General features: G+C 46.4%; 41 protein-coding genes and 3 tRNA genes. 12 read left to right on the top strand and 32 right to left on the bottom strand.

Annotated elements, in window-relative coordinates; genetic code table 11:
* The coding region (locus QZU58_RS03705) for a transposase (protein ID WP_294495024.1) at positions 1 to 913 on the top strand (913 nt) is incomplete at its 5' end.
* A gap of 295 nt (positions 914 to 1,208) precedes the next feature.
* Here QZU58_RS03705 and QZU58_RS03710 read toward each other — a convergent pair.
* The 7 genes from QZU58_RS03710 to pyrB form a co-directional block, all read right to left on the bottom strand.
* Positions 1,209 to 4,274 (bottom strand): PKD domain-containing protein, encoded by a 3,066-nt coding sequence (locus QZU58_RS03710; protein ID WP_294495027.1) that lies wholly within the window; start codon positions 4,272 to 4,274, stop codon positions 1,209 to 1,211.
* Between the two features lie 528 nt (positions 4,275 to 4,802).
* Positions 4,803 to 5,735, bottom strand: coding sequence for a M23 family metallopeptidase (locus tag QZU58_RS03715; protein WP_294461264.1), 933 nt, complete (start codon positions 5,733 to 5,735; stop codon positions 4,803 to 4,805).
* Positions 5,736 to 5,801: 66 nt separating this feature from the next.
* A complete protein-coding gene (rimI, locus tag QZU58_RS03720) occupies positions 5,802 to 6,260 on the bottom strand; it encodes a ribosomal protein S18-alanine N-acetyltransferase (RefSeq protein ID WP_294495030.1) in 459 nt (152 codons plus the stop codon).
* Positions 6,241 to 6,957, bottom strand: a complete 717-nt coding sequence (locus QZU58_RS03725) for a hypothetical protein (RefSeq protein ID WP_294495033.1) — start codon at positions 6,955 to 6,957, stop codon at positions 6,241 to 6,243. The genes rimI and QZU58_RS03725 overlap by 20 nt, the downstream gene beginning before the upstream one ends.
* Positions 6,957 to 7,238, bottom strand: coding sequence for a heavy metal-associated domain-containing protein (locus QZU58_RS03730; protein WP_294495036.1), 282 nt, complete (start codon positions 7,236 to 7,238; stop codon positions 6,957 to 6,959). Before QZU58_RS03730 ends, QZU58_RS03725 begins: the two co-directional genes overlap by 1 nt.
* A 779-nt stretch (positions 7,239 to 8,017) precedes the next feature.
* Positions 8,018 to 8,485: an aspartate carbamoyltransferase regulatory subunit gene (pyrI, locus tag QZU58_RS03735; RefSeq protein ID WP_294461257.1), complete on the bottom strand. Its 468-nt coding sequence runs from the start codon at positions 8,483 to 8,485 to the stop codon at positions 8,018 to 8,020.
* Between the two features lies 1 nt (position 8,486).
* Positions 8,487 to 9,410, bottom strand: a complete 924-nt coding sequence (gene pyrB / locus QZU58_RS03740) for an aspartate carbamoyltransferase (RefSeq protein WP_294461255.1) — start codon at positions 9,408 to 9,410, stop codon at positions 8,487 to 8,489.
* Positions 9,411 to 9,722: 312 nt separating this feature from the next.
* On the opposite strand from pyrB, the gene QZU58_RS03745 reads away from it, so the two are divergent.
* A tRNA-Trp gene (locus QZU58_RS03745) sits at positions 9,723 to 9,798 on the top strand.
* Between the two features lie 214 nt (positions 9,799 to 10,012).
* On the opposite strand, the gene QZU58_RS03750 is transcribed toward QZU58_RS03745, so the two are convergent.
* The 5 genes from QZU58_RS03750 to dnaG form a co-directional block, all read right to left on the bottom strand.
* On the bottom strand, positions 10,013 to 10,459 hold the full coding sequence (locus tag QZU58_RS03750; RefSeq protein ID WP_294495039.1) for a hypothetical protein: 447 nt from the start codon (positions 10,457 to 10,459) through the stop codon (positions 10,013 to 10,015).
* A gap of 67 nt (positions 10,460 to 10,526) precedes the next feature.
* Positions 10,527 to 10,982 carry a thioredoxin-dependent thiol peroxidase gene (gene bcp / locus QZU58_RS03755; protein ID WP_294461251.1) on the bottom strand — a complete coding sequence of 152 codons (456 nt, stop codon included), beginning with the start codon at positions 10,980 to 10,982 and terminating at the stop codon, positions 10,527 to 10,529.
* Between the two features lie 158 nt (positions 10,983 to 11,140).
* Positions 11,141 to 11,217, bottom strand: a tRNA-Ile gene (locus QZU58_RS03760).
* A 202-nt stretch (positions 11,218 to 11,419) separates the two neighbouring features.
* Complete coding sequence (rpoD, locus tag QZU58_RS03765; RefSeq protein WP_294495042.1) at positions 11,420 to 13,342, bottom strand: RNA polymerase sigma factor RpoD; 1,923 nt, start codon at positions 13,340 to 13,342, stop codon at positions 11,420 to 11,422.
* Positions 13,343 to 13,832: 490 nt separating this feature from the next.
* The gene (gene dnaG / locus QZU58_RS03770) at positions 13,833 to 15,623 is read right to left on the bottom strand and encodes a DNA primase (protein WP_294495045.1); all 1,791 of its coding nucleotides are present in this window, start codon (positions 15,621 to 15,623) and stop codon (positions 13,833 to 13,835) included.
* Positions 15,624 to 15,898: 275 nt separating this feature from the next.
* Between dnaG and QZU58_RS03775 the strand changes: the two genes are divergently transcribed.
* Together QZU58_RS03775 and folA are read left to right on the top strand one after the other, a co-directional pair.
* Positions 15,899 to 16,747, top strand: a complete 849-nt coding sequence (locus QZU58_RS03775) for a symmetrical bis(5'-nucleosyl)-tetraphosphatase (RefSeq protein ID WP_294495047.1) — start codon at positions 15,899 to 15,901, stop codon at positions 16,745 to 16,747.
* 15 nt (positions 16,748 to 16,762) lie between these two features.
* Positions 16,763 to 17,263, top strand: coding sequence for a type 3 dihydrofolate reductase (gene folA, locus QZU58_RS03780; protein WP_363174812.1), 501 nt, complete (start codon positions 16,763 to 16,765; stop codon positions 17,261 to 17,263).
* Between the two features lie 46 nt (positions 17,264 to 17,309).
* On the opposite strand, the gene QZU58_RS03785 is transcribed toward folA, so the two are convergent.
* From QZU58_RS03785 to rplU, 5 genes are all read right to left on the bottom strand, one after another.
* A complete protein-coding gene (locus QZU58_RS03785; RefSeq protein WP_294495050.1) occupies positions 17,310 to 17,552 on the bottom strand; it encodes a hypothetical protein in 243 nt (80 codons plus the stop codon).
* 172 nt (positions 17,553 to 17,724) lie between these two features.
* The gene (locus QZU58_RS03790; protein WP_363174814.1) at positions 17,725 to 19,152 is read right to left on the bottom strand and encodes a Na+/H+ antiporter NhaC family protein; all 1,428 of its coding nucleotides are present in this window, start codon (positions 19,150 to 19,152) and stop codon (positions 17,725 to 17,727) included.
* Between the two features lie 181 nt (positions 19,153 to 19,333).
* Positions 19,334 to 20,635 (bottom strand): Obg family GTPase CgtA, encoded by a 1,302-nt coding sequence (gene cgtA, locus QZU58_RS03795; RefSeq protein WP_294495053.1) that lies wholly within the window; start codon positions 20,633 to 20,635, stop codon positions 19,334 to 19,336.
* A gap of 105 nt (positions 20,636 to 20,740) precedes the next feature.
* A complete protein-coding gene (gene rpmA, locus QZU58_RS03800) occupies positions 20,741 to 20,998 on the bottom strand; it encodes a 50S ribosomal protein L27 (RefSeq protein WP_031579767.1) in 258 nt (85 codons plus the stop codon).
* A gap of 10 nt (positions 20,999 to 21,008) precedes the next feature.
* Positions 21,009 to 21,323, bottom strand: coding sequence for a 50S ribosomal protein L21 (gene rplU / locus QZU58_RS03805; protein ID WP_294460000.1), 315 nt, complete (start codon positions 21,321 to 21,323; stop codon positions 21,009 to 21,011).
* Positions 21,324 to 21,683: 360 nt separating this feature from the next.
* On the opposite strand from rplU, the gene QZU58_RS03810 reads away from it, so the two are divergent.
* Positions 21,684 to 22,652: a polyprenyl synthetase family protein gene (locus tag QZU58_RS03810; protein ID WP_294495055.1), complete on the top strand. Its 969-nt coding sequence runs from the start codon at positions 21,684 to 21,686 to the stop codon at positions 22,650 to 22,652.
* Here QZU58_RS03810 and QZU58_RS03815 read toward each other — a convergent pair.
* The 11 genes from QZU58_RS03815 to QZU58_RS03865 form a co-directional block, all read right to left on the bottom strand.
* Positions 22,585 to 23,727, bottom strand: coding sequence for an HD domain-containing phosphohydrolase (locus QZU58_RS03815; protein ID WP_294495058.1), 1,143 nt, complete (start codon positions 23,725 to 23,727; stop codon positions 22,585 to 22,587). The genes QZU58_RS03810 and QZU58_RS03815 overlap by 68 nt on opposite strands.
* A gap of 381 nt (positions 23,728 to 24,108) precedes the next feature.
* Complete coding sequence (locus QZU58_RS03820) at positions 24,109 to 25,407, bottom strand: adenylosuccinate synthase (RefSeq protein ID WP_363174813.1); 1,299 nt, start codon at positions 25,405 to 25,407, stop codon at positions 24,109 to 24,111.
* 290 nt (positions 25,408 to 25,697) lie between these two features.
* Positions 25,698 to 26,615, bottom strand: a complete 918-nt coding sequence (hflC, locus tag QZU58_RS03825; RefSeq protein WP_294495061.1) for a protease modulator HflC — start codon at positions 26,613 to 26,615, stop codon at positions 25,698 to 25,700.
* Positions 26,616 to 27,620, bottom strand: a complete 1,005-nt coding sequence (hflK, locus tag QZU58_RS03830; RefSeq protein WP_294495063.1) for an FtsH protease activity modulator HflK — start codon at positions 27,618 to 27,620, stop codon at positions 26,616 to 26,618. It lies immediately after the preceding gene.
* Positions 27,621 to 27,655: 35 nt separating this feature from the next.
* Complete coding sequence (gene hflX / locus QZU58_RS03835; protein ID WP_294495066.1) at positions 27,656 to 28,987, bottom strand: ribosome rescue GTPase HflX; 1,332 nt, start codon at positions 28,985 to 28,987, stop codon at positions 27,656 to 27,658.
* A 36-nt stretch (positions 28,988 to 29,023) separates the two neighbouring features.
* Positions 29,024 to 29,266, bottom strand: coding sequence for an RNA chaperone Hfq (gene hfq / locus QZU58_RS03840; protein WP_294459989.1), 243 nt, complete (start codon positions 29,264 to 29,266; stop codon positions 29,024 to 29,026).
* A gap of 352 nt (positions 29,267 to 29,618) precedes the next feature.
* Positions 29,619 to 30,527, bottom strand: a complete 909-nt coding sequence (gene miaA, locus QZU58_RS03845; RefSeq protein ID WP_294495070.1) for a tRNA (adenosine(37)-N6)-dimethylallyltransferase MiaA — start codon at positions 30,525 to 30,527, stop codon at positions 29,619 to 29,621.
* 20 nt (positions 30,528 to 30,547) lie between these two features.
* Complete coding sequence (gene mutL / locus QZU58_RS03850) at positions 30,548 to 32,788, bottom strand: DNA mismatch repair endonuclease MutL (protein WP_294495073.1); 2,241 nt, start codon at positions 32,786 to 32,788, stop codon at positions 30,548 to 30,550.
* The gene (locus QZU58_RS03855; RefSeq protein WP_294495076.1) at positions 32,788 to 34,326 is read right to left on the bottom strand and encodes an N-acetylmuramoyl-L-alanine amidase; all 1,539 of its coding nucleotides are present in this window, start codon (positions 34,324 to 34,326) and stop codon (positions 32,788 to 32,790) included. Before QZU58_RS03855 ends, mutL begins: the two co-directional genes overlap by 1 nt.
* Positions 34,327 to 34,560: 234 nt before the next feature.
* Positions 34,561 to 35,040, bottom strand: coding sequence for a tRNA (adenosine(37)-N6)-threonylcarbamoyltransferase complex ATPase subunit type 1 TsaE (gene tsaE / locus QZU58_RS03860; RefSeq protein ID WP_294495079.1), 480 nt, complete (start codon positions 35,038 to 35,040; stop codon positions 34,561 to 34,563).
* A 29-nt stretch (positions 35,041 to 35,069) separates the two neighbouring features.
* Complete coding sequence (locus QZU58_RS03865; protein WP_294495082.1) at positions 35,070 to 36,596, bottom strand: NAD(P)H-hydrate dehydratase; 1,527 nt, start codon at positions 36,594 to 36,596, stop codon at positions 35,070 to 35,072.
* A gap of 55 nt (positions 36,597 to 36,651) precedes the next feature.
* Here QZU58_RS03865 and QZU58_RS03870 point away from each other — a divergent pair, with 55 nt between their 5' ends.
* A complete protein-coding gene (locus tag QZU58_RS03870) occupies positions 36,652 to 37,944 on the top strand; it encodes a QueG-associated DUF1730 domain-containing protein (protein ID WP_294495085.1) in 1,293 nt (430 codons plus the stop codon).
* A 162-nt stretch (positions 37,945 to 38,106) separates the two neighbouring features.
* Entirely contained in the window at positions 38,107 to 38,904 is a 798-nt protein-coding gene (ppgK, locus tag QZU58_RS03875) for a polyphosphate--glucose phosphotransferase (protein WP_294495089.1), read from the top strand.
* A 122-nt stretch (positions 38,905 to 39,026) separates the two neighbouring features.
* On the opposite strand, the gene recJ is transcribed toward ppgK, so the two are convergent.
* Positions 39,027 to 40,736 carry a single-stranded-DNA-specific exonuclease RecJ gene (recJ, locus tag QZU58_RS03880; RefSeq protein WP_294495093.1) on the bottom strand — a complete coding sequence of 570 codons (1,710 nt, stop codon included), beginning with the start codon at positions 40,734 to 40,736 and terminating at the stop codon, positions 39,027 to 39,029.
* Between the two features lie 277 nt (positions 40,737 to 41,013).
* Between recJ and QZU58_RS03885 the strand changes: the two genes are divergently transcribed.
* From QZU58_RS03885 to QZU58_RS03905, 5 genes are all read left to right on the top strand, one after another.
* On the top strand, positions 41,014 to 42,441 hold the full coding sequence (locus QZU58_RS03885; protein ID WP_294495096.1) for a hypothetical protein: 1,428 nt from the start codon (positions 41,014 to 41,016) through the stop codon (positions 42,439 to 42,441).
* Positions 42,422 to 43,297 (top strand): 50S ribosomal protein L11 methyltransferase, encoded by an 876-nt coding sequence (gene prmA, locus QZU58_RS03890; RefSeq protein ID WP_294459967.1) that lies wholly within the window; start codon positions 42,422 to 42,424, stop codon positions 43,295 to 43,297. Before QZU58_RS03885 ends, prmA begins: the two co-directional genes overlap by 20 nt.
* Before the next feature lie 191 nt (positions 43,298 to 43,488).
* A complete protein-coding gene (gene fis / locus QZU58_RS03895; RefSeq protein WP_294459966.1) occupies positions 43,489 to 43,785 on the top strand; it encodes a DNA-binding transcriptional regulator Fis in 297 nt (98 codons plus the stop codon).
* Between the two features lie 190 nt (positions 43,786 to 43,975).
* Positions 43,976 to 45,331, top strand: a complete 1,356-nt coding sequence (locus QZU58_RS03900; protein ID WP_294495099.1) for an ATP-binding protein — start codon at positions 43,976 to 43,978, stop codon at positions 45,329 to 45,331.
* Positions 45,332 to 45,414: 83 nt separating this feature from the next.
* Entirely contained in the window at positions 45,415 to 47,688 is a 2,274-nt protein-coding gene (locus QZU58_RS03905) for a DEAD/DEAH box helicase (RefSeq protein ID WP_294495102.1), read from the top strand.
* A gap of 154 nt (positions 47,689 to 47,842) precedes the next feature.
* On the opposite strand, the gene QZU58_RS03910 is transcribed toward QZU58_RS03905, so the two are convergent.
* The 3 genes from QZU58_RS03910 to QZU58_RS03920 form a co-directional block, all read right to left on the bottom strand.
* Entirely contained in the window at positions 47,843 to 48,388 is a 546-nt protein-coding gene (locus tag QZU58_RS03910; RefSeq protein WP_294495105.1) for a phosphatidylglycerophosphatase A, read from the bottom strand.
* A 102-nt stretch (positions 48,389 to 48,490) separates the two neighbouring features.
* Positions 48,491 to 49,420, bottom strand: a complete 930-nt coding sequence (locus QZU58_RS03915) for a WYL domain-containing protein (RefSeq protein WP_294459957.1) — start codon at positions 49,418 to 49,420, stop codon at positions 48,491 to 48,493.
* Between the two features lie 679 nt (positions 49,421 to 50,099).
* Positions 50,100 to 50,177: transfer RNA gene (locus tag QZU58_RS03920), tRNA-Asp, on the bottom strand.
* Positions 50,178 to 50,195 lie beyond the last annotated feature (18 nt).

Consider the following 50,195-nt stretch of genomic DNA (forward strand, 5'->3'; position numbering starts at 1 on the left):
TAAAAAAGTTCTGGTCGCAGACAAGGGATATGGTTCAGTCAAAAATATACATAAGCTCTATCAGGACAATCAAAGCTTTATCCTCAACATGAAGCTCAACTTCAGCATCTGCAGGAATCTGATTGCAAAGAATCTTTCCTGTCTTCTTGATGACTGCAGTTATAACCGAAAACTTGAACAGAATGTTCTTACCACAGAGATTGACTGGAGCTATCCAGGTAACTACAACAAGGATTCCACAAGATGCAAACGCGAGAAAGGCAGAATGTTTATTCATATCTACCTTGATCATGAAATCAGGAATGAGGCTGAAGATAAATTCAGAGCCAGGATAGCAGAGCTGTTGGATAAGCAGAGAGAAAGTATTGAGCCGCTTACTCAGGATGCGACTGATTTCCTTTCTACCTATGTTACAGAAGATTCAAATGGAAGAAAGGTAATCAATAACATCAAGAAATTTGAATACATGCTGTGTAAGGGTATAAGAGTTCTGCTTTCAGATTTTGTAAGTGATCCTGTTGAAGCTTCACGCGCTTATACAGAACGAAATGAAGTTGAAGAAAGTTTCAGAAAACTCAAGGATTTCACGGGAGCAAGAAGATTGCACGTATCCTCATCCAAAACTCTTTCGGGAAAAATCTTTGTGCATTTCCTTTCATGCAGTATTCTCTGCATGCTAAGACATCGCATCCATTCCGCAGAAGTAAAAGGTATAAAACTGCCGTTTGACTCAGTACCCAAAATGCTGTCTTCCCTGTCAAATATAACTCAGACGATATTCCCAAACGGAGGGTACTTCTCTGAAATAGCAGGAAAGAAGAAGGAGCTGTTTGAAGGATTGGAAATTCCATTTCCAGAGTCTGAGATGAATATAGAGTACGAGGAAGATGCTGCAACGGAAGCAGAGGATTAACCGCAGATAAAACAAATTCTCAGCACATGTGCTGAGAATTTGTTGATTTGCCCATAGTTACAAAAAAAGTGCAAAGAATGGGCCGTGTCCGTTTTCCGATGAATGTCCGCAGGCAATCAGTGATTACCTCACCATGTAAATCCCCATTCTCTGAATATTAGAGCAAATAATAACGGTTCCGTCATACAGGATGTTTCAACAGAACCGTTATCGGACTGGTTCCCTATGTATTCTGCTTTTCGTCTTTTTTGGGGAACCCGCGTACACACATTTTCAGGGAAATCGTCGTAAACCGTTACTGAACCTCGGTAAATGCATAACTCATGTCGGCATCATTTACACTGAGAACATAAGTTCCGGAGAGACCTGTGTATTCATCCCCCGAAGTGGAGGTATTTACGGCAAGCTGACCGCCGGTTCCGGAGGAACCGTAAATGGTGCTTCCGCTCCATGAACAGCCGTCCACCACCTTAAAGCGCTGATTTTCAGAACCGTCAAGCGTTACCGTTATATTCCATAGTCCCGTAGAGGAATCAAAGGTCATGGCATCAAAGGTCCAGTTGTTTGAAGTACCGGCATAACAGAGACTACCCCTGGTTTTGGCATATTCATTTTTCACCGTAACAACTCCGGTGTAGGTCACTGTCTTACCGGATACCGTGGCTGTAAGCATCACGGTATAATCACCTTCCTCAGCATAATTTACGGTAACAGCGTCAGATGAATCTGATGTCGTACCATTTCCGAAATCCCAGCTCCAGCTGATTTCTTCGGCTGATGCCCCGTCAGGTATCACGGAGGTGTTTGCAAACTCTGCCGTAAGACCATCGGATGTATAACTGAATGATACGTCAGGTAAAGCTACAGTCCCGGACTCAACGAACTGATAAGTCATGTCTGAATCCCTTACATAAAGAGTATGGTACCCGGACAGAGACGTGTATTCATCACCTGAAGTTGAGGTATTTACGGCAAGCTGACCGTTGGTTCCGGAAGAACCGTAAATGGTGCTTCCGTTCCATGAACAGCCGTCTACCACCTTAAAACGCTGATTTTCAGAACCGTCAAGATACAAATCCACGGACCAGTATCCGGTAGAGGAATCATAGGACATGGCATCAAAGGTCCACTCGTTAGAGGTTCCTGCATAGCACAGATTTCCCTTTGTCTGAACATAGGTTTCCGTATCCACCTCAGTTGTGGCGGTCAGGGTAATAGTCTCTGAGTAGGAATCAGTTGTCCCGGAAGTATCGGTTACGGTAAGACTTACCGTATACGTTCCCGCCTCGTCATAGGTTACTGACGGATTCTTTTCGGAAGAGGAGTTTCCGTTACCGAAATCCCATGCATAAGACAGGCTGTCACCGTCGGCATCTGACGAAGCATCACTGAAGTTTACGGTCAGACCGTCAGCTGTATGGGTGAATGAGGCAGACGGTGCCGTATTTTCAGTTGCAGCCGGCTGCTCCTCAAAATAATACGTCATGTCTGAGTCCTTAATGTTCAGCACGTAATCACCGCTTAATGAAACATATTCGTCACCTGAGGTTGAATTATTTACGGCAAGCTGACCACTGTTTCCGGAAGCCCCATAGACCGTACCGCTCCATGAGCAGTTCTCTGCCACTTTAAAACGCTGATTCTCCGAGCCGTCAAGACTTACGTTTAATGACCAGTAACCGGTCTTCGCATTGTATGTCATCTTTTCAAAAGACCATGAATTCGAGGTTCCTGCATAGCACAGAGCCGTCTTTGTATTGGCCGTAAGATTGGAGCATTCATCGCTGTCGGAATTCAGAATACATTCACAGCCGGCATCAGAAGAGTTGGCTTCACAGTATGAAAGGCAGAGTCCGTTGGCATCCGTTGATGAATTACGGCATAGACAGGCTGCTCCGGTCGGATCGGTTTCACAGGGATCCGCCACGCTTCCGCACCATGTTTCATCGGAACAGATAGCCATTGCCGTCTTTGCCGGAATGGTAACTGTAACCGTTCCGTTTGAAACGGTAACGTCATCACCGCACGGATTGTTAAGAGGATCGGAGGTACCGAGAATGTCACAGTACGTTCCGTCAGACATGGCCACGCTGAACGTACGGGTTACGGAACCTGAGGTGGTGTTCATGGCATAGAACCCCTTTGCCCCTCTGTTAAACCAAAGAATACCGTCATCATATCCCTTGGTCGTAACAGCCTCGCCTCGTGTGGCTCTTGCGAATCTCGGAGCATTAAGCACAAAAGGAACACGGTGCTGACACAGCCAGCCACCCTCGCATCTGGCGGCACTTAAAGGCCCTCCGGTATCGTGTTCCGTAAATGAATAACCTGAATATACCTGTCTCACGGTGCCTACAGGCCATACTGCCAGCCATGACTGAGCCAGATTGTAGTTATCGTTATTCTGGGTGTTCATCGAACATGTTCCGGCTGAACAGCGGTATGCTTCATTATCATGGTTATTTACGAACACCTCGGCACTGGCTCCGTCTATTGAGGTATAGAGGTCGAAGGCTCCGCCATAGTTTCCGTTCCCGAAAACATTGGTCATCTGACTTACGTAATCGAAATCGGTAACCACCGCATTGTCTATATAGGTGTACTTTGAAGGCTGGATGTCATCGGCTTCCCCATAGGCGCCGATAACCTCAAGATATGCCGGGGGTCTTTTTCCGGCAATGTTCGCCGTCTTGGAAAGAATTGAATCAATGTCGGTATACCCCATGTGCTTGGCAGCATCAATGCGGAAACCGTAAATCCCCATATCCATGAGATTGGCAAGATAATAGGCAATCTTGGTCTGGGTGGAATCATTGTCGGTGGCGGTATCAGGCATTCCGCTTAAGGCACAGTAACGTACCTGATAGGCGTCAGTATATGAATTTATGGAGCATGATGAATGGAAATCACCTGAATTAAAACCGTCAGCATAACTGTAGTCCGAATAGGAACTGCCGCCTATACCGGTTCCGGAACCTGAAGCTCTCTGATTGAAAACGGCATCCGCAAACACCTTTACGCCGGCCTCGTTACAGGCCTTGATCATGGCTCTGAGTTCAGATTCATTGCCGGTCATGGTAGTATAGTTATAGAAATTTACCGGCTGGTACACGGCCCACCACACGTCACTGCGGTTAATATGTTCTGCAGGCTGGGAAATCTGCACACCGTCAAAACCCGCAGGTCCGAGATATTCGGTACATTCTGAAGCAATGCTGTTATAGGTCCATTGGAAAGGATGTACAATAACCATTTCCTGTTCGTAAGAATCCGCACGGGCGGTATTGAAAGCTGAAACCGACAGCGTCAGGGCAACAGCGGAAGAGAGAAGCTTGAGCCGCTTATGATTTTTTAAGTTCATTATCCTTTTTCCTTCATAAAGGTTGTTCACACATACAACTTCGGAAAAAATTTTCCTGATAATGACTTTGCTGATGACTGTATTTATCGACTTAAATATAGATTTATTTTATGTTTTTTTATTGATTTTACATGACAAATAATAACATAAAACGTTTTCAAAAATTCCATAAAGATCACATTTTAAACATTTGGTATTTACCCCCTATTCACAAAACACACTATAAAAATTAACACTGATTTCTTTCAAATTATTGCTGACAAACGTTTACACAGCTTTCGGAAAAATAAGATAAACGGTTCCCTGTTAAAAAAAATAAGCTCGATTTTCGGGAAGACCGGATAATCCCTTTCAGGAACCTGAGATGAATACGAATGATGAAGATACAGCCACGGAAGCAACGGACTGTAGGATTTAACGCAAAAAAATCCTCAGCATTGGAGTGCTGAGGATTTGGACTATTCCATAGTTACACCAAAATGTGCATAGAACGGTTTTTTACCGATACGTCTCCGTATGTCCGACAGACTATTTGTTTCTGAGCAGTGTACCGCTTACCGGTTCAACGCCGTTAAGTTTGAACTTTATGGACTTGACTCCCTTCGGCGTGTTTGTCTGAAGGGCAAAATGCAGATGAGGTCCGGTAGTATAGCCGGTATTGCCTGACAGGGCTATAACCTGTCCCTGCTGAACATAGTCACCAACCCTGACGACCTGGGAATTTCCCTTCAGATGAACATAAACGGTAATGGTACCGTCATCATGCTGTATTCTGATGTAGTTGGCCATAGGTCTGAAGCTTGGATTGTTTCCGCCGGTAACTGAGCCCATTCTCATATCCACAACCTTACCCTTCTTGGCGGCAAGTACAGGGGTTCCGACAGGCATTGAAACGTCAATTGCATAGCGGTTCTTAGGTCCCTGATGGGTAAAACCGCCTTCCCATCCCTGAGTAACCTTATAGGCGCCCTTGAACGGAACAATGAGCTCGTTAGGATTTGTCGTATAGTAGAAGGTATCTGAACCGCGGAAGATCTTACCTATGTCAAAGGTTCTTGACAGGGTCAGTTCCCCGTCACCGCCGTAAATCACATAGCCCACGAGATAATTCTGATTTCCCTCAATTTCAATTGGTTCATCGAAAGGAATGTTCGTATCCTTTATTAATGACTTATCAGAAGCCTTGATTTTTACGGTTACTTCACTGGCGAACTCATTAACAATGTACAGTTTGTGAGTCTTTGGATCAAAACTGAGAGAAACCTTATCCTGATCAGGCTCCCCCCAGTCATCATATGAATCATACTGATATCCGCTGCTCTGGGCTGAGTTCTCGTCATCAGTATAGTAAACCACACCGTTCTCATCCACATAGCGCAGTATCTTGCCCTCTGCCGAGCCAAAACCGGCCACACTTATTAACAGACAGGCAACTACGGAAAATAACTTATTGCTCTTCATAACCACAAAATTGAATCACTGAAATAATCTACAACCGCTCACGGAAAGCACCGGCCGCCGGAAGTCCTAATCCTGACACATGCTCATAAGCATTCCGTGCTCTCTGGAACCGTCCGACATAGGATAATAATTTTTTCTGATCATGTCCTGAGCAAAGCCCACACTTTTATAAAGATTAATGGCTTTTATGTTGGAAATACGCACCTCAAGCATCATTCTGACGATGCCGAGTTCATCCTTAAGCATTCTCATGCTTTCCAGAAGAAGATGTCGGCCAAGTCCCCTGCCCTGATTTTCCGCGGCAACCGAAATATTCTGCAGCGTTGATTCATCAAGAACATAATCATATACTGCATAACCCAGAACGGTATCATCCTCCACGAGAACGTAGAATCTGTAGTTATCCCCAACCGAGTCGAGAAAAATCTTTTCCGACCACGGATGATCCTGAACCTGCCGTTCAATACTGATGATCTGCGGGAGATAAACCGCCAGTTCATCCTTATTAATTTTCTTTATCTGCATCTGTGTTATCCGCAAAATGATTTCCCAATGATATTTTTCCGGATTCGGAAACAAGGTATCCCCTGCTTAACAGAGCGGAAAACACTGCTCTTTTCTGTTCCTGCTCACCTTCACCGGTAATTCTGACGTTATGACCTGACTCATCGGCATCCAGCGAGATAACAACGGTTTTGTCTGATGCCTCTGACCTGTTCCATGAATATGTAATCTCATTGTAGTCCAGAAAACCTGCCAGATTAAAAATCCATTTGCACTTGTCCGGAGTTTCAAGAATAAAAGAAGGATTATCCACAGGAGCCCTGACGACTTTCATCTTTTCCACTTCCCGAACGTACTTTCTGATTACGCTCCACAGATTTCTTTTTCCGCTTTCACCGGGATAGATTGGAATATCCGGTTCCTTTCCGTCCGGAAGCTGAGGCATTGAAGCCGGACAGATGGTAAGTCTGTTTTCCGCTCCGGCAGATTCCCTGCCGTACCACCCGCAGGGATATGACAGGTACCTGAGGTACCCCACAAGGTTAAAAACCCATTCCCTGTTGTAATTATCATCACCGACAAAAACAAAATACGGAAAACTCCGCAAAACGTCAGCGTAAAGGAGTCCCTTATCGGTATTTTTAATTAAAGACGGTCGGCGCAGTGAATATGACTTTATGTTCATTGCCCCGAGTATTTCACTGTTAAAGCTATCCATTATCTGACCAATATAATCCCTGAATGTTTGATCTCACGGACGGAATAACCGCAGTCACTTATAACCTTACTGATTTTAGCGAGATCCTGTTCCCTGTCTGACTCAACGATGACCACCTTCTTTTCTGAATCAACGTTTACCATTACCACCCCGGAAACCTTCAGCAGGGCATTTCTTACTCTTTCAACGCACTTTTCACAACGCATTCCGTCCACATCGGCTGTAACCGAAAAAAGACGATTGTTACGGAACAGCCTGAATTTCTTAAACAGATTAAACATACCCTGTGCCCTACCTCTCGCATAAAACATCTTCCGACATCTATTGTATAGCATTGACGGCTTAAAATCACATGTGACAGGTCATAATTAGACATACCGACATTATTACCGGATGATACATCCTTACGGAAAACAGTCATAACTTGTCCGCCGGAAACACACATTCCCTTCACACCTTAATCACATAAAACAGACAGCATATTCCGGACATAAATAACACCGCAGGGAATAACCGCACAAAAAACGATTGTTTTTTAAGCAATGGGAACAAATTTCATAAAATGCTGTTTATAATCTGTTTACAAAAAACCTGTGATTTTTCCCTGAGAAAAAGTTCTTTTTCATGAAAATATTTTCATAAAAATTTGAAAAAAGTCTCAAAAAGTTACCCACTGTTTCGCAGTCTCACATTGTGAACAAACATACAACTATATGTGTACATCTTTATAACAAAAAACTTACTGTTCAACAAATAACCAGGTGTTAAATCGTCATGTCAGATTCACTCAGGTTATCTTTTCAATGTAAAAAGTTGTAAACAGAAAACGGGCTTCCGTACACAGCCTCCAGGAAGTTCTCCTTATTAAACACCGGTTAGAGCCTTACAGAGCACCGGCCTTAGGGGGAAATCATGCGGTTTTTCACCGGGAACGGGAAAAAACACGCATATATGCGTGTTTTCGGGGAATAAAGGTACAGGCTCTTAAATGCGGTTATTGGTCTGAAGCCGCGGCAGCACATAATGCGCCGGCCCCGGCATATATCATTTAATACCGAAATCAGATATTGTCGGTAACGATGTCCTTGTTAAACACCTTTTCACAGAAACGGCACTTTAACTGAATCTTACCGTTCTTGTTGATCACCTTGAAGTTGGTAACGGCCGTTCTCTCCACATTGCTTATGCAGTTTGAGTTCGGACATTTGAACACTGCAGTCACACTGTCAGGAAGTTCAATCTTTCTCTTGGTCACAACCTTATAGTCTTCAATAATGTTGACTGTGGCATTAGGAGCAAAAATACTTAACTGATTGGCCTGTTCCTCGGTAATACGGACATTTTCAACCTTAATGAGGTCCTTGTGACCGTTTGCCTTTGAAGGAAGGTTAAAACCTACGGTGATACGGTCATTGTTGTCAAGAATATGAAAATGTTTGAGGATGTTAAGAGCCTGACCGGCAGGAATGTGGTCTATAACTGTGCCGTTCTTTATGGCTTCAACCTGAAGCTGTTCTTTTTCTGACATACTATACCTCTTCATTTAATACTAATGACAACAAAGCCTGACGGGCGTATACACCGTTAGCCGCCTGCTGGAAATAATAGGCGTAAGGAGTATGGTCAACTTCAGGAGTGATTTCATCAATTCTAGGAAGAGGATGTAATACCTTGAGGTTTGGCTTGGCCTCTTCAAGAAGCTCAGGAGTCAGAATGTACTTGGCTCTGATGTGACGATATTCGGTTTCGTCGAAACGTTCCTTCTGAACACGGGTCATATAGAGAATATCAACCTCAGGAATAACGTCTTCCATTCTGTCCATGACGTGATATTCAATGTTGTTTTCTTCGTATTCATCAATGATGTAGTCAGGCATTGCCAGAGAATCAGGAGAAACAAGAAATATCTTGGCATTATATTTACAAAGAGCCTGAGAAAGGGAATGTACGGTTCTTCCGTACTTCAAATCGCCCACGAAGGCGATGCTCAGGTTATCAAGATGCTTCTGAGTTTCATAAATGGTAAACAGATCCAGAAGAGTCTGTGAAGGGTGCTGATTTGAACCGTCACCCGCGTTAATTACGGGAACCGGAGACACGTCAGCCGCAAGTCTTGCGGCACCCTCATGATGATGTCTCATAACCAGCGCGTCCGCATATGAGGTAATGATGCGGATTGAATCCGCAAAGGTTTCACCCTTCTTGGCAAGAGAGGTGTTACCGGCATCGGAGAATCCTATTACACGTCCGCCCAAACGCTGAATCGCAGTCTCAAAAGACAGTCTGGTTCTTGTTGAAGCTTCAAAGAAGCAGCTTGCCACGATTTTGTTTTTAAGAAGATCGGTACGAGGATTGGATTTTAACAGCTGAGCTGTATGAATAATCAGTTCAAGATCATCACGAGAAAATTCAGATATTGAAATGATGTCTTTCTGGAATAAATTGTTTGCCATCATCTTTTCCTGGTTTGACTAACGGTAGATATCATCTACTCTCACAACCGAGCAAGGCTAAGGTGACATAAAGAAATTCGGTTCAGGACATCAGATTAGCGTTGCTATCTGAAGTACACATTATATAGCTTTATTCCATCTGAAAAAATAAAAAAATTAGCAAAATTAAAATTTACCCAAAAAATAACCATCACCACCACAAACAGGCATTGATTTTGCTCATGTTTTGTCCATACGGATAAAATTTTGCGTAAAAATTATTTTTTTACTTTATTTTTACTTTTTTATCTGTATAATGATGGGCATGTGCTTAGGGGCGTAGTTCTAATGGTAGAACAGCGGTCTCCAAAACCGACGGTTGTGAGTTCGAGTCTTACCGCCCCTGCCATTCAAAATCAATCAATGTTTTCAATTGTCTTATGTTATCCTGAAAAACATTATTATTTATTTGATTTTGTATATGACTGTTTTACAGTCAGGCTTTTTCTTAATACCATTTAAACACAGACCGGAAAATCGCATGATTTTCCGGTTCTTCGTTTCTGTTAACGTTTCTGTTAACACTGCCGGTTTCTGTCAGCCCTGCTGCAGGTAACCGGATGCTATTTTGAATTGTAATACCTGATACCGTTATTCGGATTGAAATAGGTTCTAATATAGCCGTCGCGTGAAACAATGACGATTTCATTCGTGGCCTCGAGATAGTAGACGTCGTCACCGTCATCTTTCTCGTACTTGTGAAGTGCACGCGGATTGTTCACAACCCTTGCCGCGGCAGCCTGATATGATTCAGCCCCGGAAAATCCCATGTATTTTCCGTGCTTTTCATAATGATCTCTGAGAAGTCTGGCATTTCTGAATGTCTGTCCGCGACCTGAGCGTTCTTCACTCTGCTCATACCCGTAACCGCTCTCAGGCTGAAGTATCCTGCCGTCATCGGAATTTTTCTGGGTTATGAAATATGAAACGCCCAGGATAACCAGCAGCAGAACAAAGCGCAAGGTACCGCCCGCTCTGCCCATCAGTGCGCGCAGCAATAGTTTAAGCATTACAGTACTCCTTTGGAAACCGGCAGACTGTCACGGATACCGATGCATTCTGCCGGTTGTTTACCGATTATTTGATTAGTTCGAGCATTTTAGCATAATCATCGGCGGCCTTCACTTTATCATTGGCCATGATGATAATTCCGGATTCATCTATAAGATAAGTGGTTCTCACCACCCCCATATAGCTTCTTCCGTACTGCTTCTTCTCTTTCCACACATCATAGCCACTTATTGCCGAAAGTTCAGGATCGGAAAGAATCGTAAAATTCAGCCCGAACTTTTCCGCAAATTTCAGATGTGAATTGACCGAATCCCTGCTTATTCCCAGAACAGTAACGTTCTTATCCGTAAAAAGTCCGATATTATCCGAATAGCCGCAGGCCTGTTTGCTGCATCCCGGAGTATTGTCCTTCGGATAAAAATAAAGAATCACCTTCCTTCCCCTGTAATCGCTCAGTCTGTGAATATTTCCCTGCTGATCGGGAAGGGCAAAATCAGGTGCCGGCGTACCTACTTCCAACATAAAAAACTCCAATAACCAAAACATAATAGATAACTGTTCACATTACATATGGTATATCAGGAAAACCTTACGGAAAACAGGGTAAAAACCAAAGTGCTAACGGAATCAGAACACTGAAAGGAATTTGAAGGAGAAATAAAGAAAATACGAGAAAAAAGTGGTGGCCCATTCCTGACTTGAACAGGAGACCAAACGATTATGAGTCGTCTGCTCTAACCGACTGAGCTAATGGGCCTCTGAATAAAGACACGTGCATTATACACATGAGATGATTGTTTGTCGAGATTAAAGTCAAGGTTTTGTGTTAAATCACAATTATGGACAATCATTTGACTAATCTTTAAACACATTGACTCCATCACGCAAAAAAAATACCGGAGCCCCTGCTCAGCGGCGGCATCCGGTACCTGGTTTCCTGTCAGCGGAAGCTGAAGGTTTTAATCATCAAGGAAGCTCTTGAGAGGTTCGGATCTGCTTGGGTGACGTAACTTACGCAGTGCCTTGGCTTCAATCTGACGGATACGTTCTCTGGTAACGTCAAACTGTCTGCCTACTTCCTCAAGAGTATGGTCGGTGTTCATACCGATACCGAAGCGCATTCTCAGAACCTTTGCCTCTCTTGGGGACAGAGCTGAAAGAACCTGTTCGGTAACAGCCTTCAGGCTTTCTGAGGTTGCAACGTCTGAAGGTAACGGCAGTGATTCGTCCTCGATAAAATCTCCTAAATGCGAATCGTCATCATCACCGATAGGAGTTTCCATTGACATAGGCTCCTTGGAAATCTTCATAACCTTACGAATCTTGTCTTCAGGGATACCCATTTTCTTGGAAAGTTCCTCAGGTGTTGCCTCTCTGCCATTTTCCTGAAGCATCTGACGTGAAACCCTGTTGAGCTTGTTGATGGTTTCAATCATGTGAACAGGAATACGGATGGTTCTGGCCTGATCCGCAATTGAACGGGTAATGGCCTGTCTGATCCACCATGTAGCATAAGTTGAGAACTTATAACCCCTGCGGTATTCAAACTTATCCACAGCCTTCATAAGACCGATGTTGCCTTCCTGAATCAGATCCAGGAACTGCAGACCTCTGTTGGTATATTTCTTGGCTATGGAAATAACCAGACGGAGGTTCGCTTCAATCATTTCTGATTTTGCGTTTCTTGCATGAGCATTGTTAACCTTAACGGTTGTGTTGATCTCACGGATCTTGAAAATAGGCAGCCCCGTTTCATTTTCAATCTCACGAAGACGTTCAACAATGCCGGTAATTTCATTTTCATAAGCCTTCATCTTTTCGGCAAAAGGCTTTTTCAGCTTAACGATCTTCTCGAACCATTCCATTGACGCCTCTTTATGGGAATCAATGAATCTGCCGCGGAAATCTTCAGGCTTCATGCCGCATCTGAGCATGATTTCACGAATTCTTCTGTCCTGAACCTTAACCTTGTCCATAACGTCGTTCATGTTCTTGATCAGCTGATCAAAAACCTTAGGCACAAGACGGAACTGCTTGAATACTTCAGCCAGTTCCTTGATTGAATTCTGGGTTCTCTTGGAATCACGTCCGTACTTCTTAAGACATTCGATAGTTACATTGTACTTATCCTTAAGAAGTTCAAACATCTGAGCGGCATACACCGGATCAGGGCCTGATTCTTCGTCATCCATCATCTTTGAGGACTTTTCTTCATCGCCGTCCTCATCATCCTCATCGTCGTCATCATCAACAACGACCTTCTCCTCGGAATCGGAATCCTCAGTGTCGTCATCCATCGGTTCATCACCCTGATTGTCAATTGAACCGTCGATGTCAAGGTTAACGTCAAGTACCACGTCATTGCCGTCGTCCTTTACCGGAACATCCTCGTCGGACTCGGAAGTTTCGGCAAAACCGGTAATGATGTCACTGAGTCTTATCTGCTCGTCGACATACTGATCATACAGCTTAAGCACAAAATCAATGGCACTCGGATATTCAGCCACACAGCTCTGAACCTTGTTTATGCCGTTTTCAATTCTCTTGGCGATATCAACTTCCGCCCTTCTGTCAAGAAGGCCCACGCTGCCCATTTCACGCATGTACATTCTTACCGGGTCGGTAGTCTTACCGATGTCGGAAATAATGTTTTCGATTTCAGCCACATTCTGCGGCAGCATTAAATCATCAGTTGATTCAGGAGCCTTTTCACAGATCTGAATATCCATGTCGGCGCAACGCTGGAAGAATTCTTCGAGCTTTTCGGAATCAAGATATTCCGCCGGGAAAAATTCCTTAATTTCTTCTGTTGTTAAGTAACCTTTGGATTTACCATCTCTTAGAAGCTGCTTCAAAGAAAAACTAACCGGTTTACTATCCATTGCTTAAATTTTCCTAGTTCAAATATAGAAACACCGCAGCCTTCACCGGTACACGATGAAAACTGAAGTCCTTTGGTGTATTTCCTGTTTTTGCACTTTTTCAATAACGTATAGCTGTCTCTAATCTACTTTCCGACCAGTCTATCTAAATCACAAACAGAAAAAATATAACATAACACACTATGCAGACACGTAATTATAAATACTTCATCCGTATTTTTCAAAGACACACCCACTCTTTCGTGAATAATCTCAATCATTTTATTGATTATCATTTCAATTATTGGACACGGATCGAAATTTATTTTGAATTGTCTGATATCCACACACATACATGGGTGCAAAAAATAATATTTCAAATGATTTTATAAAAAATAAAGGGGAAACGCCCCAGCGTTTTCCCCGGTATGTCAGACAGCCTTCCTGCGGAAAGAGACGGCACGACAGGTCTGAACCGGCCCCGTCCGGCCGACGGTGCGGCTCCGCCGCACTACTTCAGATTTCTGAGCTTCTGTTCCAGAAGGGTTGAGAGGGCAAGTTCCTCGTCCGTAAGGTTCCTTCTGGTTGCCTCACGGCGCAGCCAGGCTATCTTTGCCTCAACCGCCTCGGTGAGATAGAGCTTTATGAAACTCAGCATGCTTGAAATTTTAACATTTTCCAGACTGTCATCCATCTGAACGGCCGCCAGCAGATTCATAATCCTTTCGTATACGGTACCCCGGTACTGTTCCAGCAGTGCGCCGGTGGTGATGTCCGGTTTGGCACTGATTTTACTCAGTACGTCCAAAACTATACCGGCCTTTTCATCGGCATATTCGTTCAGCAGCTTATTGAGTCTTTCCTGTTCCGGTATGCTGTTCACGAGATAAGGATTCTGAATGATTCTGGCGACAAGTCCGCGAATCGGCGTGAGTTCCAGCTGGGCGGCTCCGGAGGCTGCAGTTCTCTGAACCTGCGGTTCACTGGAATGATCAGAACTCTTTTTATTCTGCAGACACATCTCGATGCGTCTTTCCTCCCAGCCCACCAGTCTGGCCATGGCCACAATCAGAGACTGAACCATTACCGGAGCATCGGTTATCTGATTTGCCAGACTGCAGAATTCATCCACGGCCTTTATCTGCCCCTCATCGGTCCCCAGGTCAAATCTTCTGCTGAGTTCGGACAGCAGATAGTCCTTGAAATAGAGGGAATGCTCCAGATATTTTCTGAAGCCTTCCGCCCCCTGTTCGCGCACCAGCGAATCAGGATCGTGTTCCTTCGGCAGGAAGCAGAATGAAAGGGTCTTGTCGTCCCTTACGGCCGAAAGCGTCAGGCCGAAGGCTCTCCATGCGGCATGTCTGCCCGCATCGTCACCGTCGTAGCAGAAAACAATCCTGTCGGTCTGCTTGAACAGCAGTTCCAGCTGCATCGGCGTGGTTGCAGTGCCGAGAGACGCCACGGCATTATGCACGCCGTACTGATCGAGGGCTATTACGTCCATGTACCCCTCGGTGATGATAATGCAGTCGAGCTCCTCCCGCGGAAGTTTTCTGACATAATCCAGATTAAATAACTCGTAGCCCTTTTTGTAGATTTCACTCTCTTTGGAATTGATGTACTTAGGCTTGGAGTTGTCAAGCACGCGACCGCCGAAGGCAATGACGTTGCCTTTCTTGTCCCTTATGGGAATGATTACGCGGTTACGGAACATGTCATAGTGACGACCGGTCTCATTGACCTTTATCAGACCGATGTCAAGAAGCCTTGAGGTTCTGTCGGCATCTCCGTGACTGTCAGTACACAGAGCCTTGTATATGAAATCCCAGGAATTCGGCGCAAAACCTATCTGATACTTTTCAATGGTTTCCTGAGTAATTCCCCTGTTCTGCAGATAACTGCGGGCTTCAGGATGCTTGAAGAGCTCCTGGTGATAAAAACCTGCAGCCGCCTTGGTGAGTTCATAGATTCCGAGGGACTTCTCATGATTGTATTTCGCATGTTCATCATACTCAACGGAAACCCCTGCTATTCCCGCCACGGTTTCCACGGCCTCAGCAAAGGACACGTTGTCATATTTCATGATGAAGTGATAGGCATTCCCCGCCTCATGGCAACCGAAACAGTTAAAAAATTGCTTCTGCTGGCTTACGCTGAAGCTTGGAGTTTTCTCGGAATGAAAAGGACAGCAGGCCATGTAGCCTGATCCCGTTTTCTTCAGTTTGATGCGTGAGCTGATGACGTCAACAATGTCGACCCTGTTCAGCAGCTCATTGATAAAGCTTTCCTTAATTCTTGGCATATTACGACCTTAACACAATATATTCAGACTTATTTCCTAAATTACTTTCTTCTAAAACTACTTACTTTCTGCTTTATCCTTAAAGCGGACATATGTGACTTTACCACAAAAGCCCGGTCATACCAATATATTTTTTGTACGAGACAATCGTATCCGTATACGACTCAAATTACTCCCGGATTCCGTTAATGATGCCTTAAGGAATCCGTGAGAACATAAAACCTCATACGCAAATATGGTATGATATGACACAACACATTGGAGGTATCAATATAATGGCTGTTTACTGCATCGGTGACGTACATGCCTGCCACGATGAACTGAGGGCACTGCTTGAGGTAATGGATTTCAATCCTGAAAACGACGAACTTATATTCACCGGAGACCTTATAGGGCGCGGACCTCAGCCTCTTCAGACATTAAGATTCATAAAAAATCTCGGAGAACGCGCACATACCGTTCTCGGCAACCACGACCTTAATCTTCTGGCGGTGATATACGGTCACAACCAGCCCAGAAAAAAAGATAATCTTGATGAAATACTCAAGTCAAAGGAACTGAATAAAATAACGGACTGGCTGCGTACCAAACCTCTTCTCTACCTGCACCCGCAGCATCCAATCTGCACGGTTCATGCCGGGATCTCCCCGCAGTGGAACATTGCCGATGCCATCAGGTGTGCCGATGAAATGAACGCGGTTATCCGTGATGATTCCGTCTTTGACTCATTCCTTGCCGGGATGTACAGTGACGAGCCTGATTCATGGTCCGAAGATCTTACCGGCATCGACAGATGGCGATACATAACCAACGTATTTACCAGAATAAGATTATGCAGAAGTGACCGGACCCTTGATCTCAAAAACAAGAACTCACCGGAGGAGGCCAGGGATGAAGGCCTGTTACCATGGTTCGACATGCTTGGTCACAATGCTCTGACCTCAGACAGAAACTACACGCTTGTTTTCGGACACTGGGCGGCGCTCACGGGCAAATGTCTCCATCCGAAAATAAAGTCACTGGACACCGGCTGCGTATGGGGAAACAGACTGACCGGATGGTGCTATGACACCGACACTCTTTACAGTGTACCGAGCCTTCTGCCAAACAAATTCAAAAAGTAAAGGATTCAAAACGACATGATTCTATCTCTAATAGTTGCACATACCAGAAATTTCACCATCGGCAGGGACGGAGGAATGCCGTGGCATCTGCCTGCCGACCTGGCCCATTTTAAAAAAACAACCATGGGCTCACCGGTTCTTATGGGCAGAAAAACCTTTGAAAGCATCGGCAGACCGCTTCCCGGCAGACTGAACATCGTTATCACCGGCAGTCCGAAGCCTTCCGACAATGCGAATCTCCGTTACGTAAAAACCGCGGAAGAGGCCGTCAAAGCCGCAGAGGAAGCAGGTGCGAAAGAGCTCTTTGTCATCGGTGGCGGCTCAGTTTACAGACAGTTCATTGACAGGGCCGATCGTCTCTATATCACCCTGATTGATGCGGATATCGAAGGCGATACCACATTCCCGGAATATGACACACGTGATTACGAAATCATTGCGTCAGAACACTTCAGTGCTGATGAAAAAAATGCCTGCGACATGGATTTCATCACTTATGAAAAAATCAAAAAATAAATTCCGATAAATGCCGTTACGGCAGGGTTTACCCGGGCTTTCCGGCTCAGCCTGCCGTAATTTCCCTTATTCTGCTTCTCTCAACGGCATAACGGCGGCAGAACTCGTCCATATCGTTGTCAGAGGTTATAAGCATCACCTCCCGAAACCTGCCGTTTCTCAGACTGGAAAAACCCGCCACCTTTTCCCCGGTACAGATGCCGATGCGCAGCACCGGCTCCTCCTCTTCGGGATTATACGGTGTCACGCACTTTTCTTTTCCGAAAAGAAAACCTGTCAGAAAACTCATACCCAAACTCCAAACCGGAAAACTCAGACGTCGGCATAAAAAATTATCCGCCCTCCTGCAGAATAGCAGATACGGAGGACGGATAAACAGGCATAAGTCAAAAAATTCACGCCGTCGTGAATAACGGTTCAGGCATCTTAGTCACGACGGGAACGGATAAAAGAGACGGCTCTCAGGAATTTAATGCCTCACTGCCGGTCTTTCCCGCACGCCAGATGGTAACCGTAACAAACACGGCAAGCACGTATGAATAAAACAGATAAGGAACTATCGATATACTGCTTATCTGCATGATGCTGGCCGCAACAAGAAGCTGGGCACCGTACGGAATAATCCCCTGAACGATACAGGAGCTGGTATCAAGCAGTGAAGCCGTTATTTTTCCGGATATGCCGTATTCCCTGCTGATGTCCCTTGCCAGCGGCGCAGCCGCAACAATGGCAACCGTGTTGTTGGCGGTTGAAATATCCATCAGGGATGTCAGCAGTGCGATTCCCGCCATACCGCCACGCCTTTCATTGAAATTCCTTCTAATGTAGTTAAGAATGGCCGCAAAACCGCCGTTAACCTTAATCAGTGAGGAAATTGATGCCACCAGGATGGTTACAATCATGGTTTCAAACATTGAATTTGTTCCGGATCCCATCGCCTCGAATGACGCCGCATATGACAGACCGCCAAGCCCCATTCCCGTAAACAGAAACAGGATAATGCCGACAATAAGGACAATGAACACGTTTATCCCCATGAGTGCCAGAATAAAAACCAGAAAGTACGGAAAGGCCAGAAAAAAGCTGAAATCGTATTTATTCACCACGCTGATTTTGCTGTTAAGCGACACGAAAAGCATAATGATGAACGTTACTGCAGCAGCCGGAAGCACTATCTTCAGGTTGGTAAGAAACTTATCCTTCATCTCCACTCCCTGAGTCTTGGTGGCGGCAATTGTGGTGTCGGAGATAAATGACAGATTATCACCGAACATTGCGCCACCGATTACCGCACCTGCACAAAGCGGTACGGAAATACCGCCGTTCTGCGCCACGGTCAGGGCAATCGGCGACAGAACACTGATGGTTCCGACGCTTGTCCCCATGGCCATGGAAATCAGACAGGCTATGAGAAACAGCCCGGGCACGGAAAAATTGGCAGGAATGACGCTGAGCATCATGTTAGCGACACTGACGGCTCCGCCGGTTGCTGACGCCAGCCCGCTGAAGGCACCGGCCAGCAGAAAAATCAGAAGCATGATTGTGATATTGCTGTCGCCGATTCCCCTGGCACAGACCGCTATTTTCTCGTCAAAGGAAAGACGGCGGTTCTGTATGAACGCCACAATCAGTGCTATTCCGAAGGATACGACCACAGACGTTATGTAGAACCCCATTTTGCCTTCAATGGGACTCACATACTCAAAATACAGTCCGTTTCCGAGATATATGATAAGAAATACCAGAATTGGAAGTATCGCCGCGAAGTTCGGCTTTACTTTTGTGTTTATTTTATCTTCATTGTTTAATGTGTTTTCATTGTTGGACATTTTATTATAATTCCTCTCTTTTTGTGCCCATGACAGGACAATTTTACAGCAGAAAAAAATTGACTATCAACAATAATTTCATTTCACGGAAACGAAGGACAGGGACGGAATTTAACTCAGCCTCAGTCAGTCTGAGAACATAAGAGCGTAAGTGACGCACCGGGAAAACAGAAACGGATGACCGTGGCAGGCACGGTCATCCGTTTTAAGCAGTGTCTAAGGACAGACGGCAGTATCCGTTTTACTTCTTTTCTTCGGAAACGGCCTCAGATGATTCCTCAGAGTCTTCTCCGTCCGCATCATCAGACTCGTCAGTCAGGGCTCCGTCTTCATCCGCAAAATCAGATTCAGATTCAGATTCAGCTTCGGCATCAGGATCAAAACCATCTTCCTCAGCATCAAAATCATCGTCTTCAAACTCATCGTCCCAGTCATCAAAATACTTAGGCTGAGGAGGTTCAGGCTTGTCCCATACGAAGTTTTCATTGTTCGCCTGAGCTTTATCCTCGTCGGATAAGGCCTCTTCACTCTGTCTGATGGCATCGAGCTCGTTCATGACATCGCTGCACAACGGCTTGACATTGATGCCGGCCGCAGCTGAAATGACATAATACTTCTCATCCTTGCGATCGAGTCTTGTGAGGATATCGTCAATGATTTCCTTAAGCTCTTCCTCACTGTGAATGTCGCACTTGTTGAATACCAGCCATCTGGTCTTCTGAGCCAGCTTTTCACTGTAGAGGGCAAGCTCCTGTTCGATGGTTCTGATGTTTTCAACGGGATCCGAACCGTCAACAGGCTGCAGATCCACAAGGTGCAGCAGCACGCGACAGCGTTCAAGGTGACGCAGGAACCTGTGACCGAGACCTGCACCCTGTGAGGCGCCTTCAATAAGTCCAGGAATGTCCGCAACCACAAAGCTTCTGCCTTCCCCTACCCTGACCACGCCGAGAGACGGTTCAAGCGTGGTAAACGGATAATCCGCAATTTTAGGTCTGGCGGCACTTACCGCACTGATAAAGGTTGACTTACCGGCATTAGGCAGACCGAGCATGCCCACATCGGCAAGAAGCATGAGTTCAAGACGCAGATAACGCTTGTCACCCTGGGTACCGTTGGTCTTCTGTCTCGGAGCGCGGTTGATGGAACTCTTGAAGCGCGTATTGCCGAGACCGTGGAAACCTCCCTTGGCCACAAGGAGTACCTGATTTTCCTTTATGAGGTCACCGATAACTTCTCCGGTATCGTCATCGATCACGCGTGTTCCCAGAGGAACGCGGATGATGATGTCCTCACCGGCCGCACCGGTACAGTTGGCAGGACCACCGTTCTTGCCTCTTCCGGCCATGTAAAACTTCTGAAACTGAAAGTCTATCAAAGTATTAACACTGGTATCGGCTCGCATGTACACGTCACCGCCATTACCGCCGTCACCGCCGTCCGGGCCTCCCTTAGGGATAAATTTTTCTCTTCTAAAGCTTACGATACCGTTACCGCCGTCGCCGGCTTCGACACGAATTTTAGCTTCATCAACGAATTTCATTATGATATTTTCCTTTCAGTAAATCCGTTAAACATGATAAATCAACAAAAAAAAAGACTCCACCTTAACACATAGGGTAGAGTCTCTTTGTCAATTCCTTAGATATTAATCAGCGATAACGCTTACATATCTACGATGCTTAGGACCGCCAACGGTGTACTTAACCTTACCGTTGCTGGTTGCAAATAAAGTGTAATCCTTTGCAACACCTACATTGCTGCCTGCATGGAACTGAGTACCACGCTGACGAACAAGAATACTACCAGCTGAAACAGCCTGACCATCGAAAATCTTAACACCTAAACGCTGACCTTGGGAGTCACGACCGTTATGTGTACTACCACCAGCTTTCTTATGAGCCATTGTCTACTCCTTATGCATTAATACCGGTAATTTTAACCTGAGTGTACCACTGACGGTGACCGGTAACCTTCTGATGATGCTTACGACGACGGAACTTGGTAATACTTACCTTTTCGCCACCAACAGACTTAATTACTTCAGCAACTACCTTACCACCTTCTACATATGGAGCACCAACCTTTACGTTGTCTCCATCGGCAACCATGAGTACCTTATCGAAATCTACAGAATCGCCAACGTTCTTAGAAGCGTCTAAATCAACTTCTAATACATCGTCAACAGCTACCTGGTACTGCTTGCCGCTAGTTGAAATAACTGCGTACATTATATATTCCTCTTAAAAGTATCCAGCTGAGCCGGATACATAAAAATCTTAAAATGATAATGGCGTGCATTATACAGATTACTCACTTCTTATGCAAGGTAAAATTTGAATATAATCAAAAAAAATTTAAAGTCGCCTGTCTGAAATTTACACACCAAGGTATTCAGGTACACCTCATATTCTTTCAGCTTCAGTCCGTTCCCTCATAATGCCGGCGCCGGCGGAAAAACACCTTTCACGCCGACAAAATCATTCACTTCGTAAATTTAAATTACAGGCCAAATGTAATATAATATCTCAGTGCAGGTCTTTTCACTGAGACAGGCGTAACGTTAAAACTGAAGTAATTAGGTGATTGATATGTCTGAATCTTTGTTTATGAAACTGACTGATGAACCCGTCAAGGAAATAGACAGACTGATAATGGAACAGATCAAGTCACCCGTCGAGCTTCTGAATCAGGCCTGTTTTCACCTCATCACTGCCGGAGGCAAACGCATCCGTCCGCGGCTAATGGCACTGATAACCGGACTGATATCACCGGATGCGGTTCGCAACATGGACATTCTCTCCATGGGCGCCGCCGTGGAAATTCTGCATACAGCCACCCTGATGCATGACGACGTAATCGACGAAGGTCTGATGCGCCGAGGCATTCCCAGCGTCAACAGCGCCTACGGCAATAAGGTAGCGGTACTTGGCGGCGATTACCTGTTTACCAAGGCCTACAATGCCACCATCAAAGCAACCGATGCCCGCATCAGCAGAGTTTTTTCAGACGCCCTGACAACCCTGGTACAGGGAGAACTCACCCAGATGACCAACACCGCCAATCTGGAGATTACCGAAGCCAGCTATTTCAAGACCATATATTCCAAAACGGCGGTTCTGTTTGAAATCACCACCAAAATTCCGGGACTCATTCTTAACCGCACGGACGCAGAGATTGAAGCTCTGGCAAAGTACGGACGCAACATCGGCTACGCCTTCCAGATAGCTGATGACATTCTGGACTATACCTCAGACAGCGAAGTCCTCGGCAAGGTTGTGGGTAAGGACATGGATGAAAAGAAAATAACCCTGCCGCTAATCTATGCACTGAACAATGACAGGGGCATAAGTCGCGAAACCATTTATGAAGCCATTAACGGCGGCCGGGTGGAAGAGATTCTGCAGCTCATTTCCGATACCGATGCAATCGCCTCCTGCGACAAAGTCGCCGAAAGACTAATCAGCGAAGCAATAGACGCCATAGCCGTATTCAGTGAATCAGACTACATGCAGGCTCTGAGGGAACTGGCATACGCCTCATACAGACGCAAGTACTGATATTTGACGGAAATAAATCAGGCAGCCCTGCCACCAGATTTTCGGATACGCTGATTATCTCATTCTTAAGGTTCATGAAAACCTCAACAATCTTAGGGTCAAAATGTCTTCCTGCCTCATCCCTGATGATTTCAAAGGCAGTACGGTAACTCATCGCATCCTTGTAGCATCTCTTTGACACAAGCGCATCAAACACGTCTGCTATTGCCATAATTCTCGCACAGAGAGGGATTTCCTCTTCCCTGAGGTTATACGGATACCCGGTACCATTCCACTTTTCATGGTGATACGTTGCCATGTCAACGGCAGTTGAAAGAATAAGGGTACTTTCCATTCCGGAAAGTGTTTCCGCTATCATCTTACCGCCAATCTGGGCATGAGTCTGCATAACCACAAATTCATCCAGGGTAAGCCTGCCGGGTTTACACAGAATAGCATCGGACACGGTGATTTTACCGATATCATGAAGCGGAGCTGCTGTTACGCATGCCTGACAGAAGTCATCGGTAAGCTCGTCAAGATAATATCCGGCATCAAGAAGTCCCCTGATGACAATCTCAACATAGGACGCAGTTCTCTTGATGTGACTGCCTGTGGAAAAATCACGGCCTTCTATGATTGATGCAAATGACTCAATTATTTTCTTCTGCATCTGCTCGATTTTTTCTTCAGCAATCTCATCCTTGAGAGCAATCTCCCTGAGACAGCGCTGATAGTCAACGACTCTGAGTATTCTGGAACTGATGGTGGAAACTGATGACTTCAGGTTTATGAAATCATCCACTCCAAGTTCAAACGCACGGTCTTCAAGTGCGGAATTAACACCGTCACTGAGAACCACCACCGGAATGGACTTGGTTAAAGGTAATCTTTTAAGGGATTCTATAAGATATATTGTATCGAGACCTTTGGTCTGCATGTTTATGATAATCAGCTCAAACAGACACAGGGATGCGACCTGCATGGTCTCCCTCATGGTTGTGGCTTCCATCAGTCTGAAGCCTTTTAAAAAATCCGCCAGAACCAGCACATTATTCTTGTCGTCATCGACAATCAGTATATTCTTAGGATGCATAAAAACCCCTCGTCTGTACACTCGTAATCTTCTGATAATTCAGAACATCCTGTCAGACTTAGGATTTGCATGCTTTGAGCTTAGGCAGGATAAAATACAGACCAGATACTTATTTTTTATTTATTATCGGTATTTCTTTTTTATTATTATCTAAACGCTCCGACACCGGAACATTATCAAAAATTATACAAAAAGGTATTTTTGATTTTATTACATAATTGTAATAATATATTTAAAATTTTGCAAATTATGTAAATACATCACATTTTTATTACATAGCGATAACAAAAATGTGAACACCACCCAAACATAAAAAAAGAGTCTGACGCTCACGCATCAGACTCTCAGTACTCAGAATTTTATATCTGAACCGAACCGCTATCAGTCAGCAAAAGGATGACGAAGCACGATGGTTTCTTCACGGTCAGGACCGGTTGAGATAACGTCAACCCTTACACCTGAAATTTCTTCAAGACGCTTGATATAGTTCTTGGCATTCTCAGGAAGGTCTTCGAACTTCTTTAAACCGAAGGTTGATTCCTTCCAGCCAGGCATGGTTTCATAAACAGGTTCCAGACCTTCGTAATCATCAGCGGCAAGCGGAGAATAGTCAATAACTTCGCCGTTGCTCTTCTTGTATGCCACGCAAAGCTTAACTTCATCAAGACCGTCGAGAACATCCAGCTTGGTCAGACAGAGACCGCTTAAGGAGTTAATCTGATTTGATCTGCGCATTGCCACGCCGTCAAACCAGCCGCAACGGCGGCGACGACCAGTTACGGAACCGAATTCGGCACCCTTGGTGCACAGATATTCACCGGTTTCGTCCAGTAATTCGGTAGGGAACGGACCACCGCCTACACGGGTGGTGTATGCCTTAACGATACCGATTACGTATTCAATGTTTCTAGGACCGAAGCCTGAACCGGTGCTTACGCCGCCGGCTACGGTATTTGAAGAGGTAACGTAAGGATAGGTACCCTGGTCGATGTCAAGGAATGTACCCTGAGCACCTTCGAACATAATCTTCTTACCGGCTTCCCTTGCCTTTGCCAGCAGAGAGGTTACATCCTGAACCATAGGAAGGATTTCCTTGGCGTAATTTCTGCAGTCTTCAAGGACCTTCTCATAGGAAATAGGTTCAACGTTATAGTACTTGGTCAGACAGAAGTTGTGGTATTCCATTACGGTTTCAAGCTTTTCGGCAAAATCTTCCATGTTAAACATGTCACCTACTCTTAAACCGCGACGGGCCGCCTTATCCTCATAGGTAGGACCGATACCTCTGCCGGTGGTACCTATAGCCTTCTTACCGAGCTTGGCTTCACGGGCACGGTCAATTGCCTGATGATAAGGAAGAATTAAAGGACATGCAGGGCTGATTACCATACGTGATCTTACTTCAACGCCTTTTTCTTCAAGTTCTCTGATTTCACCTAAAAGAGCTTCCGGGGAAACCACAACACCGTTACCTACAACGCAGGTACAGTTCTGACGTAAAATACCGGAAGGAATAAGACGTAAAACCTGCTTTTTGCCATCAACTACCAGAGTATGACCGGCATTATGACCGCCCTGATATCTAACAACGTAATCCGCTTCATCAGTTAGCAGATCAACAATTTTACCCTTACCTTCATCACCCCACTGGGTGCCTAAGACAACAACGTTATGAGCCATACTAATTTATAACACTTCTATCTGGTTAACAAAAGATTCCGAATCAGCCGTTACGGCCCGCACGAAGCCGGCGGTGACGTCAGATTCACAATCATGATTAAAAACAAACAATGAATTCTATCATAAATCAGTCACAAATTAAACCCGGTAAAAGATCGCATCAGCATAAATTTTAAATTACAACGTTCAGGATCCGTTACCGTTTCCCGTCCCGCTTCCTTTTCACAAAGAAGGAAAGGCCCGTCATGATTTATGACGGGCCTTCTTAGGTTACGCTCTGAATCAGCGGATTACCTGAAATACTTCAGGAACTCATTCTTACTGTCGGTAACGATTACGTTACCGCCGTTTGTCATGCTGTTGCCGTACGCATCCATGCTTCTCAGAAAATCAAAAAATTCAGGATTTTTTGAGTATGCATCGGCGTAGATTTTGGTGGCTGAGGCATCACCGGTACCGCGAATGATTTCGGCCTGACGTTCGGCTTCGGCAATCTTAACCACCGCAAGTCTGTCAGCCTTTGCCCTGATGGCTTCGGCTTCCTGACGTCCCTGGGATCTGTGCAGTCTGGCCACGGCCTCACGTTCGGCACGCATGCGCTGATAGATTGAACTGGAAACCTCTCCGGGAAGCTCAATCTTCATAATACGCACGTCCACAATCCTGATACCGAGATCCTTTTCAGCCCCCGGACCGGTTATGGTCAGGGTATTCTGCATAATCTGTTCACGCTTGGAAGAACCGCCCTCCTCAGGCTGTCCCTCTTCATTGCTGCTCTTTCCCGCAACAATCTCCCTGATGTTCAGAAGAGCGATCTGGCTTCTCAGACTGGTGGTGATTTTATCCCTCAGTCTGTCTTCGGCCATCAGGAAACTGCCCTGGTTTGCGGTGTAGAACTTTTCAAAATCAATAATCTTCCATTTTACGTAGGAATCAATGATGAGGTCCTTCTTTTCGGATGTTACGAATCTGTCCGCCGTTGAATTCAGGGTCTGAACCCTGGCATCAAGGTACATAACCTTGTCCACAAAAGGAATCTTTAATCCGGCACCCGGTTCATAAAGACTTACCGCACCGTCACCGTTTCTGACAACCTTGGCAAAACGGGTGAGCAGAGCCTTCTGTCCCTCAGGAACCACGAAAATGGACTGATAGGCAAGAACGGCCAGCACAAGAAGACCAATGATTATCGTGTTAAGGTTTTTCATTTACTTCTTTCCTCCGCTGTTCTTCTGTTCACCGACTGAATCAATAAGCTTGTCCAGAGGCATGTACATCAGAGGACCTCCTGAGTTCTTGTCAGCCCCGATAATCACCTTGGCACTGCTGCCGTACACCTTTTCCATGGTTTCCAGGAAAATTCTGCGTTTGGTAATCTGCGGAGCGGCCAGATATTCAGGGAGAATCTTTTCAAAACGTGCCACGTCACCCTCGGCCTGGGCAACAACCTTACGGCTGTAACCTTCGGCTTCCTCAAGAATTCTTTTTGCCTGACCTTCAGCCTTCGGAACAACCTCGTTCTTATAGGCTTCAGCCTCTCTCTTGAAACGCTGCTCATCCTCCTGTGCCGCAATAGCGTCGTCAAAGGCAGCCTTAACCTGCTCCGGAGCGCGGGCCGGCAGGAAGTTGACATCCACTATGGTTATACCCATGTCATACTGGGAAATAATGGACTCCAGCAGCTCACGGGTGGACTGACGGACCTTTTCACGTCCGTTTGTCAGCACGTCATCCATTTTGGTATGACCGATTACGTAGCGCAGGGCACTGTCGGTAGCCTGGGCAAGACTCAGATCAGGATCCACCATGTTGTAGAGATACGCCTTCGGATCACTGATTCTGTACTGAACCTTCATTTCAACGTTAACCACATTCTCGTCCTCAGTCAGCATTGAACCGGAGGACTGGGTTGACTGAACGATTTTCACGTCCACGTTCGTAACCCTGTCTATTCCCGGTATTTTCCAGTGCAGTCCGGGCATTTCGATGTGGCTGAATTTTCCGAGACGCAGAACAACAGCCTGTTCGGCTTCCTTTACGGTATAGAAGTTATTTAACAGAATAACGACCAGAACGGCAACCGCAAAAACAATCCAGGTCAGTGATGAACCTTTTTCAAAAAATTCATTGACCTTCTTTGCCAAATCGTTGGAATTGTTACGTTTCTGCTGTTGCTTCCAAGGATCATTATTATTAGGCTCATTCCAGGCCATTTATTCCTCCAAATCAACAAATTAAAAATCTAAGATTAGAATTCCGGCACCTTGAAGGTAAAATTCTTAGGCTTAACGCAGTACCTTTCCAGAGCTCCGTTACTGCGACTGTTGAGCTGAGCCAGTTCAACACGCTGATGTTTTACCGTCAGTATCATCTCTCCGGTCTGCGAATAGGTCTCACCGCTGACTGCTCCCATCTGGTACAGTCTGTTACGCAAACCGCCTTCGGTTCCGGGCAATTTTACCACAATTTCAATAAGGTCATTACCCAGTAATTCGGCTATGGCCTTGTAGAGAAAATCAATACCGACATTTCTGGCCGCACTTATGTAAACGGCCTCAGGCCTGCCGTGCTCATTGTATACAATACCGGGTTTTACCTTATCGAGACGGTCAATCTTATTGTAGACACGCAGCTGCGGAACGTCGTCCGCCTCTATCTGTTCAAGAACGCTGCGAACCGATTCGATATTGTCTTTTACCCTTTCATCACTGAAATCTATGACATGAAGCTGAAGATCGGCATCCCTGGTCTCACTCAGTGTGGACTTGAAGGCCGCAACAAGATCATGAGGCAGATGTCTTATGAATCCCACGGTGTCGGCCAGAATAATCTTTCCGATGTGCGGCATCTCAACGGATCTCAGCGTAGGATCAAGAGTGGCGAACAGCTGATCGGCCGCATACACTTCGGAATCTGTCAGAAGATTAAAGAGAGTGGACTTGCCGGCATTGGTATATCCCACAAAGGAAACCACGGGAACATTGTTGTGAACTCTGGCCCTGCCGCTCTGGGTACGGCGACGCTCCACCAGATCGAGATCAGCCTTTAAGGCCGTAATTCTCTCGCGAAGCAGACGGCGGTCACTTTCAAGCTGGGTTTCACCCGGACCTCCGCGCATGCCTATACCGCCCTTCTGGCGTTCCAGATGGGTCCACCCGCGGACAAGTCTGGTCTGAAGATACCTGAGCTGAGCCAGCTCCACCTGCAGCTTACCTTCCCTGGTACGGGCCCTCTGGGCAAAGATGTCAAGAATAAGCGCCGTTCTGGTGATAACCTTGCACTTTAATTCCTTTTCGAGATTTCGTTCCTGTGACGGAGAGAGTTCATGGTTGAAGATTACGGTTTCGGCTTCGGATTCGGAAACAAGCGTAAGCAGTTCCTCTACCTTGCCGCTGCCTATAAAGAAACGCGGATCGGGGATCTTGCGGTTGCATGATAAAATTCCGACAACCACAGCCCCTGCCGATTTTGCCAGAAGCTTCAGCTCATTGAGATCCTCACAGCTGTTTTCCTGGACAAAATCAACATTAACAAGGACGGCGCGTTCACCGCCCTTATATCTTTCATCAAAATCAAACAAATCCGATACCTATCGTATATAACTTGAGGTTATATCCTACTCTGCCTTTTCAGACTCTGTGGTATTAAGATTTGCAATGGCTCTTGCGGGAACAATTGTTGAAACGGCGTGCTTATACACCATCTGACACACATTGTTTTTAAGTAAAATCACAAACTGGTCAAATGATTCAACCTGACCCTGAAGCTTTATTCCGTTAACTAAATAGATTGAAACAGGGATTCTTTCCTTGCGTAAGGCATTTAAAAACGGATCCTGTAAAGATTGTCCTTTGGACATAATGCATTCCTTATATTATTGTTATTATATGTTTGTTATTATTTTTTTAGATTATTTGTAATAATGGTTATAATGTGTATAATCCAGCATGCAAAAAAAACTAAACGCGATATTGCGATATATAGAAATATCATAATAAATTTATCATGTGAAACGCAGTTTTGCAAATATTGATACACATCACTATTTTTTTAATAAATATTTGAAGTTCCATTAAAATTTCAGTAGGAACATCCGGTATTACCTTTATAAAAAATCAGCAAAAATCAAATTTTTAAATAAGATTTATTTATTGCATTTATATATACAGGCGATAATATATTTACTTACTATACGTTTCTTTCGCATAATGTCAGAACCGGTTCTTCAGCACCGACATAATACGGCTCAGATTGTCCGGAGCCAGAGGGTCCAGAAACTCAACGGAGCTTTTCCAGCCTCTGAGCCACGTCATCTGTCTCTTTGCCAGCTGACAGGTGGCTATTACCGAAAGCTCACGCATTTTTTCATAATCAACCTCGCCTTCAAGGTACATCCACATCTGTCTGTACCCCACGGAACGTATTGAAGGAAGTTCAGGACTCAGATCACCGCGATCGTAAAGTGCCCTGACCTCAGCCTCAAAGCCGTTTTCGAGCATCATGTCAAAACGCTTTGCAATCAGCGGCTTCAGATATTTTCTTTCCCGATCCGGCAGCAGCGCAAACTCCTGAAGATTAACCGGACACTCATACTGACCGTGTTCCCTGTTTATTTCAGTCATGCTGCGTCCGCACAGGAGATATACCTCATAGGCTCTGCCGAGTCGCTGTGCGTCATTTTCATTTATTCTCATCCAGGATTCCGGATCCACCTCATGCACCAGTTCCCTGAGTGCGGGAAGTCCCTCCCCGGCGATAATGGCATTAACCTTTGCCCTGACCTCTGCATTACTGTTCGGAAGCGGAGACAGACCTTCGGTTATCGCCTTGAAATAAAGCATGGTTCCCCCGACAAGTATCGGCATCTTTCCGCGGGAGGTTATATCGTCTATGAGTCTCAGGGCATCATTTCTGAAAGCCGCCACGCTGTAGCTTTCGGAAGGATCGATAATGTCTATGAGGTGATGTACAATCCCCGCCCTTTCCTCCATTGTCGGCTTGGCGGTACCGATGTCCATTCCCCTGTATATGAGTGCGGAATCGACACTTATTATTTCACCGTCGAGTTCCCCGGCAAGTTTTATGGCCAGGCTGGTTTTTCCGGAGGCGGTAGGCCCCATTAGTGAGATTGCGTTGGGCTTCATTTCTTTAACAAATTACTGATATGTTCCGATAAATCTATATTTTCAAAACCGGTACTTAATTTTTCTTCAAAATACTTTTCATAGGTAATGCTCTGCACCAGTCTCGCCGTCATTTTGGAGCTGAAGGATGCGGGAACCCTGGCCTTAAAAAGAATCCCGGCAAGAATCCTTACGGCCTCCCTGATTCCGGTGTCCTCATCAATTCCGGCAACGATTTCCCCCATGACCCCTGCAAGATTCATTTTTCTCACAACGGCAGGAACCGCGAGAACGGTAAATCCTGACTGACACGTTCTCAGCACAAATCCCAGCTCTTGCAGAACCGATGCCTTTGCCTGAGTTATGCCGCAGTCCCTGAAATCAAAGGGGACCAGGAGATTGACAGGTCTGAGAAGCTGTTTTCCGTCCGTCTCAAACGCATCCGTAAAAAGAGCTTCAGCAAGGACCTTCAGTCGGACAATCTTGAGGGACGAACCGTTGGAAATAACCGCACACTGCCCGTCATCGGTAATCATGACGGTTCTGTAGAGCGAATATTCACTGATTTCATCCTTCATCCACGGATCAGGCAGATCCGGTATGGAGGCATCATCGGCTTCAGCAGTTCCGGTAAACCCAAGGGACTCCGAAACAGCGGCACCGGCTCCCTGGCCGGCGGCCAGCGCTGATACGGAAAGGCCGCTGACTTCCGCACTTTCACTGACGGGCTGTTCCATTTCTGCGGAAGAACGTTCGGTGCCGAACATTTTGCTCATGGCATCTTCAGACCACTTAACCTTTCCCGAATGGCCGCCCGAGAAAGTCGGACGCAGGGCGCCCGAACCGGCTCCGCGGTTAAGATTGAAGAGACGGCCGTAGCCGTTATCTCCAGCGGGGGCTCCCGCTGATTCGGCAGCAGGTTTTCCGGAGGCTGCGTCATGACTTGCGGACCGGAAAACGTCTGAGGATTCCAATCCCTTGTTCAGGCCCGTGCCGGTTGCCGGCTTAAGCGCATTCTTGTCATTATCCGCACCGGCTCTCTCATCATTTCCTGATGACAGAAGTTCCGAAAGATCCTTCCTTTCAATTTCCGAAAAGATGCTTTTCGGAGCCGTCGTACCGGAGTTTTCCCGTTTATTCTCCGAAGAAGCCCCGTATCCGGCCCACAGACCGGCAACGGCCTCCCTGTCAAAGGAGACTGGTTTTACGCCCGCATAATGATGATTCTGCTGAGACGAAGCGGTCTCACTCATGGTTTCCGGAAGAACCATGCCGGCGTTTCTGAAAACATTCATGACGGATGTCTGGATAAAATCATGAACTCTTCTTGATTCCTGAAATCTTACTTCAAACTTCTGCGGATGCACGTTGATGTCCACATCCTCAGGATTCATGTCCAGAAAGCAGATATATGAAACATCCCCCTTCACTCCGAACACGGCCTCGTAGGCTTCCCTGACGGCATGAATTACAACCTTGTCCCTGACAATGCGCCTGTTTACGAAAAAATACTGCACCGGCTTATTCTGAGCCCTGACTGACACATAGCCCCTTATTGACAGTGAGCAGTCTGACCATTCAAAAAAACTCATGTCGGAAGTTACGCTCCGGCCCAGAAGACTCTCAAGTCTTCTGATTTCATTCTGTCCTGTTACCGGTTTAAGGTCGTAGACCACCTTTCCGTTGTTTTTCAGCACAAAGGCCACGTCAGGTCTGCTTACCGCAATACGCCTGAAAACCTCCTCTATCTGCATAAACTCGGTTTTCTCGCTTTTAAGGAAACGGCGGCGGGCGGGAGTATTGAAAAACAGATCCAGGGCCTCGATGGTTGTTCCGTCGGGATGGGATGCCGGAGAAATTCTCGGCTCCTGACACAGGCCTTCCACCTCAACGGCGTAAGCCATGTCCTGTTCCCTCGGTTTGGACGTAAGGGTAAGTCTTGTCACGGCGGCAATGGATGCCAGGGCCTCACCGCGGAATCCCATGCTGGTGAGGCGGTTAAGATCCTGTATGGATGAAAGCTTCGAGGTTGCATGACGTCTTAACGCCAGTGCCAGTTCATCATGCGGTATGCCGCAGCCGTCATCCCTTATGAGTATTTTTTTGGCTCCGCCGTTTACGATTTCCACCAGAATTCTGGTGGCTCCCGCGTCAAGACAGTTCTCCACGAGTTCCTTGACAACGGCGGCCGGTCTTTCAACAACTTCACCGGCCGCAATCTGATTTGCGACCTGGGGCGGTAATACCTTAATTGTCATTATCTGATCCTGAGTTTCTGCCCCGCATTCACCTGGCCTGACTTCAGACCGTTCAGCTTCATGAGGGACGACACGCTTACACCGTACTTCTTGGCGATGAGCGAAAGATTCTCACCCTTTCTCACCACGTGTATGGTTACGTTTCTGGTTGCCGCAGCACCTGAAGCGTGTCCGCTGCTGCCGGATGAAACGGTAGCCGCATTGTTCAGACATACGCTCGGATTCGCCTCAACAAAATCCTTGATGCCGAGATAAATGCCGTAGGCAAGTCGGCGTCTGTACTTATCGGTTGCGAGAAGACGCTCCTCGTCCGCATTGGAAAGATACCCGGTTTCAATGAGAAGTGACGGAATGTCAGGAGCCTTAAGCACCGCAAGCGATCTGCTTATCGGAGTCTTCTTATGCAGACGCGTAATCATCTTCAGACGGTCAAGCAGCTTGTTTGCCAGCTCAAAGCCGTAGTTCATGGATGAGCTGGAGGCGAGATCCACGACGAAGGAGCAGTCCTTGAGATACTTGTTCTCGCCGCACATGTGGTTTATGGCATCACCGGCCCCGCCGATAAGCTTCGTCTGGTCCTTTGCGGTAATCTTGTCATTCTCACGGTCGGCACGATCCTTTGAAAGCACCAGCACTGATGCACCGTTGGCCTCACTGTTCGCGGCGCTGTCGGCATGAATTGAAATCAGCATGTCCGCCTTTCTGGTACGCGCAATCTTGGATCTGTCACCGAGTGCGATGAACTTATCCGTTGATCTCGTAAGATATCCGGTCAGGGTCTTGTCGCCGTTCAGGTATTCAAGCAGATACTTTGAAACACCCAGCGTCACGTTCTTTTCATAGGTTCCCCTTTTACCGATGGCACCGGGATCCTTGCCTCCGTGGCCCGGGTCAATCACCACCACGCAGGTATTCTGATTCTTTCTGATGTTTGCGGAAGGCTTCGGCGGTTCCGGATTTGACAGACGTTTTTCAACACTTTCCGTCGGATCATCGTTATCGCTTGCCTCGTTCAGGGTATCAAAAAGAGCGGCCTCAAGCTCTTCGGAATCCGTCCTTTTACCTGTTTTGACGCCGGTGGCAACGACAATGGAGGACTGACCCGAAGCAGGCTTTGCCGCGGTTCCGGTCTTCCTGACGTCATTCACGGCAGGAGCAACGGCGACGACCTTCTTCCGCTCAGGCACGGTCTGATTATGCGGGAACTCCATGATAAGCTTGGCACCTGAGCTTCCGGTATTTCTGTATGAATTAAATGACGGAACCACCGGTTTCTTCAGTCCGAAGACGTAAAAGACCTCCTGATTCCCGGAGCCCCTCTTTACCGACTGAAGCACACTGCTGCTGGTAATCGTGGCCATGCCGTATTTCTTCTTCGGATTGGCGATATTCATTATTCTTACGGTATATTCGGTACCGTTTGGAGAAACACTGTAGCTGTACTTCGGTACATCTTCCGTTTCAATGATTATCCTGGTATAGTCCTTCGTCTGCGAAGCCTTGATTCCGATTATGTCATTAGCCTCCGCACATGTCACGGACACTGCGAACAGGATGCACAAGGCCTTAATTAAAGACCTTCTGCCGATAAGAAATTTTAAACAAGCACACATCATAAGCAGTTATAAGAATTATTATTCAAAGACAGGAAGGAGTCGCACTCCTTCATAAAACCGACGTAAAAACAACATTTTCCCGTTCATTATACATCAAAAAAGCGACAAAAAAGAAACGGGACAGGTAGTTAACGAAAACGTTTTATCAAAATGGCGCTACAGTTCCGCAGGTTTCGGGAAAACCATCTTTTCAAGAATCGCAGCTCCCTTTTCATTTCGGGCATGGATCACCGCATTTCTCGAGTTCCCGACAATCTCAAGATTAACATCAAGATCCGCCTCAGGGAGAATGCCTTCACCCTTTGAAGGCCACTCCACGATTCTTACTGATGAAGGAGAGAAATAGTCTCTTATGCCCATCATCTCAAGCTCCTCGGGATCATTAAGTCTGTACAGGTCAAAATGATAAACGTATACGCCGTCGGTCTGATACTCCTCAACCAGGGTATAGGTAGGACTCTTAACCACACCTTTATAGCCTCTTGACCTGACGAAACCGCGGGTCATCGTGGTCTTGCCGGCTCCGAGATCACCGGTAAGATAGATTGTCGTGTCGGCGGGACAGACACTGCTGAGCACCGCGCCGAGAAGTTCGGTCTTTGTTTCATCGTGTAACGGAAAAACTTTAGTCTGCATCTATTGATTCCTTTAATAATCCTAACACCTCAGTTTCTGGGACTGATGCCGTTTACCAGCAGGCGCACGTACGGCAGCAGATCAGTTGCGCACATGCCTACATTACCGTTTGCTGCGGCATCGCACCTTCCGGCCTCCCCGTGAATCAGCACGCCGGACACGGCCGCCTCAACCGGAGACAGTCCCTGCCCGAGCAGGGCGGTTATGATGCCTGACAGCAGGTCTCCCATGCCTCCGCCGGCCATTCCGGAGCATCCGGTTGACGTCAGATACGTCTTTCCGTCCGGGGTTGCTATGACGGTGGAAGCGGATTTAAGAACGCATACTGCCCTGTATTTTCGTGCTATCTCAAGTGCCGCACCGACACTGTCAGCCTCTATTTCCGAAGCGTGTACGTCACACAGCATGGCGGCCTCGCCGACATGCGGAGTAAGAACGGATCTGACCGGACCTTCGTCGGCAACGGCATGCACCGCATGCAGATGATACAGTCCGTCTGCGTCTATGACCTTCGGAGAGGTACTCATTATACATTTTTTAAAGACTGTTTCAGCCTGGGCTTTGCGTCCCATTCCCGGACCAATCAGCACGGCTCCGGCAGATTTAAGCTTCTCCTCAAGATCCTCCGTCCCGGCCGTCATGATGCACGGATTCGCGGCATTGAAGGCCGTCATGTCGCCTGAAAGCGCCAGAGAGGTGATAAGTCCGGCACCGCTCCGCAGTGCGGCAAGTGAAGCCAGAATCAGGGCTCCGGTCATGCCCTTTGAACCGCCCACAAGCAGCACCCTGCCGGCAGTACCCTTATGTGCGCAGTTGTTTCTCTTCGGGAGCAGCGGAAGGATGTCTCCGTAGGAAACGAAATGCCTTAAAACACCGCCGTCACGTATTCTCATAAGATTGTCTTCAAAATCCGGCAGGGTATTTCCCACGACCTTCACGGTTCCGCAGTAATCCTTTGCCCTGCCCGTCAGTGTTCCGGTCTTTGCCGTAAAGACGGTATAGGTATAATCCGCCATGACCGCCTCTCCGCCCACCGGCATGCCGTTGTCCGCATTAAGCAGAGAAGGAATGTCCACGCTGAGAACCAGAAGCCTTTTCTCAGCCCTGAGGCTGTTCACAAGACGTACGGCATCCCTGATTTTCAGTGCGTTGGGGCTGTCGCCGCAGGAGGTGATGCCTATACCGAGAACGGCATCAACGATGACGGCGCCGTCACTCACATAAGAAGCAGCCTCGCTGACATTCTCAAAACCGATCTCCCTGCCGTTGTTATCCAGATAATGCCTGCGGGCGAGATTGGCGTCAATGCCCTCCTTCTGCGGAACTACCCTGACAACCGTTACGTCATCGTAACCGTCACTCATGAAGGAGGCGGCTATTTCATAGCCGTCGCCTCCGTTGTTTCCGCTTCCCGCAAAAACCAGAATCTGCCTTTTTCTGTCAAGATTCAGTTCCTTAATCTTATCGTATATGGCTCCGGCGGCATACCGCATCAGATCGTAGCCGGTATCCGGAAGGTATATTTTCTCCAGTTCCCTAATTTGTGAACAATCCAAAACCGTTTGTGTTAAAGTATCCGTATACGGTATCTGTGAAATGGAATAATCTGTCATGCATGCGCTCTCTGATGAACTGCCGGAACTGTCCGCCGATTTCTGGTTAAAACTGAAACAAAAATGTAATGAACTGCAAATCATTTCCCTTCACATTATACCAACTGGTTACGCCATTGGCGGCAAAAAGTCTTTTGATGAAAAGTTTGGCACGGACATTCCCGCGGATTTGGAGTATCTGTCACGCAATCGTGAGGTGAGGGACAATCCGTCCCTCATACTTGAGGGGGCCAGATCAGTCATCAGCATCTCCCTGAGTTACCGTAATCTTGATTATAACGCCGATCCCCACTACGGCTGCATCAGTGCATATGCCAGGGGACGCGACTATCACAAGGTTATGAAGCAGCGTCTGGAACGGCTCGGCGAATGGCTCAGAAATATTTTTCCGGACATCCGTTACCGGGCAATAACCGACAGTGCCCCGTTTTACGAACAGCATTTTGCGGCCGCATCATCCTTCATGGTCAAAGGCAGAAACAACCTCATAAGACACCGGGACGCCGGCAGCATGATATTTCTCGGGGAACTGCTGGTTGACATGAATCTTAACGCCGACGGCAGAATCATTACCCTGAACCTGACTACGGAATCATCTGACGGGAACCTTCTCACCTTTACCGGAATCAATCCCGTGACGGGTGAGACGGAAGAAGCCGATAATCCGCCGTCTCCGGCCATTGCCTGTCCCGATAAATGTCACAGGTGTCTTGACGCCTGTCCCACCGGAGCCCTGAATCCGCAGAAATTCATCGTATCGAAATGCATATCATATCTTACGATAGAATACGGCGGATACATACCTGACGATCTCTGGACAAAAATCGGCAACCGCATATACGGCTGTGACACCTGTCAGCTGACCTGTCCCTTTAACAGGAAGGTCTCCGTCGCGGCCGACCGCGAGTTTGCCGACAGATTCGGAAAGGATTTTCTTAAACTTACCGGAATGCTTTCACTCACTCCGGAAAAATTCAGGGAGAGTTTTGCGGGAACGCCGATTCTGCGCATCGGTTTCTGCAAAATGATGCGCAACTGCGTAATAGCGGCAGCCAACACGGGCTCAAAAATCTATCTGCCTTATCTTGTTATTCTGAGAAACTCAGTCATGAAGAAGCTTAATCTTCTGCGGAGTCAAATCGCGCTTTCAGCGGAATCTCCTGACGGCGGTTCCCCGGACCTATCCGCAGATTCAGCCGAAGAACGCAGAACCCTTCGGGAAATCAGAGAGTGCGAAATGGTCATTCAGCATATTACCCGGGCCGTAAAACTTCTGTCCGGCAGTTTCTGAAATAAAGCCCCTGACGCTTAATATCTTTCAAAATTTGTACAAACTCACATCAAATTGCATATTTTGAACGGATTTCTGATTATGAAAGACCGCGGTGTATTATGATGATAGGCATGGTTTGTGTGTTTTCCGACACGTTGCATTGGCATAAAGGAGTCAGATATGATTGTTCTGGGTGTTGATATCGGCGGTTCAGGCATAAAGGGTGCACTGGTTGATACCGAAAAAGGTGAGCTTGTCAGTGAGAGAATTCGTATCGAAACCCCTCAGCCGGCAACTCCCGAAGCAGTGGCAAAGACTCTGAAGGATCTCGTATCCAGATTTGACTACAACGGCCCCGTCGGATGCGGTTTCCCTGCCACCGTTCATCACGGAACGGCCTTCACCGCGGCAAACATCGACAAGACCTGGATAAACACCCCGGCCGAAAAGCTGTTTACCGAAACCACCGGACTTGACTGCTATGTTCTGAACGATGCCGACGCCGCAGGTATTGCGGAGGTTGAATTCGGTGCCGGCCGAAACGTTCCCGGCGTGGTCATGATGATTACCATAGGAACCGGTCTCGGTTCCGCAATATTCGTTGACGGAAAGCTGTTCCCCAACACCGAACTCGGACACCTGATTCTCAATGATGACATTGCCGAGCATTACTGTTCGGATTCTGCAAGACAGAGACACGAGCTCTCATGGAAGAAATGGGGTAAACGTTTCAACAAATACCTCCACCGTCTGGAATTTCTCTTCAATCCCGATCTCATCATTCTGGGTGGCGGAGCCTCAAAGAGCTTTGAAAAGTTTTCTGAAAAGATCGACGTCAGAACCAGGGTGGTTACTGCGGAAACCCTTAATACCGCAGGCATCATAGGTGCCGCACTCCATGCCGGCAGATGCTCGGATAACGGCATAAAACCGAACATGGAACCACAGGTAAGTGCTGAACCGGAAGAGAAAGCATAACGGTCGCCCTCCCCCGGTAGGACGGAATTAAGTAACTCAAAAAAAGGAAGAAGAGTCAGCCTCTTCTTCCTTTTTCATTCCCAAGATCCCGACATCCGGGCGACAGGAGCATTCCCGCCGCCTCAAATCTGCTCCATGTTACGGATTATCAGCCTCAATCCGGCATCACTGCTGTTTTTCTGAATGTCAAAACCGAAGACCACCCTGACATTGCGTACGGCATAGTTAGGCCATACCTTAACGTCGTGATTGTAATACATGCCTGACAGCATCGTTCCGTCTTCCATCCGCAGTCTGACATTGAGATGTTTTCCGCCGACCACATACTGGTTTACCAGCTGGAAGACCCCGTCAAAGACCGGTGACGCAAATTCCGCGCCCCACGGCTGATCAAAAACCAGCACCCTGGCGAAATCCGACACGAAATAACCGCTTGGAAGTTCCCCGTCGGTTACAATTACCTCATCGGTTCTTTCACTGCTGTAGCGGCAGGAATCAAGAATAAACAGTTCCTTGAAGGAGGCCAGATGCTCCCTTCTTATGGTCAGACCGCCGGCGCCCTTGTGGCCGCCGAAGGCCTTGAAGATTTCAGGATGATCCTGATTGATTCTCTTCAGGGCATCACAAACGTGGTACCCCTCAACTCCGCGAACGGACCCCACCAGATAATCCCTGTCGGGAGAATCCGCCATCACCACGGTGGTAAGCCCGGTAAGATCCTTTATCTTGGCGGCAACTATTCCCATGACACCGATATTAAAGGATGAATTGTATAAAACAAGCGCTTCGGGAAGTTCGGTGTCATACTCAAGACGAATCTGGGTAAGGGCCGTATTCATCATGTTTGACTCTATGCTGCGGCGATCCGCATTAAAGCTCTGAAGCAGCCCTGCTCCCACCTTGGCATCATCCTCGTTTTCCGCAAGAAGACATCTGACGCCGTAGCTCATTTCCGCCATGCGTCCTGCGGCATTAATGCGCGGACACAGGGAGAACACGATATCCGTGGCCTTGAAGTTCTGACTGCTCAGTCCGCATATCTTGATGAGCTCCGTCATTCCCCTTGTCGTTTTTCCGGCTCTTATCAGCCGGATGCCGTAGTCGGCCATAAGGCGGTTGTTATAATCCATCGGCACCATGTCGGCTATGGTTCCCAGAGCCACGAAGTCCAGATAGTTGCTGACAACCGGTACCTGCTTATCCTTAAAGAAACCGCGCCTGTTAAGCTCGGTTCTCAGAGAAGCCACCACGTAGAAAATAACTCCCACACCGGCCAGGTTTTTTGAAGGGAAAGTACAGTGAGGCAGATGGGGATTTACGATGGCCTGCGCCTCAGGCAGCTCGTCACCCGGAATGTGATGATCCGTTATGACCACCTTTATGCCCATGCTTACCGCAAGAGCCACGGCCGCATTGGCGGAAATGCCGTTATCAACGGTCACAATCACGTCAACACTGTTTTCCGCCGCTCTGAGCACGATTGATTCGTTAAGTCCGTATCCGTCATCCTGTCTGTTGGGAATGTCAAAACTGACGTTGGCGTATCCGATGTCCCTGAAAAAGCGCATGGCAAGGGCTGTACTGGTAGCCCCGTCGGCATCATAATCACCGACAATCATGATTTTTCTGTTACTTATAACTGCCTCGGCCAGAATGTCAACGGCTCCGGACAGACCGTGGAGGGAAGGACTCAGAATTCTGTTAAGATCATAAACAGCCTCAGACGGGCTGTTTACTCCGCGGCTCCACAGAATTCTTGTCAGGACCGGATCCAGATTCCAGTGGGGCAGATTCTTAAGTTCGGAGTCAGGGATCCTATGTACAATCTTCATAATCTAAAAGCGACTCATATCAGGGACGGTAAATCAATGTCAGACCTGCGGGAATTTCAGAAAATATAAGAAAAGCATCTTTTTACATTATTTGAACATAAAATGTACGACAAGGATCACAAGTAAGTTATTATATAAATAGATAATATTATTGATATTATATAATTTCAACATCCCAATTTATATAATAACTAAAATAATTCTTCAAATTTTTCGTTTATTCTCGCTTTTTTAGGTATTATATATGATATAGGTCATGTTTTTCAGATTTTTATCAATGCAAGTTGAAATAAATAATCGTTCCCTTTTTATAATTCTGCCGATACTCTTCTGCACTGTGGCTCAGCTAACCGGTGCCGGCTTTCTTTTGCCTGACGGAAACGATCATTTTCTCACTGCGGTAATTCCGTGCCTTTTCGCTCTCGGCCTTGCGCTGGTCATCCCGTCAAGCAACCGTTCATGGCTTGTAATCGGCACGTGCTCATCCTTTTTTCTGATATACAAACTGCTGCATCTTCTTCAGCCGGACTATGCCTACTCGTCACTTGTGGCGGCATTTCTCGGACCTCTGACCACGGCACTCCTGCACCCGCGCAGCCATAAAAAAATCACCCTGACGGCAAAAATACTCAACAGAACGATAACCTTCATCATCCTGATGATTCTGAGCTGCGTGCTGTGCTTTCTGTCGTCTTCGCTGTATGAGAACATTCAGACAGCCATAAACAACCTGTACATGAGTCACATCTATAACGACAGTTACTCATTCATTTACGGTATTATCTACCAGTTCTGCGAAACGTTCGGTTTCGGTAACTTTATTCTGGAAATCAGACACCTTATTGTCAATACCGGCGTATCTCAGAGTTTCTACAGCACCACAACGGCAATTTTCACCACCGGTCTCCCGGGAATTTTCCTGGCGATTACCCTGGCACAGAACAAGCGAAAGAAATTCCATTATCTGATTCTTACGCTGCTGGCGGTGGCAAGTTCCACCACCGGCTACAGCATCAGCATGCTTCTCATATGCCTGCTGTGGATGCAGCCTTCCCTTTTCGGGCTCTATCTCATCAACTGCGTTTTCTATTACATCATCGGCTACCAGATAGCCTTTGAGCCGCAGACCATAAACAAGGCTTTCTATAACCCGAATCTCGATCTCGGTCAGATAAACCTCGGAGACATGAGATTCATCCTGTACTCCCTGTTTATCTTCCTGTGCAACTTCATGACCTCAACCGCAGTACTGAAGGAAAAGCAGCGCTATACCCAGAAGACGGGTCAGATTATCCGCGTAAAACCGCTCATCATTGACATACTGTCCGATCTCGGTACCCAGGACTACAGTCTGAAATCAATCACCATAATCAAGGCTTTGGGCGGTTTTGACAACATCATTCATGCCACCAGACACGATGCAACCGTTACTTTTACGGTACGGGATCTTTATGTCATAGACATGGACACGCTTAACAGCAACGGTTCCGCAACCAGATACACGGACGGTCTCAGCAAGTGTGTCTCATACACCATGCGTGACAATACCAATGACATATACTCCAACATGTTAAGCATTGCCACGCACAGTCTGACTGACATTACCAGTGAATACCACATGATTGAACCGTACTCAATTGAAAAAAGCAAATTCAAGAATCTGTATACCTGTAAGGAAGAAATAAATGCCATGGATTCAAATTAAACTGGGAACTACCGATAAGAAGGCGGAAAAAATCGCCGGTATGTTATCCGGTTTCGGAGCTGCGAGCGTTACCTATATGGATACCATCGATAATCCAGTATACGAACCTCTTCCGGGAGAAACCAAGCTGTGGACAAATACCACCGTAATCGGCCTTTTTGATGCCGATACGGATACCGGACGCATTATCGACTTTTTCTACGAGCACTTCGGTGACAAGATTACCTACAAGGTTGAACAGCTTGAAGACAAGGACTGGGTACGTGAATGGATGGATAACTTCCATCCGATCAAATGCGGTGAACGTCTGTGGATCTGCCCGAGCTGGTGCGACATTCCGGATCCTTCCGCCGTCAACGTCATGCTTGATCCGGGGCTTGCATTCGGTACGGGTACCCACCCTACCACCTTCCTGTGCCTGTCATGGCTCGACAGTCTGGATCTTAAGGGTAAAAACATCATCGACTTCGGCTGCGGTTCGGGAATCCTGGCAGTGAGCGCCCTTAAGCTGGGAGCATCATGCGCCACCGGCATAGACATAGATCCTCAGGCAATTGAAGCCAGCACCGAAAACGCCTCAAGAAACGGCGTAAGCGACAGACTCAAGCTGTATCTGCCTCAGGAACAGCCTGAAAACCTTAAGGCTGATTTTCTGGTAGCCAACATTCTTGCCGGTCCTTTAAGAGAGCTTGCCCCTGCCATAGCATCAATGGTGAACCCGGGCGGACTGTTTGCCATCAGCGGCATTATTGAAAACCAGTGTCAGGAACTGATGGAGATCTACGGCCAGTGGTTTGATCTCGACGAACCGGTATTCAGGGATGAATGGTGCCGCATCACCGGCAGAAAAAAATAATTTTAAATTTCAAGTTATTTTTTTTATAAATTTACGTTCGTAATCAAAAATTACACTTTAAAATTTGTTTAAAAAATAATAATATATGCCCTCGTCAGTTTATATTGTTTAACCAGTCCTGCAGATACACCCTTATGTGTGCGTAATCTCTTTGTCTGCAGTATTTTTATATTATCGTTGCAAGGTTTGAAATGTTAAATATCAATAATAAAATGAATCCTCAGAGAACCATGACTTCAGAAGAAGTTCAGGCTGTACCACAGAAACCTTTATATGAATCAGTTTTAACTTCAGTAAACAACTTCCTTAACAATCCGGCAAATGCAGATACCACTGACCTTTATGAAATCGTGTTAAGTGAAGTTGAACGTCCGCTTCTTGACAGAGTAATGCAGTTCGTACACGGCAACCAGACCAAGGCTGCAAAGATGATGGGCATCAACCGCGGTACCCTTCGCAAGAAGCTCAAGAAGTACAGCTTAAGCTAATACGCAGGCTAAGCCGTTAACAGATAAGATAGACCCGTTATCGTTTAAACGATAACGGGTCTTCTTTTATACGTAAAAGAAGCCGGAGGCCGTGCGTAACCCGCCATCCGGCCTAATTTTTAATGCAGAAATACACCGCCTGGGCTATAATGAAATGATCGATTGGGAAATATAACAGGACAATACATAAATGGCAGTAAAACTGAGACCTCGCGAAAGAGAATCCATTATTCAGTCATTACGTTCAGGCGTAACTCCCCGTACCGGCCTGCAGTTCATTCAGGTAGGCAGAGTAAAAGAAATTGAATCAATGATTCATGATCTTGATCTGGTTGCAAACGAAGGCAGCACATTCAAACTCGTTATCGGCGACTTTGGTGCCGGTAAAAGCTTCTTTCTTCAGCTCGTACGCAGTATTGCTCATGAAAAAGGTCTGGTAACCATGAACGCCGATCTGTCTCCCGACAGACGTCTTCAGTCATCCAAAGGTCAGGCTCTCAATCTCTATCAGGAATTAAGCAGAAACATGTCAACCAGGGCCAAGCCTGACGGCAACGCCCTGAACTCCGTTGTGGAAAAATTCATAACCCTGGCCAGAACGGAAGCCGAGGAAACCGGCACGGAATGTACCGAGGTCATCAAAAAACTTTTAAAGCCTCTTAACGACATGGTTGGCGGTTTTGACTTTACACTGGTAATCATGTCCTACTGGAAAGGCTTCAATGAAGGACGCAATTACCTCATCGACTGTGCCAACAAATGGCTCCGCGGTGAATATCACAGCCGCATCGAAGCCCGTCAGGATCTCGGTGTCAGAACCATAATTGATGATTCCTCAGTTTATGATTTCTACAAGCTATTAAGCGTATTTGTTCAGATTGCCGGATATCGCGGACTGCTTATTCTTATGGATGAGATGGTAAACCTCTATAAAATCCACAATCTCCGCTCCCGCGAAGCCAATTACGAACAGATTCTGCGCATCATCAATGACTGTCTTCAGGGTAACGTGAGAGGTCTGGGTTTTGTCATGGGCGGAACCGTGGACTTTCTCGAAGATCCTCGCAAGGGGCTTTACAGTTATGAGGCCCTGCATTCAAGACTTGCCGCCAACGTATTTGCCAAGGCTGCGGGCGTCAATGATCTCAGCGGTCCGGTAATGAGACTCAACAATCTGACTCCGGAAGAGCTCTATGTTCTTCTGCACAACATCCGCAACATCTTTGCCTACTACAACGAAGACAGCTATCTGGTACCGGATGAGGCCTTGTCAAAATTCCTGAGCCACTGTTCTTCCCGTATCGGCGAAGCATATTTCAAAACTCCGAGAAACACCATAAAGGCATTTGTGGATCTGCTGTCCATTCTGGAACAGAATCCGGAGCTCAAATGGGCCGATCTTCTGAAGGACATTAACATTAACCGCGAGGAAGAGGACTCATTCATGAGTTTCGATGACGGTACTGGCTCCGCAGACGGCAATACCGACGGCAGCGGTTCCGGTAACGATGACGATGAAGACGAACTGGTAAGTTTCAGACTCTGATAACATAAAGGGAAAGGCGTTCCGCATTTCCGGCAGGTACGCTTTCCCCTCTCACAATTGAAACGGCAAAGGGCATTGACGTTATGACTCAGAAATCAAATTCAGAGATGCTTCATCCCCTCATAATAAGGTATCTGCATCATCTGGGGTGGAAGCAGCTTAATGAAATACAGGAACAGTCCATTCCCCTTATTCTTGAAAACAAATCTGACGTGATCATCAGTGCGGCCACGGCAAGCGGTAAAACGGAAGCCGCTTTTCTGCCGGTATGCACCTCAATTCTCAACAATAATCCTTCAGGAATAGCCGCCATATACATCAGCCCGCTGAAGGCCCTCATCAATGACCAGTTTAAACGAATCGAGGCCATGGGGGATTTTGTGGGCATCAAGGTAACTCCGTGGCACGGAGACATAAACACCCACGTTAAGGCCAAAACCATTCAGGAGCCGTCCGGCATTCTGCTTATAACACCGGAATCACTTGAATCCCTTCTGATAAACTACTCCACATGGTACCGTAAATATCTTAAGGATTTAAGATACATCATTATCGATGAGTTTCATGCCTTTATCGGCGTGGAGAGAGGTTATCAGCTGCTGAGTCAGATGCACAGGCTGGAAATGGTTCTTAAAAAGCGGATTACCCGCATAGCACTGAGCGCCACCCTCAACAACATTGAATCTGCGGGCCGCTGGCTGCGTTCCGCTCCGAACTCCAGACCGCACATTGTTGAAAGCGGAACGGGTAATAAAAAGCTGCTCCTGCAGCTGCGCGGGTACGACCGCATGACCGACGGTTCTGACCGGGATTCCTCCGGCAGGCCTTTCCGCTACGATGCCGTGGCGGCCGACCTTTTCAAACTGCTCCGCGGAACCACAAATCTGATTTTTGCAAACAGCCGTGGAAAGACTGAGTATCTGGCAACGATCATGGACAGGATATCCACGGACAACAATCTGCCGGTAGAATTCTTTCCTCACCACAGTTCACTGTCTAAGGATCTCAGGGAAAGACTTGAGAACCGCCTTAAATCGGCAAACCTGCCAACCACGGCAATCTGTACGCAGACCCTGGAACTGGGCATTGACATAGGTGACGTGGTTTCTATAGCGCAGGTTGACGCTCCGTCTTCGGTTGCAGGGCTGCGCCAGAGAATAGGACGCTCCGGACGAAGGGACAGGGCTGCGATACTGCGTCTTTTCATATCCGAACTGAGTCCCTATTCAGATACCTCTCACCCTCTTGAAACCAGACTGAGGGATGAAACGTTTCTGTCAACCGCCCTGCTGGAACTCATGCTTAACAACTGGTATGAACCGCCGGCAACACACGAATACGCCATGTCCACTCTGATTCAGCAGATTCTGAGTGTAATCTCCGAAACCGGAAGCATCAAGGCTCTCAGCCTGTGGAAGCTGCTGTGCCAGACGGGACCGTTCTCACTGATTACCCCGAAGATATTTGCCATGATCCTGAAATCCCTCGGTGAAAATGACCTTATCACGCAGATGCGGGACGGAGACCTTATTCTGGGGCTTACCGGGGAAAAGGTAGTTTCAAAATTCAGCTTCTACAGTTCCTTTAAGGTTCAGGAGGAATATACCATCGATTTTAACGGAGCCAACATAGGCACCGTTCCCCTGAATCAGCCTCTGAGTCTCGGGGATTCATTCCTTTTTGCCGGTAAGGGCTGGCAGGTTATCTTCTTCAACAGTGAAAAACGCCAGATATCCGTCAAGCCTTATAAGGACAAGGCCAACCCGATTGTAATGGACGGAAGACCAAGCAGAATTCATGACGGCATACGTGAAAAGATGTATGAACTGTACTGCGGTAACGGCATTCCGGCCTATCTCAACAAAACGGCAGCCAGACATTTTCTGGAAGGCCGTGAGCTGTTCCGGGAACTGGGGCTTAAAGACAATAAATACATCATGGGTATGGACGGACTTTATATCTTCCCGTGGAGAGGAGATAAGATTATGAACACCATAGTGCAGATCCTCAAGCACTACAGGATTCAGGCCAAAAAGATCAGCAGCTACATTCTGCTCCCGGGACTCTCAACCGTTACATACAAACAGGTGGTTAAAACCATACTGGAGGCTCCGAGACTCAGTGAGGAGGAGCTTGCGGCTAAAATCAGCAACCTTGAATACGACAAGTATGACAAGTACCTCAGCAAGGATCTGAAGTGTCTGCAGTACGGCTATCGTAACTTTGACATAGACGGGGCAATGAGTTTCTTCGAAACCGCCCTTACCGCCAAAACTCCGTTTAACCCTGCAAATAACGCAGCCTACAACATCAGCAGTGACACGTCACAATCCTTCGAGCATCTGACTACGGCGTGATTCTCCACGTCCGGGTTACCGGAAAAATCACACTTCGATTCAGGAACACAACGAACATAAAGAAAGGACAAAAGCCGTTACGACCTTTGTCCTTTATTCTTTCCCGTGACGTATATCTGCTCCGCAACATGAACCGGGAGCTATACAACCACGGCTAGAGTGTACTCATCATCGGTATAAATACCACATACTGTAAGGACATGATAACCAGCATGGAATATATGCCGGTTATAACGTCATCCAGGGCAACGCATACACCTGCCGGCAGATGCCTGAACATCAGGGATATAGGCCACGGCTTCAGCATGTCAACAAACCTGAAGGTGAAAAAGGCAATGATGACGTAATACCACTGAGTCAGACAGAAACATGTCACCAGCATACCCACGAAATCATCAAACACGATTCTGTGCTTGTTTGACATGCCTATAAGATTAAGCATGGAGGTACAGATGTAAACTGATGCCGGTATCATGAACATCAGCACGGCAAGCTTCAGATACCACGGACAGAAGCTTATAAAAACAATGCAGAGCGGAATGGATGCAAGACAGGTAAACGTTCCGGGACGAGGAGTCTTTAAACTGATCCCGAAAGCAGTTCCCAGCAAATGAATAGGATTGGATAGATTTATGTAACTAAGCTTTTCAGGATCAGACCTATACTCTTTATCTGAAGGCTGATTAGAATTGTCAGTCATATCTGCTCCATAAAAATGCACAAAACAAAACCGCACAAACGTGCGGTTCATTGTATCATAAATATCAGCTTACATACTAAATATGTGAACCCGGATCAGAAATTACATATTCAGCAGAACAAATATCTCGTTCTTATTCTTAAGCACAATCTGGTTATTATCGGCTTCATTATCATCAGGACTCAGACGGAGAGTTCTTAAGGTATAGAACAGCAGAGCCTGACGGCACTTGTACACAACCTCGCCGTTTTCCATACCGTAATCGAGCTCAATGGCCTTTCTCTGGCTTTCTGAGAGGTTAGGATTTGGAATGATGTGAAGAGATACCACGAAATTCCATCTCATGTCTTCGTTAGGATCAATGTTTGAAACATCAATCTTACCTACTGAAAGAATACGGGAAAGAACAAAGTCCCTGAAATCATGCTTTTCATGACAGTATGCGCGAACATGCCATCTGATACCGTCAAAACCGAGTGCATGAGGTGAAATTACTCTGCTTGCAGGATCGATTCTGCTCATGGACTGGTAAGTGATGCGGAGGGAGCACTTGTTTAAAATACAGTAAACAATGGTTGAAAGGATTTCAAAATCCACACTGCGCTTTGGCGGTACAAAGCAGGCTACGTTAGGAGTCTGAAGGAGGTAGTTACTGGTATCGTGAATAATGCCCTGCGCATTCATGTAAAGGTCATTAAGATAGGAGGTTGCACTACAGATTGAATATAAAGGTCTGTACTTTGCAGTCTTAACATAAACCTTTTGATGACGATCGTACTCAAGATTATGAGGAGCCATTTCAGTATACTTGGCAAGGTCCAGAGAAGACTGAGGAATTGAGATACCGAAGAATTCAACCAGGTCAGATCTGTTTATGTGTCCACTCCAGCATAAACGGTAATCAATGAATTCCAATCTACGTTCCTGATTCCATTTATTGTTTCCTGGCTTGGCAATTGCCGGCTTCTTCAGAGCTGCGGCCATCCCCTTGGAAGTTCTAGCAGATCTACCATTAGCATTAACTGTGTTCATAGTATTTTCCGTTATATTCACTGAGCGTAATTAATGGCTACATAAGTAGCTTAAATTAACTAAAAATAATAAATAATAATTAGTAAAATAAAATTTATTAATATAAATATAGTTCCTGCTATTATTGATCATTTAGCAAGACTTTTGCAAACAAAAAAAACATTTTGTGTCGACTAAAAACAAAAATAAGGTTATTAAACCCCATCACAATAAATCATAAATTAGCTTATAAAACATGCTATCTTCAAATAAATGATATATCAGCATCAAATAATTTTATACTTAGATATCATGAACCCTATGCGTATTTATAAATTTATAAAATATATTATCACGATCTTATATTGAGTTTGATCGGCAAAAATTTTTAAGAGGACATTATTGGCAGGAATGATGATGGTGTCCCTTGTATATAATTATTTTATAGCCCCGAATAATTCGCGGTTTAAACGGATGGATATACGGCAAAACCCTCTTAAGATGCGTAATTAAAGACAGGTAACCAAAAGACATCTCAAATATCAGGTCACGCGTTGAAGAGGCAATGAGAACCGATTACGGCGTGAATAAGGTTATGTTATGACGGCAGAGGAAATGATCCGTAAAAGGAATATTTATAAATAAAACTTCATTTCCCCAAAAACGAAAAAACCGACCTTAAGGTCGGTTAATGAAATAGTGGCGGAACGGACGGGGCTCGAACCCGCGACCTCCTGCGTGACAGGCAGGCATTCTAACCAAGCTGAACTACCGCTCCGCATAAAAAAAATGCCTG

It is taken from the genome of uncultured Ruminobacter sp. (assembly GCA_902764345.1).
Classification (GTDB): domain Bacteria; phylum Pseudomonadota; class Gammaproteobacteria; order Enterobacterales; family Succinivibrionaceae; genus Ruminobacter.

Coding starts and splice junctions, on each gene's coding strand:
- QZU58_RS03710 (WP_294495027.1), bottom strand. CDS start 4,274: ATGAACTTAAAAAATCATAAGCGGCTCAAGCTTCTCTCTTCCGCTGTT.
- QZU58_RS03715 (WP_294461264.1), bottom strand. CDS start 5,735: ATGAAGAGCAATAAGTTATTTTCCGTAGTTGCCTGTCTGTTAATAAGT.
- rimI (WP_294495030.1), bottom strand. CDS start 6,260: ATGCAGATAAAGAAAATTAATAAGGATGAACTGGCGGTTTATCTCCCG.
- QZU58_RS03725 (WP_294495033.1), bottom strand. CDS start 6,957: ATGGATAGCTTTAACAGTGAAATACTCGGGGCAATGAACATAAAGTCA.
- QZU58_RS03730 (WP_294495036.1), bottom strand. CDS start 7,238: ATGTTTAATCTGTTTAAGAAATTCAGGCTGTTCCGTAACAATCGTCTT.
- pyrI (WP_294461257.1), bottom strand. CDS start 8,485: ATGTCAGAAAAAGAACAGCTTCAGGTTGAAGCCATAAAGAACGGCACA.
- pyrB (WP_294461255.1), bottom strand. CDS start 9,410: ATGGCAAACAATTTATTCCAGAAAGACATCATTTCAATATCTGAATTT.
- QZU58_RS03750 (WP_294495039.1), bottom strand. CDS start 10,459: ATGCTTAAACTATTGCTGCGCGCACTGATGGGCAGAGCGGGCGGTACC.
- bcp (WP_294461251.1), bottom strand. CDS start 10,982: ATGTTGGAAGTAGGTACGCCGGCACCTGATTTTGCCCTTCCCGATCAG.
- rpoD (WP_294495042.1), bottom strand. CDS start 13,342: ATGGATAGTAAACCGGTTAGTTTTTCTTTGAAGCAGCTTCTAAGAGAT.
- dnaG (WP_294495045.1), bottom strand. CDS start 15,623: ATGCCAAGAATTAAGGAAAGCTTTATCAATGAGCTGCTGAACAGGGTC.
- QZU58_RS03775 (WP_294495047.1), top strand. CDS start 15,899: ATGGCTGTTTACTGCATCGGTGACGTACATGCCTGCCACGATGAACTG.
- folA (WP_363174812.1), top strand. CDS start 16,763: ATGATTCTATCTCTAATAGTTGCACATACCAGAAATTTCACCATCGGC.
- QZU58_RS03785 (WP_294495050.1), bottom strand. CDS start 17,552: ATGAGTTTTCTGACAGGTTTTCTTTTCGGAAAAGAAAAGTGCGTGACA.
- cgtA (WP_294495053.1), bottom strand. CDS start 20,635: ATGAAATTCGTTGATGAAGCTAAAATTCGTGTCGAAGCCGGCGACGGC.
- rpmA (WP_031579767.1), bottom strand. CDS start 20,998: ATGGCTCATAAGAAAGCTGGTGGTAGTACACATAACGGTCGTGACTCC.
- rplU (WP_294460000.1), bottom strand. CDS start 21,323: ATGTACGCAGTTATTTCAACTAGCGGCAAGCAGTACCAGGTAGCTGTT.
- QZU58_RS03810 (WP_294495055.1), top strand. CDS start 21,684: ATGTCTGAATCTTTGTTTATGAAACTGACTGATGAACCCGTCAAGGAA.
- QZU58_RS03815 (WP_294495058.1), bottom strand. CDS start 23,727: ATGCATCCTAAGAATATACTGATTGTCGATGACGACAAGAATAATGTG.
- QZU58_RS03820 (WP_363174813.1), bottom strand. CDS start 25,407: ATGGCTCATAACGTTGTTGTCTTAGGCACCCAGTGGGGTGATGAAGGT.
- hflC (WP_294495061.1), bottom strand. CDS start 26,615: ATGAAAAACCTTAACACGATAATCATTGGTCTTCTTGTGCTGGCCGTT.
- hflK (WP_294495063.1), bottom strand. CDS start 27,620: ATGGCCTGGAATGAGCCTAATAATAATGATCCTTGGAAGCAACAGCAG.
- hfq (WP_294459989.1), bottom strand. CDS start 29,266: ATGTCCAAAGGACAATCTTTACAGGATCCGTTTTTAAATGCCTTACGC.
- miaA (WP_294495070.1), bottom strand. CDS start 30,527: ATGGGGCCTACCGCCTCCGGAAAAACCAGCCTGGCCATAAAACTTGCC.
- mutL (WP_294495073.1), bottom strand. CDS start 32,788: ATGACAATTAAGGTATTACCGCCCCAGGTCGCAAATCAGATTGCGGCC.
- tsaE (WP_294495079.1), bottom strand. CDS start 35,040: ATGCAGACTAAAGTTTTTCCGTTACACGATGAAACAAAGACCGAACTT.
- QZU58_RS03870 (WP_294495085.1), top strand. CDS start 36,652: ATGCATGCGCTCTCTGATGAACTGCCGGAACTGTCCGCCGATTTCTGG.
- ppgK (WP_294495089.1), top strand. CDS start 38,107: ATGATTGTTCTGGGTGTTGATATCGGCGGTTCAGGCATAAAGGGTGCA.
- recJ (WP_294495093.1), bottom strand. CDS start 40,736: ATGAAGATTGTACATAGGATCCCTGACTCCGAACTTAAGAATCTGCCC.
- QZU58_RS03885 (WP_294495096.1), top strand. CDS start 41,014: ATGCAAGTTGAAATAAATAATCGTTCCCTTTTTATAATTCTGCCGATA.
- prmA (WP_294459967.1), top strand. CDS start 42,422: ATGCCATGGATTCAAATTAAACTGGGAACTACCGATAAGAAGGCGGAA.
- fis (WP_294459966.1), top strand. CDS start 43,489: ATGTTAAATATCAATAATAAAATGAATCCTCAGAGAACCATGACTTCA.
- QZU58_RS03900 (WP_294495099.1), top strand. CDS start 43,976: ATGGCAGTAAAACTGAGACCTCGCGAAAGAGAATCCATTATTCAGTCA.
- QZU58_RS03905 (WP_294495102.1), top strand. CDS start 45,415: ATGACTCAGAAATCAAATTCAGAGATGCTTCATCCCCTCATAATAAGG.
- QZU58_RS03910 (WP_294495105.1), bottom strand. CDS start 48,388: ATGACTGACAATTCTAATCAGCCTTCAGATAAAGAGTATAGGTCTGAT.
- QZU58_RS03915 (WP_294459957.1), bottom strand. CDS start 49,420: ATGAACACAGTTAATGCTAATGGTAGATCTGCTAGAACTTCCAAGGGG.